Raw genomic sequence first — 48,585 nt, forward strand, 5'->3', positions numbered from 1 at the left:
TTCGGGTACGCCCCGGCGATAACTTGATGATCCTCAAGGCCATGCAGATGGCGCGCCCCGGTGACGTACTGGTTATCGACGGCAGCGGCGACCTCACCCGCGCGGTATTCGGCGGCATCATGCGCGCGATGGCACTTAAGGCCGGCATCGTCGGCGTGGTGATCAACGGTGCGCTACGCGACCTCGATGAATGGCTTACCGGCGAACTGCCAGCCTATGCCCTGGGCGGCGTGCACCGTGGCCCCAGCACCGACGGTGCAGGCGAAATCAACGTGGCGATTTCTTGCGCGGGCATGCTGGTGCAGCCGGGCGACCTGATGATAGGTGACGGCGATGGCGTGGTGGCCGCGGCCCGCACCGAGCTGCCCGAATTGCTCAAGCGTTGCCACGACCTGTTGGCGCGTGAAAGGGCGACCCTCGAAGGTATCGCCAGCGGCACCCTGGACCCGCATCGTTTCGACGCCATCCTGCGCGCCAAGGGCTGCCCGGTCTAACCCTGCGCCCGCTCCCTCTTGCCCCGCCCTCCGGCGGGGGCAGGGGCTTGCCCACGCTAAACGCGAAAACCGAACCCTTTTTACGGTAAGCCAGTCGAAGGCAGCGTAAGCTTATATCGCCACCTCGACACAAGGCCGCGCCGTAGTCATGTCTGATCGCCCTGTTCTGGACCCTGCCATCGCTCGCTGGCTGCCCTGGGTCATCGCCATCGCTTTTTTCATGCAGTCGCTGGATGCCACCATTCTCAACACCGCCCTGCCCGCCATGGCCGGCGATTTGGCCGAGAACCCACTGCGCATGCAGTCGGTGGTGATTTCCTACATGCTCACCGTTGCCTTGCTGATGCCGGCCTCGGGTTGGATCGCCGACCGCTTCGGCACCAAGCAGGTGTTCGTCGCGGCGATTGGTTTGTTCACCTTCGGCTCGTTGCTCTGCGCCGTGTCCCCCAACCTCACGGTGCTGGTGTGTTCGCGCGTATTGCAAGGCTTCGGCGGCGCGCTGCTGGTGCCGGTGGGGCGGCTGGTGGTGCTGCGCGCCTACCCGCGCTCGGAGCTGGTGCGAATCTTAAGCTTCATCACCGTGCCCGGCCTATTGGGCCCATTGATCGGCCCAACCCTGGGCGGCTGGATGGTCGAATACCTGAGCTGGCACTGGATTTTTTTGATCAACCTGCCGGTCGGTGCGCTTGGCTGCTGGGCGGTGAAGCGCGTGCTACCAGACCTTCGCGGCGAGCGTACGCCCTTCGATGGCCAGGGCTTCGCACTGTTCGGCGCGGCGATGGTGCTGATCACCATTGCGCTGGAAGGCTTAGGCGAGCTGCACCTGTCGCATTTGCGGGTAATCCTGCTGCTGTTTGCCGGCTTCGCCTGCCTGGCCGCTTACTGGCTGCGGGCCGTGCACGACCCCGACCCGCTGTTCAAGGCGTCGCTGTTCCGGACCCGAAGCTTTGCGGTGGGCATTCTCGGCAACCTCTTCGCCCGGCTGGGCAGCGGCGCGCTGCCCTTTTTGGTACCGCTGCTGCTGCAAGTTGCCCTAGGCCACAGCCCCGCCGAGGCCGGCATGAGCATGATACCCCTGGCTGCCTCGGCCATGGTGGCCAAGTCGCTGGCACGGCCGTTGATCGAGCGCTTGGGTTACCGCATGGTGCTCACCGGCAATACGCTGCTATTGGGCGTGTTGCTGGCCAGCATGGGCTTGGTCAGCGCCGATACCCCCTATTGGTTGCTATTGGTCCAACTCGGTATCCTCGGCGGGGTGAATTCCATTCAGTTCACCGCCATGAACACCGTGACCCTGATCGACCTCGACGACGTAGAGGCCAGCAGCGGCAACAGTTTGCTCTCAGTGGTGGCGCAGTTGTCGATGAGCCTGGGGGTAGCCTGCGCCGGTGCCTTGCTCGGCGGCTTCACCTCGACCATGAGCGCCGACGGCGTGACCACCGTGCTCGGCGCGTTCCAGTTAACGTTCCTGAGCATCGGCTTGATGGCGATGCTGGCCGCCACCATTTTCGTGCAACTGGACCGCGACGTGGGCCGCAAGAAAGCCTGACCTGCGCAGCGCTGCGGCGATGGAAGGTTAGGGCGCGGCGGCCGGCGCTGCTAAACTGCGCGGCACTTTACCGCCCAGGGCCTTCCCGTGACGTCTACCGCTTTCAATTCCCTGCCGCTGCCCGCAGCGATGTTGGCCAACCTGGAAAGCCTCGGCTACCACGAGATGACGCCGATCCAGGCGCAAAGCCTGCCGGTGATTCTGCAGGGCCGCGACCTGATCGCCCAGGCCAAAACCGGCAGCGGCAAAACTGCCGCGTTCGGCATCGGCCTGCTCAAGGGCATCAACCCGCGCTATTTCGGCTGCCAGGCGTTGGTGCTATGCCCCACCCGGGAACTGGCCGACCAGGTGGCCAAGGAAATCCGCCGGCTGGCGCGCGGCGAAGACAACATCAAGGTACTCACCCTGTGTGGCGGCGTGGCCCTGGGCCCGCAAATCGCTTCGCTGGAGCACGGGGCGCACATCATCGTGGGCACCCCTGGGCGGCTGCAGCAGCACCTCGACAAACAAACCCTGAGCTTAAGCGGCCTGAACACCCTGGTGCTGGATGAAGCCGACCGCATGCTCGACATGGGCTTTTTCGATGCCATTGCCGCCGTGATCTCCCACACCCCGGCACGCCGGCAAACGTTGTTGTTCTCGGCCACCTACCCCAAGGGCATCGAGCAACTGGCCGGGCAATTCTTGCGCACACCGCAACAGGTGAAGGTCGAGGCGTTACACACCGACAGCCGCATCGAGCAGCGCTTCTACGAAATCGATGCCGAACAGCGGCTGCCCAGCGTGCTCAAGGTGTTGGGGCACTTTCGCCCGGTGGCGTGCGTGGCGTTTTGCTTTACCCGCCAGCAATGCCAGGAACTGGTCGAATTACTGACCGCCAAGGGTATCAGCGCCGCCGCGCTGCACGGCGACCTGGAGCAGCGCGACCGCGACCAGGTACTGGCGGTGTTCGCCAACCGTTCGCTGTCGGTGCTGGTGGCCACCGATGTCGCCGCGCGCGGCCTGGATATCGACGGCCTGGACCTGGTGATCAACGTAGAGCTGGCGCGCGACCCAGAGATACACATCCACCGTATCGGCCGCACCGGCCGGGCCGGCGAGAGCGGCCAGGCGGTCAGCCTGGTGGCCCCCGCCGAAGCGCATCGCGCCCAGGCCATCGAGACCTTGCAAAAGGCCCCGCTCACCTGGTGCCCGCTCGATGCGCTCACGCACCGAGGCGATGGCCCGCTGGTGCCGCCGATGGCGACCTTGTGCATTGCCGCCGGGCGCAAAGACAAACTGCGCCCCGGTGACATCCTTGGCGCGCTGACCGGCGATGCCGGCATCCCCGCCGCGCAGGTGGGCAAAATTGCCCTTTTCGACTTCCAGGCTTTCGTTGCCGTTGAGCGCAGCCTTGCCAAGCAAGCCCTGGCGCGCCTGAACAGCGGCAAAATCAAAGGCCGCGCGCTGAAGGTACGGCTGCTGTGAAAACCGCTGACGTGGTGGTGATTGGTGCCGGCGCGGCCGGCCTGATGTGCGCCGCACAAGCCGGCTACCGTGGCCGCCAGGTGCTGTTGCTGGACCACGCCAACAAGCCGGGCAAGAAAATCCTGATGTCTGGCGGCGGGCGCTGCAACTTCACCAACCTGCACACAGAGCCGGCAAATTTCCTGTCGCAGAACCCGCATTTTTGCAAGTCGGCACTGGCGCGTTACACGCAATGGGACTTCATCGAGTTGGTGCAACGCCACGGCGTGGCCTATCACGAGAAGAAGCTCGGCCAGTTGTTTTGTGACCACAAGGCCAGCGACATCCTCGACCTGCTGCTGGCCGAATGTGAATGGGCCGGCGTGCAGTTGTGCCTGGGCACGGCGGTGCAGCATATCGAACGGGAGCCCAGCGGCGGTTACCGGTTGGCCAGCGACCTGGGTGAGCTGCACTGCGAGGCGCTGGTGATCGCCACCGGCGGGCTGTCGATTCCAACCCTGGGCGCCACCGGCTTTGGCTATGAGGTGGCTCGCCAATTCGGCCATAGCGTGCTACCGACCCGCGCCGGGCTGGTGCCGTTTACCATCACCGACCAATTCAAGGCCCTGTGCACGGAGTTGTCTGGCACCTCGGTGGACTGCAGCGTGCGCTGTAACGGCCAGGTGTTTCGCGAGAACCTGCTGTTCACTCACCGTGGCCTCAGCGGCCCGGCGATGTTGCAAATCTCGTCGTTCTGGCAACCGGGCGACACCCTCTATATCGACCTGCTGCCCGACCGCGACGCCTTGGCATGGCTGCGCGAACAGCAAAGTGCCCGGCCTAACAGCGAGCTGCGCACCCTGCTGGGTGAAGTGTTCACCCGCAAGATGGCCAACTTGCTGGCCGACAACGGGTTCGCCTCCCGGCCGATGAAGCAGTACACCCCCACCGAGCTTGAAACCCTTGCCGAACGCCTGAGCAGTTGGGCGCTGGTACCGGCCGGTACTGAAGGCTACCGCACCGCCGAAGTGACCTTGGGCGGCATCGATACGCGGGAGGTGTCGTCGAAAACCCTGGAATCGCTGAAAAGCCCGGGGCTGTATTTCGTCGGCGAGGTGCTCGACGTGGCCGGCCACTTGGGCGGGTTTAATTTCCAATGGGCCTGGGCCAGCGGGCATGCGGCGGGGCAAGTGGTATAGGCCGCTACCCGCGGCGCCATACGCAGGCGCTGCGGGTGCACCAAAGCCGGGCTGCAACGCCCGGCGTTGGCGAGCTTGAGCTTAAACCGCCGCCACTACTTTGGCCGGGGGCTGGGTACGGCGGCCCAATACGCCGCCACCTGCTGCCACCAAGCCGGAAATCACCAAGGTAATCAGCAAAATCCACGCGCCTTGGGACACCCGCTTAGCCGTGGCGTCTGCCACTTCACGGGCTTTTTGCTCGGCCTGTGCCTTGAGTTGCTGATATTTGGCATACGCTTGGCGGTAGCTGGCCTGGGCTTGGTCAACGATTTGGTTGGCCTCAGCGTCGGTTTTATTACCACGCGCTTTGATCAGGTTGACCAGCGCCTGGCGGTCGGCAGCATCCCAGGCTTGGTCACCCTTGGCCTTGATGCGGTCCATCAAGCCACCGAGTTGCTCGTCGGCCTGCTGAGGGTTATTGGCGCTGTTTTTTGCAGTATTTTGTGCGTCTTGCTGGGCTGCTTGCGCTTCTTGCTTGACGTTGTCGGGGTTCAATTCCGGCTTACCGGTTTGGCGCATGGCGGTCTCGATTTCCCCTTGGATATCGTTAACGTTGAAATCGATACCTTGTTGCTTAAGTTGGTCTTGCAACTGGTTACCCACCGTGGGCGCCACCTGGGCAAGCCCACTGCCCACCGCCGACAATCCGCTGCCGGCAAGGTTAAGGCCACCACGCACCACACCGGTGACCGCACTGGTGACCAGATACACCGTGATCAACGACACGCTTGCCCACACCAACAGGCCATGGAACGCGCCTTCGCGCTGCGCCAGGCGCCCAGCGGCCCAGCCGCCGACGAACAACGAAATAACCCCGCTGACCACCACCCAGATGCCGGCACCGGTACCGAGCCCGCTCACCGGGTTGTCCTGTTGCAGCGGGTCGATGCTGGCGCTACCAATCGCCGTGCCCAACACGTTGAGCAACAGCGATACCACTAACGCCAGCACCACCCCCGCCAGAATGGCACTCCACGAAATGCGTTTAAGCACAGGCGCCCCCACGGCGGTGTCAGAGTAGGCAACGCCGGGGTAGCCGGCCGGGTCGATGCGATCATCGCGAGTCATGATGGTGTTCCTCTATGTTTATTGGCAGTGCGCAAAAATAATGGCGCGCTTAAGAAGGACATGACGCGATGCGGGAAAGTTTTAAATATCTTTGGGTATTGGGGGTATTGGGGACGATTTTTAGCGCGGGCACGGGTGAAAGGTTTTGTTCGGCCGGTGGATGAGACGCTTTGCCGGCACGGTGTTGTTAGAAGAGGTCGGTGACTGTTATGAAGTATAGGGGGCAAGAGGCCTAACAGTTGGCGAAAGTTCGGGCGGGCAATCTGGCTTATGGGATTAACGCATTGTTTTTATTAATAAATGCGGTGGGCGCTAACGTAGAAGCTGGTGTAGGTTTTACGTTTCAGCTATCTGGGTGGCCGGGCTCGATTACCTTTGGCGACACTCATTGAGCTGGTCTAATGACCCCGGAAACCTCGATAGGTGAAATTACACCCATCGAGGAGTACCTATGAGCAAGAAATACAGAAAATTCGACGCCAGCTTCAAGCTGGAAGTCGTGAATATGATCAAAGATCAGGACATGAGTGTCGGCCAGGTTTGCCGAGATCTTGATCTAGGCGAGACGGCGGTTCGTCGCTGGGTTCAGCAGTACGAGGCCGAGCAACTGGGCGGTGCCGGGATCGGGAGGCCGCTGACGTCGGAGCAACAGCGTATCCGCCAGCTCGAGCAGCAGATTCGCGAACTGAAGATGGATAACGATATCCTAAAAAAAGCTACGGCCTTCTTTGCCCGCGAATTGAAGTGATCCATAAACTGGTCCGTAATTACAACGCAAGGCCTTCCCGGTTGCACGTGTGTGCCGGGTATTGCGGATCAGTCGTTCCGGGTTTTATGAGGCAAGTCAGCGCGCCCGAAAAACGCCCCTGGCTTGCCCTGTGGCGGTCAAGCTCAAAGCCTTGTTCTCGGCCAACGATCGCTGCTACGGCAGCCGTAGGCTACGCAGCGCATTGCGCAACGAAGGCGTTGTGATTGGCCGTTTCAAAGTCCGCCGACTAATGAGGGAGCATGGTTTGAAGCCAGCCTGGAAGCCCAAGTTCGTGCATACAACTGACAGTAAACACAACTTGCCGGTAGCCAACAATTTGCTCAACTGACATTTCAATCCGAAGACCATCAACCATTCCTGGGTAGCGGACATCACCTACATACGAACCCGAAGCGGCTGGCTTTATCTGGCGGCCGTTATGGACTTGTGTTCCCGCAAGATCGTGGGCTGGGCCATGGCGCCGCATATGCTGCGCTCAGAGTTGGTTTGTAGCGCGATGCAGCTGGCTATTGCACAGCGTCAGCCAGGGCCCGGACTCATTGCACATTCCGACCGGTTGAATCCGCCCAGTACGCTGGCGCTGCATATCAAAGCCTTCTGGCTCGCCATGGCATGCGATGCAGCATGAGCGGGAAAGGTAACTGCTGGGATAACGCAGTGATGGAGCGGTTTTTTCTGAACCTGAAAATGGAACGGGTTTGGCGCCGAGACTACGCCAACCACAGCGAGGCGATGAAAGATGTCGCTGACTACATCGTGAGGTTTACAACGATGGTCGGCTGCACTCGACCCTAGGCTATCTACCGCCGAATCAGTACGAACGGCAGGAAGCGCAAAAACTACTTATCAAGGTGTCCGGGATTGCTTGACCACTGCACTGAGCCGCAATATTGCTCAGGTTTTCTTGTATCAGTTGATCCTTCAGCTTTGGATACAAGGCCGCATTTTCAGCGCCGGAGCTAGCAGCTCCACCTTTTGCACCAACTAATCAGCAATAACCGCTCTTACCTCTCCGCCCCGAATTATGACCCGCCCCCAATCGCCAGACAGAGTATAAGCACCATCAACTCTAGCAAAACAGTCTATATTTCCATAGTCCAAATCACCCGCACTATCTACAAACGCTATGAGTCTCCTATCAAGCCATTCGATAGAGTCTGCGTTAAAAAACCGCAACAAAACCTTGCGATAGCAATACGACTCTCCGTTTTTCGGCTCGGCGGCAACAGAAATTCATGTACAGCAGATAAAGCGCTACGAGGCTGGTAGCTCCTTGCCTACAGCCGACGCACTGAAAAAGCTGGCTATCGCGCTGCACGTGACCTCGGACTTTTTGCTATTTGAAACCGACGAACGCGGGCCAGATGATCGATTGCGCTACCAGTTCGAAGCGATTTCACGCATGCCGATGGAAGAGCAAGAACTGGTACGAGGCCTGCTCGATGCAGTGATTGTGAAACATCAGGTAGCCGGGGCCATTGCCCGTGCAGCAGGACCTGCGACTAAAGGGAAGGAGTAATCGAAAGGCGGTAGATCTGTGTATTACAAAGGCAATACACCGCACACCAGTGTTTATTGGGCGAACCCTGTGTTTTGTATTACAAATGTATAGCAGCGCCTAGAAGGCAGAAATCGGATAACTAATTGATGCATATAGAAAATACTCACCTCGCAAGAGGTGCGTGTTGTGTATTGAGATTTTGCTCCTGTTAAGGAGCGAAAATTCATGCTCAAAAAGGGCGTATTGAGCAGATAGACCGTAGGTCGTCAGGGTGGGTGCAAAAGGGATGCAACTTGACTGCAGAAAGGGTGCAGAAAGGGTGCAAAAACACCGGCGCAAGGCCGGTGTCGAAAGTGTCAGATCAAGTTGAAACCTCTACACATAAATTATGTGTCATCTAAGGGCTTGTAGTCTTCAAACTCCCATGCACCCATGCGAGACAGCTTTTGGGCTACACCCCAAAAATCCTCCCCGGAGCAAGCCTCAACATAGTTTGAAATTTCTTTAACTATGAGACCTGTATCATATTCAAAAACTATCAGCATATGCCGTCCCCACACAGCTCCAAGGGGATAATATTCGCTTTTGATCCAGTCCGGGGTACAGACAAGTATCTGAAAAAGATGTCCACCTTCTTGATCATCAGGACCAATTTGAACCGTTAGCCATATTCCAAAGCACTTTTCGTCATTGGGCCAGTATTGATCAAAGCCAACGGCATCATTCAGATCGATTGATTTTATAACTGCTTTCATCAGTTCGTAACACTCAAGTGGCCATTACCGATAACTTTTCCGTCTTGCAACGTTTGGAAATTAGCTTGTACCCCTGTCGGATTATATTGAGCTGGGGTATTGGGTTTTATCGTTGGTGGTCTATACACACGTGTCCCATCAGCACTAATAAAGCCCCCAGGAACACCCGAGATAGGCCTAGCACCATCACCAACCCAAGTCTTACCCAACTGATTAGCTTCGGAAGATGTGCCTTGACCTATAGAGAAGTTCGGATTTTTCGTTCCACTGCCATTCACAGCAGCCGCCAATCTTGAGTCCTGGGCCGCAATATTGCTCAGGTTTTCTTGTATCAGTTGATCCTTCAGCTTTGGATACAAGGCCGCATTTTCAGCCTCGGAGCTAGCAGCTCCACCTTTTGCACCTATAGACCCTTCTAATACCGCACCCTCAGCGATGCCTCCGACCAACCCTCCGCCTACGACGCCGGATTCATTCAGGAAGTTCCGCAGCCACACATTATGCGCTGCCGCCATCTCATTAGAATTGGTATCGAAGAAATGTTCAATAATCTCCTGTTCATTGGCCGACCATCCGCCCGCGCTATCCAGCGCGCCCAGCGCAGTTTCGCCGGCCAAAAGCGCGGAAAGCTGAACGTTGCACCCTGCTTCCCCCGACGCCTGACAATCGTATAGCTTGGCCCCGCCTTTGCGGTCGCTGATCACTTGATATTCGGTTTTCAGCTGTTGCCGGCATCCTTCCGGATCTGAACTCGTACGGCAGTCGAGCAACGCTTTCTCAAGCGCATCAACTTCCTCATGGTTGAGATAGTTATATGCCGTCGCACTGCCCGCTACCGCTGCGCCCACCTGCAAGTCCTGCCCATCCCCCCCCTCCAACGCAGCCGTCAGCACACCGACCAACTGCGAGTTCATGACCAACAGCCGCCCCTTCTCATCGGCCGTCATACCCACATACTGCTTGGCCAGGGTATCAACCAGTGCTTCGTTCACACCCGCGGCCAGCGCGCCTGTCTTGAAATCGCCGCCCAATGCCTCGGCGGCCAGGCCACCCACAATCGCATGTAGGCCGATCTTGGCGAGGCTGCCGTTTTCCAGGCCCGTATCGCCTACCCAGTTGAACCCCGCAGCCATAAAGGTATTGGCCAACGTTTGCTGTAAGGCATCCCCCAGGCTGCCACATTGCCCCAGTGCTTGGTTGAGCACGGCCGAGGTGGTGTTTTGCAGCGCCTGGTTGGCCGCGAACTGGCCAATGCCGCTCCACGTGCCCAACCCACCTCCAACGACCTTGCCGCTGTTCGCCAACAGGTTGGAGCCGGCATTGCCTGCCTCTCCCGGCAAGGTACTGGCGCCGGTCTGTGTGCTGGTCCACTTGTCGTACAGCCCCGCCGTGAGCCCGGCGGTCAGGCCCGCGACGGCATAACCTTTCAATGCATCGCTGGAGGTGATTTCTCTGAGCACCGCGCCCACATCACCCCGGTTATTGAGAGTACTTACCGCCGCCCCACTCGCCGCGGAAGTAATGGCTGCCGTCGCCGCCGCGTTGGCCCAGCCTGCCGCCGTGGTAGCCGAAGCCGTGGCCCACACTGAAGTAGCAGCGGTCGTGCCGGTGGCGCCTGCCGTGCCCGCCAGGAAGGTGCTGGCCGCACCGGCGGTGAAATACGCCACCACAATGGCTATCGCCAACTGCGCCCCCACCCCCAGCCCCGACTGGCTGTACTTGAACGAATCGTGAATCTCCTTCACCTGCCGCCAGTCCACGTCACCTCGCGTTTCGGCGTCCTTAAGCCATGCGAGGTTCGGGTCGGCCTGTACCATCGCATCGATGATCTGGCTGACGCTTTGTTGGTTTACCTCCTTGATGTCGATGGCGACCCCTTGCGCGGCTTCGATCATTACCTGGCCTTGGGCGATCATCTCGCTCTGCCGCAACGTCTCGTCAGTACTGCCTTTCCCACTCGCACTGGCCCACGCCAGGCTGCTGCTGCTCTTCTCGTGGCTTTCCTGGTGGAGGTCTTTCACACCTTCGAAAGTCACGGCGCCGCCGCTGCTGATGGCCAGGTCGCCGCCGCTTTGCAGCTTGGCCGCTTGGTAGGTTTGGTCGCTGCCGCTGACCAGCAGCAGGTCGCCGCCGGTGGTGATTTCGCTGCCGATATTCACGACGTCGGTGACTTCGTCGCGTTTGGTTTCCCTGCTGCCGAAGCTGCCCTTTTTGTTTTTGTCGTAAAGCGAGTAGTCCGTGTCTTGCGCGGCCAGCAGGTCCAGCTTGCCGCCGGCGACCAGGTAGGCTTCGTCGCCGGCGGTGATGCGGCTGGAGATCACCGCCAGGTCTTGCCCGGCGCTGAGGGTTACGCTGCCGCCCGCGGTTAGGTCGGTGGCCACTTGGCTTACGTGGTCTTGCTCGGTGGTGAGCTTTTTGCTTTTAGACAGGTAATGGTCTTCGTTCGCGGCGGCGCTGAGGGTCAGGTCTTCGGTCGCGGCCATGCTGATGTCGCGCGTGGCGTCGAGCTGGCTGGCGATGGCGCTGATGTCACGGCCCGCGTCGATGGACAGGTCACGGCCGGCGCTGACGCTGGCGCTGAGTTGGGTAACGTGAGAGGGATACCCGCCAAGGCTCGGCGGGGGTGTTGTTGACCTGTACCCGGCTACCGCCAACGTGTTCGCCGGGCACCAGGTCCATTTTCACTTGATTGGAGGGCAGCCGGTTGAGCTGGTCAACCATCTGCTCCACCGCCCGCAAGTTGAGCAGGTCACCCGGCGCGCCGGGGAACGCCATCGCCAACTCGCGCGCGGTCAAGCCGCTACCCTGCCCCGGCACCAAGCCCTCCAGCCGCCCCTCGACGATGCGCACCACCAACCGCCCGCTGGCCAACCCCTGCTGCGGCAAGTAGGCGCGGCTGGTCACCAGGCCACGGCTGATATACAGGTCGGTAATCGTCGTGAGCAAGCCGTTCAGCTCGGCTACCCCAAGGCACTGCCCTACATAGGGTTCGACCAGGCGGCGCTGGTCGGCGGGGGACAAGCGCGTGGCCCCTTCAAGGGCCACTTCATGGATCACAAAACAACGGGGCGACGCGGGCAACTGCGGCGTTTGTGGGGCCTGCTCTTGGCCGGGCAGGTGCTGCAAGTCTTCGAGGCGGCGCTGCTGTTCGTCGAGCAACCGCTGTTGGCGCTCGCGCAGTAGGTCTTGCTCACCGGGCAAAGGCGCCGCGTGGGCGGCCGCGCTCAACAAGCAGGCAACCAGCCAGGCGAAGTGAAAAAACAATCGATCCATGTGCGTCCGTGCGATGGCAAAATGGTGGCACTCGGAAGACGCCATGGTAGAAAGGCCCACCTATTGACGTCAACATTTTGTTACACCGCTTGTCGGTCTGGATACAATTCATGGAACTATTTTCGGCCATACCTATCGCTGCATGAGCAGCCGCGCGAACGCCTCCACCATGGCCGGCGGCTCACCCTTACGCTGCACCAGCCAAATCGCCGTTTGCGCACCGTCGTCGAGCAAAGGCCGGTACACCACCCCGCCGATGCGCATCCAGTGATACGACGCCGGCAGTACCGACACCCCTAGCCCTGCAGACACCAGGCCGATGATGGTCATCGGTTCGCTGGCTTCCTGGGAGAAGCGCGGGCTGAACCCGGCGTTGCGCGCCAGTTGCAGCAGTTGGGCGTACACGCTGCTGCCATAATTGCGCGGGAAGAACACGAACGGCTCATTGGCCAGGGCGGCCAGGGCGATGCCGGCTTCGCTGCCTTCGGCTAAAGGGTGGCCGGCGCTGAGCACGGCCACCAAGGGTTCGCGAAACAGCTCGGCCATCTCCACCGAGGCCGGCAACGGCACGGGCCGGGTCAGGCCCACATCCACATCCCCGGCTGCCAGCCGGTCCACCACATCGTGGCTGCTCATTTCCAGCAGGGTCAGTTGCACGGCGGGAAATGCCTGGCGAAAGTGATGGATCGCCTGGGGGATGGTGGAACTGAAGGGCGCTGACGATGTGAAGCCAACTTTCAGCTCGCCCAGTTCGCCGGCTTGGGCGCGCCGGGCCACGTCGCCGGCCTTGGTGACTTGGGCCAGCACCTGGCGTGCCTCCTCCAAGAACAACCGCCCGGCCTCAGAAAGCTCCACGCGGCGGTTGTTGCGGTTGAACAGGCGCACGCCCAATTGGGCTTCAAGTGCTTGAATTTGCTGGCTCAGCGGCGGCTGGGAAATCCCCAGTTGGTGAGCGGCGCGGCCGAAGTGCAATTGCTCGGCCACGGCCACGAAATAGCGAAAATGCCGCAGCTCCATAGCCCCTCCATTAAGTCGTACAGCCTATTAATTAGGTCGAATAATATATTGGAAGGATAATTCGCCGAGGGCTATGCTTTTTTCCCGCTGAAACGTAACACTTTGAGGCCATTCCCCGTGAAAGCTGCCATCGCGATGCGCGAGCCCCCCCCCACTGCCGCAGAAGCCGCCCCGCCCGAGGCTTTCATTGAAAAAGGCACGCCGGCCTTCATCCGCACCGTGTTGGCGCTGTTCGCCGGCGGTTTTGCCACCTTCATCTTGCTGTATTGCGTGCAGCCGTTGATGCCGATCCTGTCCCGGGAATTTTCTATCAATGCGGCGCAGAGCAGCCTGGTGTTATCAGTGGCCACGGGCTTAATGGCGGTCGGCCTGTTGGTGACCGGGCCGGTGTCGGACGCGATCGGGCGCAAGCCGGTGATGGTTGCGGCGCTGTTTTGCGCGGCCTTGTGCACCCTGGTGGGCGCGGTAGTGCCCAGTTGGCACGGCATTTTGCTGATGCGCGCGCTGGTGGGGTTATCGCTGAGCGGCCTGGCCGCCGTGGGCATGACCTACCTGAGCGAAGAAATCCACCCGCAGCACATCGGCTTGGCCATGGGCCTGTACATCGGTGGCAACGCCATTGGCGGCATGAGCGGGCGCTTGATCACCGGGGTGCTGGTGGACTTTGCCAGTTGGCGGGTGGCGATGGTGGTGATCGGCACCTTGGCATTGGCCGCCGCCATCGTGTTCGCCAAATGGTTGCCGGCCTCGCGCAACTTTCGCCCGCACCGCTTGAACCCGCGCAGCCTGGTAGACGGCTTTACCGTACACTTCAAGGACGCCGGGTTGCCTTGGTTGTTTCTCGAAGGCTTCCTATTGATGGGCAGCTTCGTCACCCTGTTCAACTACATCGGTTATCGCCTGCTCGCCGAGCCATACCACATGAGCCAGGCCGTGGTGGGGTTGCTGTCGGTGGTGTACCTGGTGGGCATTTACAGCTCGGCGCATGTGGGCGCGCTGGCCGACAAATACGGCCGGCGCACGGCGTTCTGGGTGTCGATCCTGGTGATGGCCGCAGGCCTGGTGCTGACCCTGGCGCAGCCATTAGCGGTGGTGCTGCCCGGTATGCTGCTGTTCACCTTTGGTTTTTTTGGTGCGCATTCGGTGGCCAGTAGCTGGATCGGCCGGCGCGCCGTGCGTGCCAAGGGCCAGGCCTCTTCGCTGTACCTGTTCTGCTATTACGTAGGGTCCAGCGTGGCCGGCACCTTCGGTGGGCTGGCGTACCATGAGGGCGGTTGGAACGGCGTGGGCGCGTTCATCGGCGCGCTGCTGCTAGCCGCCTTCGTGGTAGCGCTGAAGCTGGCGAAGCTGCCCACCACGGCCACAGACGCTTAGTTCACAAGCTCTACGCGCTCCACGTCGATCTCGCGGCTGGTGAGGTCTTTATCCACTTCACCGTGCAAGCGAACCCGGGTGGTTTCGCTGACCGCCGCGCCAGCGGGCCATTGGTCGTGCTCAATCTCGGCGTGGATGCTACCGGTCGCATCGCGGAACTCGTAGGTGTCGCCTTTAACCTTTTGCACCAGGTTGCCGATCAACACCACCGGGGCGTCATCCGACGCCTGCAGGGCGCCGGCCACGGTGGTGATGTTACCGGCGTTCGGCCCGGTGTAACCGGTACTGGCGGCCACGGCGGTGCCCGTGAGCAACGACGCGAAGGCGATGGCAAAAAACTGCTTTTTCATGCTTGGAACCCCATTGTGCTGGAAACGATGGGGGCAGGTTACAGCGCGAGGCTGAAGCCAGGCTTAATGGTGGTATTGCCCGGACAACTCATGCACCGCCTCGATAAAGGCCCCAGCATGGGCGGGGTCTACCTCAGGGGTGATGCCATGGCCCAGGTTGAATACATGGCCGCTGCCGTGGCCGTAGCTGGCCAGTATGCGCGCCACTTCGGCGCGAATCGCCGCAGGCTTGGCATAAAGCACGCTCGGGTCCATGTTGCCCTGCAGCGCGACCTTCGCACCCACCCGCTGGCGCGCTTCGCCGAGGTCGCAGGTCCAGTCCAGGCCCAGGGCATCGGCACCGGCGTCGGCGATTTTCTCAAGCCACAGCCCGCCGTTCTTGGTGAACAGAATAACCGGCACCGGCCGGCCTTCATGCTCACGCACCAAGCCGGCGACGATCTTGCGCATGTACGCCAGGGAAAACACCTCATAGGCCGCTGAAGAGAGGCTGCCGCCCCAGGTGTCGAAAATCTGCACCGCCTGGGCACCAGCGCGGATTTGCCCGTTGAGGTAGGCCGTTACCGCTTGGGCGAGTTTGTCGAGCAGCAGGTGCAGCGCCTCGGGCGTGTCGTAGAGCATCGCTTTGGTTTTGCGAAAGTCCTTGGACGAACCACCTTCGACCATGTAAGTGGCCAAGGTCCATGGGCTGCCTGAAAAACCAATCAGTGGCACACGGCCGCCCAGCTCATGGCGGATGGTGCGGACCGCGTCCATCACATAGCCGAGGTCTTTGTTCGCGTCTGGCACCTGCAGCGCCTCGATGTCGGCCGGGGTGTCGATGACCTTGCGAAAACGTGGGCCCTCACCGGTTTCGAAGTACAGGCCCTGGCCCATGGCATCGGGGATGGTGAGGATGTCGGAAAACAAGATGGCCGCATCGAGCGGGTAACGCTCCAGCGGTTGCAGGGTCACCTCGCAGGCGAACGCCGGGTTCTTGCACAAGCTCATGAAGTCGCCGGCCTTGGCACGGCTGGCGCGATACTCCGGCAGGTAGCGGCCGGCTTGGCGCATCATCCATACGGGGGTAACGTCCACCGGCTGCTTGAGCAGGGCACGAAGGAAACGGTCGTTCTTCAGGGCAGTCATAACGGCATCCGGCAGGGTTGTGCCGGGCATTTTCGCAGACCCTCGCGCAAAAGGCACGGCGCCGGGCCGTGCCTTTGCTCAATGGCCGCCATTGAGAGCGGTCATAGTCCCAGGTAGTCGAGGATGCCTTCGGCCGCCGTGCGGCCTTCGTAGATCGCGGTCACCACCAAGTCCGAGCCACGCACCATGTCGCCACCGGCGAAAATTTTCGGGTTGCTGGTTTGGTGCTTGAACGCGCCGCCTTCGCCCGGGGCCACCACGCGGCCTTGGCTGTCGGTGCCAATGCCGTGCTGCTCGAACCACGGCGCCGGGCTGGGGCGAAAGCCGAAGGCGATCACGACCGCGTCAGCCGGCAGAATCTCTTCAGAGCCCGGGATCGGCTCCGGGCTGCGGCGCCCGCGGGCATCCGGCTCGCCCAGGCGGGTTTCGACCACCTTCACGCCCTCGACCTTGTCTTCGCCCACGATGGCGATCGGCTGGCGATTGTAGAGGAACTTCACGCCCTCTTCCTTGGCGTTCCTCACCTCTTTGCGCGAACCGGGCATGTTGGCTTCGTCACGGCGGTAGGCACAGGTCACGCTCTTGGCGCCCTGGCGGATCGAGGTGCGGTTGCAGTCCATTGCGGTGTCACCGCCGCCGAGCACCACCACCCGCTTGCCTTTCATGTCTACGAAATGCTCAGGGGCCTTTTCAAAGCCCAGGTTGCGGTTAACGTTGGCGATCAGAAAATCCAGTGCGTCGTGCACACCGGGCAGGTCTTCGCCCGGGAACCCGCCCTTCATGTAGGTGTAGGTGCCCATGCCCATGAACACGGCGTCGTATTCAGCGAGCAGTTGCTCCACGGTCACGTCCTTGCCCACCTCGGTGTTCAGGCGGAACTCGATGCCCATGCCAGTGAACACCTCGCGCCGGTTGCTTAGCACGGTTTTTTCCAGCTTGAACTCGGGGATGCCGAACGTCAGCAGGCCGCCGATTTCCGGGTTCTTGTCGAACACCACCGGGGCCACGCCAGCGCGCACCAGCACGTCGGCGCAACCCAGGCCCGCCGGGCCTGCGCCAATCACCGCGACACGCTTGCCGGTGGGCACCACCCGCGACATGTCGGGGCGCCAGCCCATGGCGAAGGCGGTGTCGGTGATGTATTTCTCGACCGAACCGATGGTCACCGCGCCGAAGCCGTCGTTAAGGGTACATGCGCCCTCGCACAGGCGGTCTTGCGGGCATACGCGGCCGCACACTTCCGGCAGGGTATTGGTTTGGTGCGACAGCTCCGCCGCCGCCAGGATGTTGCCTTCGGAAACCAGCTTCAACCAATTGGGTATGAAGTTATGGACCGGGCATTTCCACTCGCAATAGGGGTTGCCGCAACCCAGGCAACGGTGCGATTGGTCGGCCGACTGCTGGGGCTTGAAGGGTTCGTAGATTTCGACGAACTCCTTCTTGCGCTGGCGCAGTAGTTTTTTCTTCGGGTCTTTGCGCCCCACCTCGATGAACTGGAAGTCGTTACTCAAGCGTTCGGACATGATTCGCCTCTCGGCGCAACTTCAAGCGTGAAGCTTCAAGCTGCAAACAAAAATTCGGTGTTCTGGGCGGCGCGCCCCAAGCGTGCGCCGTTCAACGCGCCGCTTGGGGCTTGCCGTAGGTTTATTGCGGGTTGGCCCGGGTGCTGGACAACAGGTTTTTGAGGCTGGCGGCTTTCGGCTTCACCAGCCAGAAGCGGCGCAGGTAGTCGTCGAGGTTTTCCCAGACGTTACGGCCCCATTCGCTGTCGGTTTCACTCACGTATTCAGCCAGCACGCTGTCCAAATGGCTGCGGTAAGCTTCCATGGCCTCGCCGCTGATGCGCTGGATTTCCACCAGTTCATGGTTCACGCGGTCCACGAAGGTGTTGTCCAGGTCTAGCACGTAGGCGAAACCGCCGGTCATGCCGGAACCGAAGTTGTACCCGGTTTTGCCCAGAACGCAGACGAAGCCACCGGTCATGTACTCGCAGCAGTGGTCGCCGGTGCCTTCTACCACGGTGTGCACACCCGAGTTGCGCACCGCGAAACGCTCACCGGCGGTGCCGGCGGCAAACAACTTGCCGCCGGTGGCGCCGTACAAGCACGTATTGCCGATGATCGCGCTGTCCTGAGTGTTGAACGGGCTGCCCTTGGGCGGCACGATCACCAACTTGCCCGCCGCCATGCCCTTGCCGACGTAATCGTTGGCATCGCCTTCCAGGTACAGGTTAAGGCCACCGGCGTTCCACACACCGAAGCTCTGCCCCGCGGTGCCCTTGAAGCGGAAGGTGATAGGTGCCTCGGCCATGCCCTGGTTGCCGTAGCGCCGGGCGATTTCGCCAGACACACGGGCACCGATGGAGCGGTCGCAGTTGCACAAGGGCAGCTCATACTCGCCACCGCTTTTGCGTTCGATGGCGACCAAGGCCATGTCGACCATTTTCTCGGCGGTTTCGCCTTGGTCGAACGGCGGGTTGCGGTCGACTTGGCAGAACTGCGGCTTGTCGGCCGGGATCGCATCGCTGCCCAGCAGCGGGGTGAGGTCCAGGTGTTGTTGCTTGGCGGTCTGGCCGGGCAGCACCTCGAGCAGGTCGGTGCGGCCGATCAACTCGCCGAGGCTGCGTACGCCCAGCCTGGCCAGCCATTCCCGAGTCTCTTCGGCCACATAGGTGAAGAAATTCACCACCATGTCGACGGTGCCGATGTAATGGTCTTTGCGCAATTTGTCGTTCTGGGTGGCCACACCGGTGGCGCAGTTGTTCAGGTGGCAAATCCGCAGGTATTTGCAGCCCAGGGCGATCATCGGCGCGGTGCCAAAGCCGAAGCTTTCGGCGCCAAGGATGGCCGCCTTGATCACATCCAGGCCGGTTTTCAGGCCGCCGTCGGTTTGCACCCGCACCTTGCCCCGCAGGTCGTTGCCACGCAGGGTTTGGTGGGTTTCCGCCAGGCCCAGCTCCCAAGGGGAGCCGGCGTACTTGATCGACGTTAGCGGCGAGGCGCCGGTACCGCCGTCGTAACCGGAGATGGTGATCAAGTCAGCATAGGCTTTGGCCACGCCGGCGGCGATCGTGCCCACGCCGGCCTCGGATACCAGTTTCACCGATACCAGCGCGCGCGGGTTGACCTGCTTGAGGTCGAAAATCAACTGGGCGAGGTCTTCGATCGAGTAGATGTCGTGGTGCGGCGGCGGCGAGATCAGCGTCACACCCGGCACCGCATAGCGCAGCTTGGCGATCAGGCCGTTGACCTTGCCGCCTGGCAACTGGCCGCCCTCGCCCGGTTTAGCGCCTTGGGCCACCTTGATCTGCAACACCTCGGCGTTCACCAGGTACTCCGGCGTGACCCCGAAGCGGCCGGTGGCCACCTGCTTGATTTTCGAGCTTTTGATGGTGCCATAGCGGGCCGGGTCTTCGCCGCCCTCGCCGGAGTTCGAGCGCGCACCCAGGCGGTTCATGGCCTCGGCCAGGGCTTCGTGGGCTTCGGGCGACAGCGCACCGAGCGAGATACCGGCCGAATCGAAGCGCGTCAGGATCGCTTCGAGCGGCTCGATGGCGTCCAGCGGCAACGGCTGCTCGGCCTCTTTGACCTTGAGCAGGTCGCGAAGCATCGACACCGGGCGCTGGTCGACCAGCGCCGAGTATTCCTTGAATTTCTGGTAATTGCCGCGCTGCACCGCAGCTTGCAGGGTGCTGACCACGTCGGGGTTGTACGCATGGTATTCGCCGCCGTGCACGAACTTGAGCAGGCCGCCTTGCTGGATGGGCTTACGCGCGCTCCAAGCCTCCAGGGCCAAGGCTTTTTGTTCGGCCTCGATGTCGACGAAGCGGGCGCCCTTGATACGGCTGGCGACCCCACGGAAGCACAGCTCGGTCACATCGTCGGCCAAGCCGATGGCTTCGAACAGTTGCGCGCCGCGGTACGAGGCAATGGTCGAGATACCCATTTTGGAGAGGATCTTGAGCAGGCCCTTGGTGATGCCCTTGCGGTAGTTCTTGAATACTTCGTACAGGTCGCCCAGCACCTCACCGGTGCGGATCAGGTCGCCCAGCACTTCGTAGGCCAGGAACGGGTATACCGCCGAGGCGCCGAAGCCGATCAGCACGGCAAAATGGTGCGGGTCGCGCGCCGTGGCGGTTTCGACCAGGATGTTACCGTCGCAGCGCAGGCCCTTTTCGACCAGGCGGTGGTGCACCGCGCCGGTGGCCAATGCGGCGTGCACTGGCAGCTTGCCCGGCGCGATATGGCGGTCGCTCAGCACCAGTTGGGTGCGGCCGGCGCGCACGGCTTCCTCGGCTTGGTCGGCGATATTGCGCACCGCCGCCTCCAGGCCCAGGCTTTCGTCGTAGTTCAAATCGATGTTGTAGCGTTCGAACCCTTCGCGGTCCAGGTTCATCAACGAACGCCACTTGGCCGGGGATATCACCGGTGAGCTGAGGATCACCCGCGAAGCGTGCTCAGGCGATTCCTGGAAAATATTGCGCTCGGCGCCCAGGCAGATTTCCAGCGACATCACGATCGCTTCGCGCAGCGGGTCGATCGGCGGGTTGGTCACCTGCGCGAACTGCTGGCGGAAGTAATCGTAAGGCGTGCGCACCCGCTGCGACAGCACCGCCATCGGGGTGTCGTCGCCCATCGAGCCAACCGCTTCGTAGCCTTGCTCGCCCAAGGGGCGCAGCACCTGATCACGCTCTTCGAAGGTGACCTGGTACATCTTCATGTACTGTTTAAGCTGCTCGGGCGAATAGAACGCCGAACCGTGGTCATGGTCATCCAGCGTGGCCTGGATGCGCTGGGCGTTTTTGCGTAGCCACTGCTTATAAGGGTGGCGCGACTTCAAACGGCTGTCGATGTCGTCGGTTTCCAGCACTTGCCCGGTTTCGGTGTCTACCGCCAGTATCTGCCCTGGCCCCACGCGGCCCTTGGCGATCACGTCTTCGGGTTTGTAACCCCATACGCCGATTTCCGATGCCAGGGTGATGTAGCCGTTCTTGGTGGTGACCCAGCGCGCCGGGCGCAGGCCATTGCGGTCAAGCAAGCACACCGCATGGCGGCCTTCGGTCATCACCACACCGGCCGGGCCATCCCACGGCTCCATGTGCATGGAGTTGAATTCGTAAAAGGCGCGCAGGTCCGAATCCATCGTTTCGACGTTCTGCCAGGCCGGCGGGATGATCATGCGCACGGCACGGAACAGGTCGATGCCGCCGGTCACCATCAGCTCGAGCATGTTGTCCATGCTGGAGGAGTCCGAGCCCACCCGGTTGACCAATGGGCCCAGTTCGTCCAAATCGGGGATAAGGTCGTTGGCGAACTTGGTGCGCCGTGCCTGGGCCCAGTTACGGTTGCCGGTGATGGTATTGATCTCGCCGTTGTGGGCAAGAAAGCGGAACGGCTGCGCCAGCGGCCATTTCGGCATGGTGTTGGTCGAAAAGCGCTGGTGGAATACGCAGATCGCGGTTTGCAGGCGCTCGTCACCCAGGTCTGGGAAAAACGCGGCGAGGTCCGCCGGCATCATCAAGCCTTTATAGATGATGGTTTTGTGCGAGAACGAGCAAATGTAGTGGTCGGTGTCTTCGGCGTTAGCCACCGACGAGCGGCGGCGGGCGCTGAAAAGCTTGATTGCGAATTGCTGGTCATCATTGAGGCCATCACCGCCAATGAACACCTGCTCGATTTTCGGCAGCCGCTCCAGGGCCAATGGCCCGAGCACGCTGACGTCGATGGGCACCTCGCGCCAACCGATCAGCTCCAGGCCGGCGGCGAGGATTTCGCGGTTCATGTTTTCCCGCGCAACCTCGGCCTTGGCCTCGTCACGGTTGAGGAACACCATGCCTACCGCGTACTGGCGGGGCAATTCACGGGCGAAGTGCTCCTTGGCCACGGCGCGCAGGAACAGGTCGGGCTTTTGGATCAACAAGCCACAGCCGTCACCGGTCTTACCGTCGGCGTTGATCCCACCGCGGTGGGTCATGCAGGTCAACGCCTCAATGGCCGTGTTCAGCAGGTCATGGCTCGGAACGCCCTGCATATGGGCGATCAGGCCAAACCCACAGTTATCCTTGAATTCATCGGGACGGTACAGACCTGTTTTCATAGACACTTTCTCACCAGGCTTGCCTGAATTACAGGCCAATTCTTTTCATTTCAACCACTTACCATCCGCGCTGAACGTAAGCCGGCTTTGCGGGGCAAAAGGGCAGTCATTGTACACACAGGCTGCGGTGCTCACAAATTCTACGACGAATTGCCGCAAAACAGTGTCGCTATATTGAATGTTTTTGCTGAGCCGTCGTGGTAGCGATACGGCGCAGCCTGCGATTTATCAGCTTACTGCACAGTGTTTGTATACGGGCAGGGCACTTTTTGGGGGCAGAAAAGCCCCCCGCGCTAGGCGCGGAGGGCTTCCAGTGGAGACGCGAAGTAGCGGCGGGGTGGTGCCACGGCCTTCAGCGGGCTGTAGCGAGCTCTTGTTGGACGCTGGCGACAGTTCTGGGCCAAGGTTTACCAGCCTGAACCTTCGCTGGCAAGTTTTTGATGGCAGCCACCGCCGCGTCACGGTTGGGGAAATTGCCGTAGGTGATCACGTAAAGCGGTTTGCCCTGCAGGTTTTTCTTGAAGTAACGGTACTGGCCGCCTTGTTCGCGTACATAGGCCTGGGCCGTACTTTCATTGCTGGTGCCGAGAATTTGCACCACGTAGCTACTAGGCGCCTGGCCGCTATACCAACTGCTACCCGACCCGCCTGGGGCAGGCTTGGCGGCTGCTTTTTCGGCGGGTTTCTCTACCGCCTTCGGTGCGGGCTTGGCGCTGGCAACCGGCGGCACTGCCTTGGCCGGCGGTGCCGCCACCGGCGCTGGGGTAGGTACCGGAGCAGGCGTGGGTGCCGGCATGGCGTTCGGTGCCGAAGCCACACTGCCGGCTGGCGGTGCGCTAGTGGTCACCGTGGGTGGGGCCACCGAGCCGTTGGGCACAGGCCCGGTACCGTCGTCGCTATCGCCACCGGCAGCCGATGCCAAGGGCTCACGCATCACTGGCTGCTGCCCGTTCATCGGCTGCGGCTTGTTGCTGCCGGCAAAATCGATGGCCGGGCTGCCGTCTTGGTTGGCTTGGGCGTCGGTCGGCTGGCCCTGGCCCAACGGCAGTTGCGCCTGCACCGGCGCGTTGCTCGGTGCCTTGCTGCGGCCAGACATCACTCCAGCGGCCGCTACGACCACCACCACGACCGCGGCGGCGGCTATCACTAACTTTTTCGGCATCTTGAACCCCATGGTTGGACGCTTCACCGCGGAGCGGCTAGCGATCATCGCCTCGATCATCGAATCCCGGGCAACCTGGTTGATCGGGCCAGGCCAGCCACCGGAGGCTTCGTAGATGTCGGCAATCTGGTCATTGCTGAGCAGTTGCCCACCCTGCCCCGCGCCTTCCAGGCGCAAGGCCAGGTATTCCCGTGTTTCTTCCTCGGTGTACGGTTGCAGCTCGATGATGTGGTAGCGCTCCTCGCCCACATCGGTTTGCTCCAACGCGCCGATCAGCGATGGCTCACCGAACAGGAACACGTGCGGGCGCCCTTCCGGGGTGCCCTGGGCCAGGGCCAGCAGCGCTTCGAGTGCCGAATCGTCGAGTTGTTCCGCATCGTCAACCAGCAGGTACACTTCCTGGCCGGTCAAGCCGAGTTGCACCACCTGGGCCACGATGGCGCCCACTTGTGCATCGGCAGCGCCCAAGGTTTGCGCAACCTGGCCGAGCATGCTAGCGGCGTTTCCACCGCCACGCGCCGAAACCACCACGCTTTGCACCGACTGCTTGTTGGTGCTGGCCACCAGTGCCTGGCGTAGCAGCGTCTTGCCGCTGCCCTGCGGGCCAGTGACCACCAGTAACATTTGGCTATAGCGCGCCAAGTGGTGCAGTTGCCCCAACACCGGCTTGCGTTGGGCTGGGAAAAACTTGAAACCCGGTACGCGCGCCGCGAATGGGTCGTGGTCGAGCTGGTAATGACCGAGGAAAGCCTCGTCGGCATGTAGACTGGACATGGAACCCTCATTTACCTCGCAGCTGGGCGGCGATGGCCGCGTAATCGGCGGTCAGCGTGGCCCGCAATGTTTCTTGTGGATAATCGTCGGTGACTACCGCCTCGCCGAGGCGCCGCAGCAATACCAGGCGCATGCGCCCATCGAGCACTTTTTTGTCGACCGCCATGTGCCGCAGGAAGTCATCGGCGCCCATGGCTGCCGGCGGCACCACTGGCAGCCCGGCGCGCAGCAGCAGGCGCAGGCCGCGGTCACGCGCGGCTTGGTCGATCCAGCCCAGCCGCATGGACATTTCCAGCGCCATGGCGGTACCGGCGCCTACCGCTTCGCCGTGCAGCCATACCCCATACCCCATATGGGTTTCGATGGCGTGGCCGAAAGTGTGGCCCAGGTTCAGCGTGGCGCGCACGCCGGTTTCCCGCTCATCGGCATTGACCACATCGGCCTTGGCCTGGCAAGAACGGGCGATCGCCTCGGTCAGCGCTTGCGGGTCGAGGCCCATCAGCGGCTCGATGGATGCTTCGAGCCAGCCCAAGAAGGGCTCGTCGCAAATCAGCCCATACTTGATCACTTCGGCCATGCCGGCAGACAACTCGCGCGCGGGCAAGGTGCGCAACGACGCGGTATCGATCACCACGGCCTTGGGCTGGTAGAAGGCCCCGACCATGTTTTTGCCCAAGGGGTGGTTAATACCTGTTTTGCCGCCCACCGAGGAGTCGACCTGTGACAGCAAGGTAGTCGGCACCTGGATGAAATCCACGCCGCGTTGGTAGCAGGCCGCGGCAAAACCGGCCATATCCCCGACCACCCCGCCACCCAGGGCGACGATGGTGGTGCGGCGGTCATGGCGGGCCTTCAGCAGGCCGTCGAAAATAAGCTGCAGGGTTTCCCAGTTCTTATGCGCTTCACCGTCAGGCAGCACCACACTGATCACGGCACGGCCGGCCAATGCCTGCTCCAACTGCGCCAAGTAAAGCGGCGCCACGGTTTCATTGGTAACGATCGCCACCTGCTTGCCGGCCACGTGGGGCAAGAAGCATTGCGGGTTGGCCAGCAAGCCTTCGCCGATGTAGATCGGGTAGCTGCGTTCGGCCAGTTCAACCTTCAGTGTTTGCATGTTTTCCGCCAATCGAGGGCTTTACTGCCCCTTTGCTTATTAGGCTGCCTGCGCTGCCTCACCGGGGTGGCAATTCCCGTAGCCGTTCAAGGATATCGAACACGACCATGCGCGGTGGGCGCTCATCGGTTTCCACCACGATGTCGGCGATTTCCCGGTAAAGCGGGTCGCGAACCGCCAGCAGCGCCCGTAGCGTAGCGGCCGGGTCGGCCGTACGCAGCAGTGGCCTATTGCGGTCACGGGCGGTACGGCCTACTTGCTGCTCCACCGACGCATGCAGGTAAACCACCCGCCCGCCGGCATACAGCGCCTTGCGGTTTTCGTCACGCATTACCGCGCCACCACCGGTGGCCAGCACCAGCCCATCATACGCACAAAGCTCCGCGAGCATGGCCGCTTCGCGATCGCGAAAGCCGGCCTCTCCCTCTCTGTCGAAGATCCATGGAATGTTCGCGCCGGTACGCGTTTCGATTTCCTTATCGGAATCCCTGAACGGCAGGCGCAACTCTTTGGCAAGCAAACGGCCTATGGTGGTTTTACCCGCCCCCATCGGCCCTACGAGTATCAAATTTTGCACAGCATCAACGACTCACAGCAATCGCCTGGTTGTTCATGATACGTGGTGTCAGGAATACCAACAGCTCGGATTTACTTTCCGAGATCACATCCCGACGGAAAAGGCGACCAACATACGGCACATCGCCGAGAAATGGCACCTTGTCGACGGTTTTATTCTGCGTATTGGAAAACACCCCGCCGATTACGATGGTTTCGCCATCGTTGATCAACACCTTGGAGTTGACCTCGTTCTTGTTGATCGGCGGCACACCGAGCACCTCATTGAGGTAATCCGGTTCGTCCTTGGTCACTTTCACCTCCATAATGATGCGGTTGTCCGGGGTGATCTGCGGGGTGACCTCAAGCGACAGTGACGCCTCCTTGAACGACACCGTGGTGGCCCCGCTGGAGCTGGCCTCCTGGTAAGGCACCTCGGTACCTTTGAGGATTTTCGCGGTTTCCTTGTCGGACGTAATCACCTTCGGTTGCGAAACCACCTCCCCATTGCCGGTTTTTTCCATCGCCGACAGTTCGAGATCGATCAACGTGTTGTTGGTCACAAAACCGATGCCGATACCGCTGGTGGCGTCGGCGGCGCCCAGGTCCACGAACGGCACGTTACTGCCGGCGGAGGTACCGGTATTGCCATCGGTGTCGCCCAGGGCATTCAGCCCGCCGATGGAGGTATTGCCGTGGCCGCTGGACGTGCCGCCCCAGCGCACCCCCAATTGTTTGTCGTAGTCGACGGTGGCTTCGACGATTCGCGCCTCGATCATCACCTGGCGCACCGGGATGTCCAACTGGGCGACGATGCGGCGCAGTTCGTCAAGGCTTTCTTGGGTTTGGTAGGCGATGATGCTGTTGGTGCGGTCATCCACGGTGATCGAGCCACGGGTATCGCTGCCGTTTTCGCCGCCACCGCCGCCGGCGCCCTTGCCACCGGTACCGGTTACCGACTGGAACAGCTTGGCGATGTCGGCCGCCTTGGCATAGTTGACTTGAATCAGGTCACGGCGCAGCGGCGCCAGCTCCTGGATCTGCCGCTGCGATTCGAGCTCCTGGCGCTCGCGGGCGGCGATTTCATCGGCCGGGGCCACCAACAGCACATTGCCAACCTTGCGTTTATCCAGGCCCTTGGTCTTGAGCACGAGGTCCAGCGCCTGGTCCCACGGCACGTTTTGCAGGCGCAAGGTGATGTTGCCCTGCACCGTATCGCTGGCCACCAGGTTCAGGTTGGTGAAGTCGGCGATCAGTTGCAGCACCGAGCGCACGTCGATGTCCTGGAAGTTCAGCGAGAGCTTGTCGCCGGTATAGATGTTCTTGTCGGCGTTGCGCCGCTGCAGGTCTTCGTTGGTGAGCGGGCGCACGCTGATGGTCAGGCGGTTGTCGGCCTGGTAGGCCGAGTAGTCATAGGTGCCGGAGGGCTCGATGGTGATGGTGGCGGTATCAGCGACCATCGACGCGTTCACGTATTGCACGGGGGTGGCGAAGTCTTTCACATCCAGGCGCACGCGCAGCGGGTCGGGCAGTTGGGTCTTGGCGAACGACAGCACGATCTTGCCGCCCTGCTCTTTGATATCCGGCGCAATGCCAGCCTCGGTGAGGTCGACCACCACGTTGCCCTCGCCCAACTCACCGCGTTGGAAGTCGACGTTACGCACCGCCCTGCCCACCGGGGCAAAACCGCTGGCAGGCGCGGCGCTGGCCGCTGCCCGGGGGGTGGCCACCGGCGGCGGCACCGGGGTACGGGCCGGCTTGCTCGATTGCAGCGCGCTGGCGCCTTCACCGATCAGCACAAATACGTTATTGCCTTCGGAACGGGTGCTGTAGGGCACCAGCGTGTTCATGTTAACGATCAACCGGGTGCGGTTCTGCGCCTCGACCACCACCAAGCTGCGGGCGTTACCCGCCCCCAGGTCGCGGCTGCTGGTGGCCAGGCGGTTACTTACCCCCGGCAGGTCCAGGGCAATGCGTGCCGGCTGGTCGGTGGTATAACCGCGCGGCGCTGGCACCGGGCTATCGAACGTGAGCTTGAGCTCCATCCGGTTGCCGGGCAGGCTCGCCACGTCGACCGCCGTGAGGTTGGCGGCCAGCACCATTGGCGACAGCAGCGCCATCCATAGCGAAATGCCAAGGGCCGATACAATCCTTTTCATCATCGAATTCCACTATGCATGCTTGATCACACCCTTACGAATGCTCTTTGAGGGGAATACTGCGGGGGCGCTCGATCCAGCCACCTTCCCCATCCGGAACCAGCTCGACCACATCGACTTCAGTATCGGTAATGGCTGTGACCTTGCCATCGTTCTGCCCCAGATAATCACCCACCCTGATACGGTGCACACCGCCGGCGCCTTTGATCAGGGCGAAGCGGCCACTTTGGTTGGCCAAGGTGCCCACCATCTCGAACTCCTCGATATTGAAGCCTTCGAGAAACTGCTTTACCCGGTTCGGGTCGGGCTTGATCAACCGCGACCCTTTAGGCTTGCTCGCTACGTCTACCCGAATCGGCGGCTGGAACGGGCTGCGCAGGTTCGAGGCCTGGTAAGTGAACGGCTCGTATGCCTGGAAACGTGGAATCGGCTCGATATGCCCCTTGGGCTTGGCGTTGACCTCGGCCATGTAGGCCTTGATATCGGCGAAGTCATCGCCACCGCAGCCGCTAAGCAGCAGGGCCGCCAGGCTTACCCATAGCGCGTTGCACGGCCGGCTCATGGTTGCCCTCTCTGTGCCAGCGTGGCAGGTTTGGGCGGCGTAGCATTAGCGGTGGCGTCTGCCTGATCGTTGTAACGGTAGGTCTTGGCCAGCACGCTCATGCGCAACTGGCTGGTCGAGCCCTCCGTGGCCGGCTTGATGTCGAAATCATGCAAGGTCACGATACGCGGCAAGCTCGACACCCCGCTCACGAACGTTGCCAGGTCGTGATAACTGCCCGTGACCGTCATCTGGATGGGCAGCTCTACGTAAAACTGCTGGGCGACTTCCGGCAGCAGTTTGATCTCTTCGAATTCCAGCCCCGCACCCAGGCCGGTGCGGGTAATGTCTTCGAGCAACCCTGGCACTTCGGTGTCGCTGGGCAATTGCCGGAGCATAGCACCGAAGGTGGTTTCCATTTCTTTCATCTGCGCCGTGTAGGCCTCCAGGTTGGCGGCCTGGAACGCCTTGCTCTGGTACTGCTGGCGCAGCGTATCTTCCTGGGCCACCCGCGTTTGCAGGTCTGCTTCGAGGTCCTGGATATGGAAGTAGTACCCCAACCCCAGCAACACCAACATCAGCAACACGGCCACCACACCCTTGATCGCACTGGGCCACGAACCGATGTTGTTGATGTCCAGTTCGCTCAGTTCGACCTGGCGCAGGCTCTCGACCCACCCCTTGAAGTTGATGTTCATTGACCATCGGCCTCCGCATCGGCCTGCGGCAAGGTTTGCCGCACGGTCAACTGGAAGGCATTGTTTTGCTCGCTCTCACCGGAGCCTGCCTTGACCTCGGCCAAGCTGGGGGCGGCAAACCAGGGCGATGCTTCAAGGTTGCGCATCAACTCAGACACCCGGTTATTGGTTTGGGCAGCGCCCCAAACGGAGATGTCTTGCCCGACCATTTTTACCTCGGTGAAATAGACACCGTCTGGCAGGGTGCGCACCAGTTGGTCGAACACCCGCCCAATGATCGGCCGGTTGCCTTGCAGGTCTTGGATGATCTTCATCCGCGCGATCAGTTGCTTACGCCGCGCCTTCAGGTCGCTGATGGCCTTGATGCGGACGTCGAGCTGGGCGTTTTGCTGGGCAATGAAATCGTTGCGAGCCGTTTGGCTGGCGATTTCGCTGCTGATCACCTGGTCTGCGATGGAAATGACCACGGCGCAGAACGCTACCATGCATCCCAACAACACCAAGAACTGCTTCTTGCGCTCTTCACGGCGTTGTTCGCGCCATGGCAACAGGTTGATGGTCGCCATTAATCGAAGCTCCTCAGCGCCAGCCCACAGGCGATCATCAATGCCGGTGCGTCACTGGCCAACGCGCCGGCGTTGACCTTGCTGTTCAAGGCCATGTCGGCAAAGGGGTTGGCGACCACGGTCGGGGTACCCAAATGCTGCTGCACGCGCCGGTCGAGCCCTGGAATCGAGGATGTGCCCCCCGCCAGCATGATGTAGTCCACGGCGTTGTATTGCCCGGCGGCAAAAAAGAACTGCAGCGAGCGCGACACTTGCTGCACCACGGCATCCTTGAATGGCTGCAACACCTCGGCCACGTAGTCGTCGGGCAGGCCGCCTTGTTTCTTCGCCAGCCCGGCTTCTTCCACGCTCAAGCCATAACGGCGCTGGATTTCTTCGGTCAGTTGGCGGCCACCGAACAGTTGCTCGCGGGTGTAGATGATCCGGCCGTTATGCAACACGCTCAAGGTGGTCATGGTGGCGCCAATGTCCATCACCGCCACGGTCAGCCCTTGAGCAGACGCCCCCAACTGCGTGGCGACCATGCCATAGGCCCGCTCCAGCGCATAGGCTTCTACATCTACCACCCGCGCCGTGAGCCCTGCCACGGCCAGGGCGGCCTCGCGCACCTCGACGTTTTCCTTGCGGCAGGCAGCCAGCAACACCTCGACCCGCTCCGGGTTGCGCGCCGAAACACCCTGCACCTCGAAGTCGATGGCCACCTCCTCCAGCGGATAAGGGATATATTGGTCGGCTTCGACCTTGAGCTGGCTCTCCATGTCGTCGTCGGAAAGCCCGGCGTCCATCTCGATGGTTTTGGTGATCACCGCGGAGCCGGCGACCGCGACGGCCACCGACCGGGTGGACGTCTTGGCCTTGGCCAGTACACGTGCCAGGGCATTGCCGACCCCTTCGAGTTCGGCGATGTTTTTCTCGACCACGGCATTGGCGGGTAACGGCTCTACGGCGTAGGACTCGACCTTGTAGCGGCCGCCGGAACGGCTCAACTCCAGCAGCTTCACCGACGTGGAGCTGATGTCGATTCCCAGAAGCGAGTACGCCTTTTTGCTGAAGAGTCCTAGCACTACCGATTCCCTAGCATTATCCGCAGCTTACGGACCATTTATGTTGCAAGGCATTTAATAGCAGTCTTGACAAAAGCGCAAATGACGCTCCGTACCAAATTGCTTATAATGCCCAGCGCTTTTTTTCACCCGTGAAGCCTGCGTGCCTAACCCATTATTCAGACTGGAAATTCAAAAGCCTTGATTCGCCTGCTCAAGTTCGTTTGCTGGTCCATCCTCGCGGTTGTATGCGGGTTACTGCTCGGGCTGAGCGGCGCGTACCTGTATCTTAGCCCTAGCTTGCCGTCCGTCGAGGCACTAAAAAGTGTCCAACTGCAAATCCCGCTCAGGGTATACAGCAGCGATGGAAAATTAATAGCTGAATTCGGCGAAATGCGCCGATCACCCATTAAATTTGCAGAAATTCCGCCGCAATTCATCGCCGCCCTGTTGTCCGCCGAGGATGACAATTTCAACAGCCATTTTGGCGTGGACCCCAGCAGTTTGGTGCGCGCCGCGGGCCAGTTGGTCACCACCGGGCATATTCAGACCGGCGGCAGCACCATCACCATGCAGGTGGCCAAGAACTACTTCCTCACCAGCGAGCGCAGCTTTTCCCGCAAGAGCAACGAAATATTGCTGGCGCTGCAGATCGAACGGCAGTTAACCAAAGATGAAATCCTCGAGCTGTACGTCAATAAGATCTACCTCGGCAACCGCGCCTACGGCATCGAAGCGGCGGCGCAGGTGTACTACGGCAAATCGATCAAGGAGCTGTCACTGGCGCAAATGGCCATGATCGCCGGCCTGCCGAAAGCGCCTTCACGTTTCAACCCGTTGGCCAACCCGGCCCGCGCCAAGGAACGGCGCGACTGGATCCTGGGGCGTATGTACCGCCTGGGCAAGATCGACCAGGCCGCGTACCAGGCCGCGGTAAGCGAGCCGATCAATGCCAGTTACCACGTGCCAACGCCGGAGGTGAACGCCCCGTGGATCGCCGAGATGGCCCGCGCCGAAATGGTCGGGCGCTATGGCAGCGAGGCGTATACCGAAGGGTTCCGGGTCACCACCACGGTGCCCAGCGACCTGCAGGAAGCCGCCAACCAGGCGGTAATGGTCGGCCTCGCCAGCTACGACCAGCGCCATGGCTATCGCGGGCCAGAGTCTCGCCTGCCGGGCAAAACCCATGAGGCTTGGGTCGCCGAGCTACAACGCCAGCGCACCCTCAACGGCCTGGACCCGGCCATCGTTACCCAGGTAGGTAAAGAAGGCGTCACCGTGGTCACCCGCGAAGGCCAGGATGAACAGGTGGCGTGGGACACGATGAAGTGGGCGCGCCCGTATATCAACGCCAACAGCATGGGCAAGCTGCCAGCGCAGCCGGCAGACGTCGCCCAGGTCGGCGATCTCGTCCGCGTGCAGCGCCAGGCGAACGGCACCTTGGCGTTCAGCCAAGTGCCCACCGCCCAGGGCGCGCTGGTATCCCTCGATCCCCATGACGGCGCTATCAAGGCACTGGTGGGCGGGTTCGCCTTCGAACAAAGCAACTATAACCGCGCCACCCAGGCCAAGCGCCAACCCGGCTCGAGCTTCAAGCCCTTTATCTATTGCGCGGCCCTGGACAGCGGCTATACCCCGGCCAGCCTGGTCAATGACGCGCCCATCGTGTTCGTCGACGATTTCCTCGACAAGATTTGGCGCCCGAAGAACGACACCAACACCTTCCTTGGCCCGATCCGCCTGCGTGAGGCGCTGTACAAATCGCGCAACCTGGTGTCGATCCGCGTGCTGCAAAGCCTTGGTGTAGACCACACCATCGACTACATCAGCCGCTTTGGCTTCAATAAGCAAGACCTTCCGCGCAACCTGTCGCTGGCCCTGGGCACGGCCACGCTCACCCCGATGGAAATCGCCACCGGCTGGAGCACCTTCGCCAACGGCGGGTTCAAGGTGCAGCCGTACCTCATTGCCAAAGTCGAAAGCCGCAATGGCGAAACCCTGTTCACCGCCAACCCGCCTCGGGTTCCGACCAGCGAGCAAGAGCAAGCGCGCATGCAGGCCCAGCAGGCCGTCCCCCCCACGCTCGACGCCGCCAGCAGCGGCAGTGGCCTGGCCGGGGCCCTGCAACCGGCGCCAAGCGTTCCGGCCTTGGCCGAGCGGGTGGTCGATGGCCGGACCACGTTCATCCTCAATAGCATGCTCGAAGATGTGATCAAAAAAGGTACCGGGCGCCGCGCGCTGGCGTTGAACCGCGCAGACCTGGCCGGCAAGACCGGGACCACCAACGACTCCAAAGACGCTTGGTTCTCCGGTTACAACGGCGACTACGTGACCACGGTATGGACCGGTTTCGACCAGCCCGACACCCTCGGCCGCCGTGAATTCGGTGGCACCGTGGCGCTGCCGATCTGGATGGACTACATGGGCGCGGCGCTGAAGGGTAAACCGCTCAACACCCAGCCGGAGCCTGAGGGGATCGTGAGCCTGCGGGTAGACCCGGTCAGCGGCCGCGCCGCTACGGCCAGCACGCCGGACGCCTACTTCGAATTGTTCAAGAGTGAAGACACCCCGCCCTCGGTCGACGAACTGGGCAATGGCCAAGCACCAGGCAGCCCATTGCCGGCAGACGAAGCCGCGCCGATAGACCTGTTCTGATCGCACAACGAAAACCCGGCCAAGGCCGGGTTTTCGTTTCGTTCAAAGTGCTTGCGGCGCTGCCGAGCCTTTCGCCCGCGGCGCATTTAGCCGTTGAACACGTCATCCACGCTTTTCAGTGGGTAGTGCTTGGGGTAGCCCAGGGTGGCTACGCCCGAGTCGATGGCGGCCTTGGCCACGGCGTCGGACACCAGGGTGATCAGGCGCGCGTCCAGCGGCTTGGGGATAATGTAATCGCGGCCGAATGCCAGGGTGTCCACATTGTAGGCCTCGCACACCTCTTTGGGCACCGGCAGCTTAGCCAGTTCGCGCAGGGCCTGTGCCGCGGCAATTTTCATTTCTTCATTGATGCGCTTGGCGCGAACGTCCAGGGCACCGCGGAAGATGAAGGGGAAGCCCAGCACGTTGTTGACTTGGTTCGGGTAGTCCGAGCGGCCGGTTGCCATGATCACGTCAGGGCGCGTTGCATGGGCCAGTTCCGGAGCGATTTCCGGATCGGGGTTGGAACAGGCGAACACGATCGGGTTGGCCGCCATGCGCTTGAGGCCTTCGGCGCTGAGCAGGTTAGGGCCCGACAAGCCAACGAACACATCGGCGCCTTCGAGGGCGTCATCCAGGGTACGCCTGTCGGTTTCGTGAGCGAATACCGATTTGTACTGGCTCAGGTCATTACGGCCAGTGTGGATGACACCCACGCGGTCGACCATGAAGATGTTTTCGACCTTGGCCCCCATGCTGATGAGCAGTTTCATACAGGAAATGGCCGCAGCCCCGGCACCCAGGCATACGATTTTCGCCGCTTCCAAGGTTTTGCCGGCGATTTCCAGGGCATTGAGCATACCGGCAGCAGTTACGATCGCGGTGCCGTGCTGGTCATCGTGGAACACCGGGATGTCGCACTGTTCGATCAGCGCTCGCTCGATCTCGAAGCACTCTGGGGCCTTGATGTCTTCAAGGTTGATGCCACCGAAGGTGATAGAGATGCGCTTGATCGTGTCGATGAACGCCTGCGGGCTTTCGGCATCGACTTCAATGTCGAACACGTCCACGCCGGCGAAGCGCTTGAACAGAACGCCTTTACCTTCCATCACGGGCTTGGAAGCCAGCGGGCCAAGGTTGCCCAGGCCGAGGATGGCGGAGCCATCGCTGATCACCGCGACCAGGTTGCCTTTGCCGGTATATCTGTAGGCCAGTTCCGAGTCACGAGCGATTTCACGAACCGGCGCGGCCACACCAGGGCTGTAAGCCAGGGACAGGTCACGGGCGGTGGCGGTAGGTTTGCTGAGCTCTACGCTCAGCTTTCCCGGGCGCGGTTTGGCATGGTAATCGAGAGCGTCGGTTTTCAGGTCTGACATGGTGGCGTTCCGTTTTTGCTGTTGAACTTTTCGGATCGCCGAGGATACGCACAAAGGAAAACCCCGACAAGACTGGCCGGTCACAGTTGTCAAGTGGCCAAGTCCTAGACTTTCCACTAACTTGCTCTCACCCCACAGCCGCCAAAAACACTGTACGTATGGCCCCGTTGCTGCCCGCCGCTACTGCCAACGCGGCCGGTGTAACCTGCACAGGGTCGCCCGCGCGCGCCCAACGCCGACAGCTGCCAATCGGCCGCCTGGCTTGAGGAATACGCTTGCACGTCGCCCGAAGCAGGCAGCGTCACAACAGAACAGCGGCTAAGTCCGGTTGCCCGGTTTTGGCGGTGAAGCCGCCATCCACCGGTAGCACGACGCCACTGATCTGGCGGGCCTCGTCTGAGATCAAGAACGCCACAGCTGCGGCCACATCGGCGGGTTCAGCGATGCGCCCCAGTGGTGTTCCTGCTTGCCATGCGTTGAGCAGGCTGCCGTCACGCGCCAGCAGCTTCTCCAAAGCGGGCGTGCGCACCGGCCCCGGCGCAACGACATTGGCGCGCACGCCGGCCGGGCCGTAATCGACGGCGAGGCTGCGGGTCAGGTTGATAACGCCGCCCTTGGCCGCGTTGTAGGCAGCCATACGGTGGTCGGCGAATAGTCCGGAGATGGACGCCACGTTGACGATGCTGCCACGGCTCCTTTGCAACAGGGGCAGTGCCGCCTTGCTCACGATGAACACCGAATTGAGGTCGACAGCCAGGCAGTGCGACCAGGCCTCGAAGGTGATTTCTGCAACACCGCCCATCAAACTACCACCGGCATTGTTCACCACGGCATCGAGGCTCGGTTGTGTCTCGGCGATCTGGCCCATGACCTCGCTGACGGCACGCTCGTCGCTGACATCCATGGCGTAGGTATGCAAGCGCGCCCGCAGAGGCTCGGGGACTTCGGCCAGCATCTGGCCGAAGTTCTCCAGGCGCAGATCGGCCGCAACCACCGTCGCGCCCGACTCAAGCAAGTAATGGGCAATGGCCGCGCCGATACCAGCCGCGGCACCGGTTAGCAGTACAACTTTATTCTCGAATCGTTGGGTCATCCCGCTTCCCCTTTTTCGGCTGCGAAATCCGTGGTGGGCGGCCCGGCGTAGGGTATGAGCGCCCGCCGGAGGGGAGTTACCTCAGCCTTGGCTGCGAGGTCCCCAGACACCGGCCTGGAACGCCCTGGCATACCACAAGGAGACACATCGCGGCATCATGAACACGGTGGCATGGTTAATTCTCGGAGTGTACTCCCCAATGCTCGTGAAATAAAAAAGGCGCCCCACAGGGCGCCTTCCTTCGAACCAGGCCGGCCATCGTGGCCGGGCTGATGCCTTACTTGCTCTTGGCACCGAAAACGCCGAAACGGTCGGTGAAACGCTGAACGCGGCCGCCGGTGTCGAGGGTTTTCTGCTTACCGGTGTAGAACGGGTGGCACTCGTTGCACACGTCAAGGCTGAGCGGGCCAGCCAGGGTGGAACGGGTTTCGATCACGTTACCGCAGCTGCAAGTAGCGGTGAGGGCTTCGTACTTCGGGTGGATTTCAGGCTTCATGGGGTAACCTCTGCGCTGCGTGCCGCCAACCGGCACCATTGCCGGACACCGCACGTATTTGGGCTGCGAATACTACCAGAGCTGCGCGGGGAATCAAGCTGCGGCCACACCAGCGGTCTGTTAGGCTTGGCCCTTTACCCCCCGTGAGCGCTCATTTGCCTGCCATCATCCTGCGCGTAGCCCTGCCTTCCCCGCTGCGACGCTTGTTCGACTACTTGGCGCCCCCTGGCATGGCGGCCGGCGACTTCACCCCTGGCATGCGCCTGCGGGTGCCGTTCGGCCGCCGGGAAATGATCGGCGTGCTGGTGGAAGTCGGCGATAGCAGCGACGTGCCCGAAGGTAAACTGCGCCCAGCCAGCAGCCGCCTGGACAACGAAAGCCCACTGCCGCCCAGCCTGCTCGCGCTGTGCCTATGGACTGCGCAGTACTACCAGCACAGCCTTGGCGACACCCTTAGTTGGGCACTGCCCGTGCTGCTGCGCCAGGGCGAGCCGGCACAGGCCCGCCAGGAGCGCTACTGGATCGCGGCGCCCAACGCCCGCCCGGAAGACCCACGGCTGAAAAACGCGCCACGCCAACGTGAAGCCCTTGCTACCTTGGCGCAACATCCGCATGGTGTTGCCCATTCACAACTCACGCCGCTGCAATTGGCCAAGAACACGCTGGAAAGCCTGCTGGCCAAGGGCATGGCCGCCGTCGAAACCCGCACCCAACGGCCACCGCAGCGCCACGAGCATTGGCTTGCGCAGCCACAATTGCCGTTGAACCCTGAACAACAGGCCGCGTACCAGGCAGTACATGCGGGCCTGGGGCGGTACCACTGTTTCTTGTTGGCCGGCGTGACCGGCAGCGGCAAGACCGAAGTGTACCTGCAGTTGATACATGACACCCTGCGCGCCGGCAAACAGGCCCTGGTGTTGATCCCTGAAATCAACCTCGGCCCGCAGACCTTCGCCCGCTTCGCCCAGCGCTTCAATGCCCGCATTGCGTTGCTGCACTCGGCGGTGAACGACCGCGAGCGCCTCGAGGCGTGGCTCAGCGCCCGCGACGGCGACGCCGACATCATCATCGGCACGCGTTCGGCATTGTTCACGCCGATGAAGCGGCCCGGGCTGATCATCATCGACGAAGAGCACGACAGCTCTTATAAGCAGCAAGAAGGGCTGCGCTACCATGCCCGGGACCTGGCCATTGTGCGCGCACGCCAAGAGAACGTGCCGATCCTGCTCGGCTCGGCCACGCCGTCCCTGGAAAGCTGGCACAACGCTTACAACGGCCGCTACGGGCTGCTGCACCTGCAGCAGCGCGCAGGCCTTGCCCAACCGCCCCGCTACTTGCGCTTGGACGTAAAAAGCCGGCCACTGGACAGCGGCATCAGCCCGCCGCTACAACAGGCCATCGGGCAAACGCTGGAGCAAGGCCACCAAGTGCTGGTGTTTCTCAACCGCCGCGGGTTTGCCCCGACCCTGCTGTGCCACGAATGTGGCTGGCTCAGCGAATGCCCCCGTTGCGACGCCCGCACCACCGTGCACCAGCGCTCTGGCGAACTGCGCTGCCACCACTGTGGCCACGTCGAAATCAAGCCCCGGGCCTGCCCCAAATGCCGATCGGTGGACCTACGCCCGGTGGGTGCCGGTACCGAGCGCGCCGAAGAGCGCCTGCAGGTGCTGTTCCCGCAATACCCAGTGCTGCGCGTAGACCGTGACAGTACGGCGCGCAAGCAGGCGATGGAAGCACTCCTGGCCACGGTGAACCGCGGCGAGCCGTGCATCCTGGTGGGCACGCAAATGCTGGCCAAAGGGCACCACTTTCCCAGGGTCACGCTGGTGGCGATCCTCGATGCCGACGGCGGGTTATTCTCGGCCGATTTTCGCGCGCCGGAGCGCATGGCGCAGTTAATCGTGCAAGTGGCCGGGCGTGCCGGGCGTGCGGAAAACCCTGGCCGGGTGATCATCCAAAGCCACCTGGCGGACCACCCCTTGCTGGTGCAGCTTACCGAGCAGGGCTACTTCGCCTTTGCCGACCAGGCCCTGAGCGACCGCCGCAGTGCCAGCCTGCCGCCCTTTACCCACCTGGCACTGCTGCGCGCCGAAGCGCACAAGCCTGGCCAGGCCGAGGGTTTTCTCGACCAGGCCTGTGCCCTGGCTGAACAATGGCTGCAGCAGCACGGCGGCGAAGGCGTCGAAATGCTTGGCCCGGTACCGGCACCCATGGAGCGCCGCGCCGGGCGCTACCGCGCGCAGCTGCTGGTGCAGGCCCCGGCACGCGCCAGCCTGCACCGGCTGCTGGCAGCCTGGATGCTGCAATTGGAGCAACTGCCGAGCGGGCGTGCGGTGCGCTGGTCGCTGGATGTCGACCCGGTGGACCTGTTCTGAGGCACCAGGGTTGGCAAGGCCGGCGTGGAACAGGATAATGCCCGGTTTGTTAACCCTGCCCGAAAGCGCCGCCGCCCCAAGCGGTCGAACGAGACCACCATGAAAGACACCATTCGCCTGCTGATCCAACAAGCCCTTGCCCGCCTGGTGGCCGAAGGTGTGCTGCCCGAGGGCTTGGCGCCGGTGATCCAGGTCGAAAACACCCGCGATAAGGCCCACGGCGACTTCGCCAGCAACATTGCGATGATGCTCGCCAAACCCGCGGGCCTGAAGCCGCGGGACCTCGCCGAAAAAGTCATCGCCGCACTGCCGGCCGATGCACTGGTGAGCAAGGTCGACATCGCCGGCCCCGGTTTTCTGAATTTTTTCCAGAACACCGGCGCGCTGGCTCAGCGCCTGGACGCCGCCCTGGGCGATGCCAGGCTCGGCGTGGCCAAGGCCGGCCCCAGCCAGCGGGTGGTGGTGGATATGTCCGCGCCCAACCTGGCCAAAGAGATGCACGTAGGCCACTTGCGCTCGACCATCATCGGCGATGCCGTGGCTAACGTGCTGGAGTACTTGGGCGACACGGTAATCCGCCAGAACCACGTGGGTGATTGGGGCACCCAGTTCGGCATGCTGCTGGCGTACATGGAAGAAAACCAAACAGACAGCGACGAGCTTGCCGACCTCGAGAATTTCTACCGCGCCGCCAAAAAACGCTTCGATGAATCCGAAGCCTTCGCCGAGCGCGCGCGCGGGCTGGTGGTCAAGCTGCAAGCGGGCGACCCGGACTGCCTCGCGCTGTGGAAGCGCTTCAACACCATTTCGCTGTCGCATTGCCAAAAAACCTACGAACGCTTGAACGTGAAGCTCACGCCCAACGACGTGATGGGTGAAAGCGCCTATAACGACGACCTGCCCAGCGTGGTCGCCGACCTGCGCGCCCAGGGCTTGCTGGTAGAAAGCGAAGGCGCCCAATGTGTGTTCCTCGATGAGTTCAAGAACGCCGAGGGCAACCCATTACCGGTGATCGTGCAAAAAGCCGGCGGTGGTTACCTCTACGCCACCACCGACCTTGCCGCGGTGCGTTACCGCAGCAACGTGCTCAAGGCCGACCGCGTGCTGTACTTCGTCGACCAGCGCCAGGCCCTGCACTTTCAGCAGGTATTCGAAGTGGCCCGCCGCGCCGGCTTCATCAGCAACGGCATGCGCACCGAGCACATGGGCTTCGGCACCATGAACGGCGCCGACGGGCGCCCCTTCAAAACCCGCGACGGCGGCACGGTGAAGTTGATCGATCTGATCGAGGAAGCCGAACAACGCGCCTACGCGCTGGTGAAGGAAAAAAACCCGACGTTCGACGAGGCCAGCCTGCGTGAAATCGGCAGGGTGGTGGGCATCGATGCGATCAAGTACGCCGACTTGTCCAAGCACCGCACCAGCGATTATTCGTTCAACTTCGAGCAAATGCTCAATTTCGAAGGCAATACCGCCCCCTACCTGCTCTATGCCTACACCCGCGTGGCCGGAGTGTTCCGCAAGGTCGGCAAGGGCTTCGAAGAAATCAGCGGGCGCATCGTGCTCGAAGCCGAGCCAGAGCAGGCCCTGGCTGCGCGCTTGGCGCAGTTTGGCGAAACCCTCAATACGGTGGCCGACAAAGGTACGCCCCATGTGCTGTGCGCCTACCTCTACGACATCGCCGGGTTGTTTTCCGGCTTTTATGAAAACTGCCCGATCCTCACCGCGGCCACCGCCGAGCAACAAGCCAGCCGCCTGCGCTTGGCAGCGCTGACCGGCCGTACCCTTAAACAGGGCCTGGAGCTGTTGGGCCTGGAAACCCTGGAGCGCATGTAAGTTGGCTGCGAAAAAACCTGCACCCAAGCGAGGCGCCAGCCGCAACCAACCCGCCGCGAAAAAGCCGATACCCGGGTGGGTATGGCTGGCGGTCGGTCTCACGGTTGGGGCGTTCATCGTGTTCTTGATGAAACTTGACCCGAGCCGCGACGAGCTCAAGCGCACCAAGCCCGAGCAACAAAAGGCCGAGCGAATCGCCGAGGCCAACAAGACGCCGCCGAGCCCCACCCAGCCGAAACCCAAATACGACTTCTACACATTGCTGCCGGAGTCCGAAGTGATCGTGCCGCCCGAGGCCGTTCCAGAAAAAACACCACCGGTGCCGGCCCAGCCCGTTACCCCAGAGGTGGCGGCGAAGATCGACACCGCCCGCGCGCAGGCCGCACTCAATGGCCAAACGCCACCGCCGGCACCAGCAGTCGTCAAACCGGCAGCGACCACCCAGTATTTTTTACAGGCCGGCTCGTTCCGCCGCCAGGCGGATGCTGACCGGGTACGCGCACAGATCATCCTGCTCGGCCAGGCGGTGCAGGTCGAGTCTGGCACGGTAAAAGACGACACCTGGTACCGCGTGCTGGTGGGCCCGTTCAGCAACCGCGAACAGCTCACGGCGGCGCAAAAAATGCTGGCAGGCAGCGGCTTCAATAACCTCTTATTACAACAGCGCCAAACGCGCTGACGGGAGCCTTACCGGGAGCCTTATCGGAAACGTAACGGGACCGGAGCGCGGCCGCGCCCCGGCAATGGTGTATTGCCCTGTTGAATTTCCCCCTGCCATCCCCATATCGGTCTTCATTGGGCATTTTCGCCCCGCTGCGTGGAGACCTTCCCCTTGACCACCATCGTATCCATCCGCCGCCACGGCAAAGTCGTCATGGGCGGTGACGGCCAGGTATCCCTGGGCAACACCGTGATGAAAGGCAACGCGAAGAAAGTCCGCCGCCTGTACCATGGGCAGGTTATCGCCGGCTTTGCCGGGGCTACCGCCGACGCTTTCACGCTGTTCGAACGGTTCGAAGCCCAGTTGGAAAAACACCAGGGCCATTTGGTCCGTGCCGCCGTGGAGCTGGCCAAGGACTGGCGTACCGACCGCTCGTTGAGCCGCTTGGAAGCCATGCTGGCGGTGGCTAACAAGGATGCATCGCTGATCATCACTGGCAACGGTGACGTGGTCGAGCCCGAAGATGGCCTGATCGCCATGGGCTCCGGCGGTGGCTACGCCCAAGCAGCAGCCCGGGCGCTGCTGAATAAAACAGACTTGTCCGCCCGGGAAATCGCAGAGGCTGCGCTGAACATCGCTGCGGATATCTGTGTATTCACCAACCACCACTTGACCATTGAGGAGCAGGACCTGGCGGAGTAATCCGTATTAGGCCCGTTACCCCCCCATGTCCATGACCCCCCGCGAAATCGTCCACGAACTCGACCGCCATATCATTGGCCAGGACGACGCCAAGCGCGCCGTGGCCATCGCCCTGCGCAACCGCTGGCGGCGCATGCAACTGCCGGCCGAGCTTCGCACCGAAGTCACGCCCAAGAACATCCTGATGATCGGCCCCACCGGTGTGGGCAAGACCGAAATCGCCCGGCGCTTAGCCAAGCTTGCCAACGCACCGTTCTTGAAGGTCGAAGCGACCAAGTTCACCGAGGTGGGCTATGTAGGCCGCGACGTCGAATCGATCATCCGCGACCTGGCCGACGCGGCGCTGAAGCTGCTGCGCGAGCAGGAAGTGGTCAAAGTGCGCCACCGCGCCGAAGACGCCGCCGAAGACCGTATTCTCGATGCCCTGTTGCCGCAGGCTCGCAGCTTTGGCGATGACGCCCCCAGCAGCGCCGATTCCAACACCCGCCAGCTGTTTCGCAAGCGCCTGCGCGAAGGCCAACTAGACGATAAGGAAATCGAGATAGAAGTGGCCGAAGCCGCCGGCGTCGACATCTCCGCGCCACCAGGCATGGAAGAGATGACCAACCAGTTGCAGAACCTCTTCGCCAACATGGGCAAGGGCCGGCGTAAGTCACGCAAGCTCAAGGTCAAGGAAGCGCTGAAGATGGTCCGCGACGAAGAAGCCGCGCGGCTGGTCAACGAAGAAGAGCTCAAGGCCAAGGCACTCGAAGCGGTCGAGCAACATGGCATCGTGTTCATCGATGAGATCGACAAAGTGGCCAAGCGCGGCAATGTCGGCGGTGCCGACGTTTCACGCGAAGGCGTGCAGCGTGACCTGCTGCCGCTGATCGAAGGCTGCACCGTGAACACCAAGCTGGGCATGGTCAAGACCGACCATATTCTGTTCATCGCCTCGGGCGCCTTTCATCTGAGCAAGCCCAGCGACCTGGTGCCTGAGCTGCAAGGGCGCCTGCCCATCCGCGTGGAGCTCAAGCCGCTGACACCCAGCGACTTCGAGCGCATCCTTAGCGAACCCCATGCCTCGCTCACCGAACAGTACCGCGAGTTGCTGGCCACCGAGGGCCTGGGCATCGAGTTCGTCCCTGACGGCATCAAGCGCCTGGCCGAGATTGCCTGGCAGGTGAACGAAAAAACCGAAAACATCGGGGCGCGGCGCCTGCACACTCTGCTGGAGCGCTTGCTCGAAGAAGTGTCGTTCAGTGCGGGCGACCTGGCCGGCACGCAAAACGGCCAGGCTATCCGCATCGATGCCGAATACGTTAACTCGCACCTGGGCGAACTGGCGCAAAACGAGGACCTTTCGCGCTATATCCTTTAAGAGCCTCCTTTAAAAGCCGCACTTGGCGGCTGGCAAGCAAAGCCCTGACAAAGGGCTTTCGCTTGCGCCGAAGCTTGACGCCGAGAGACCATTGCCATGCCCAAACTGCCCACCGCGATCAACCTTCACACCGCCAGCAAAACCCTCACCCTTACCTACGGCGACCAACGCTATACGCTGCCGGCGGAGTTCCTGCGGGTGCACTCGCCGTCTGCTGAGGTGCAGGGCCACGGCAAGCCGGTTTTGCAGTACGGCAAGCTCAACGTGGGTTTGCTCAAGGTCGAGCCGGCTGGCCAGTATGCGCTCAAGCTGACCTTCGACGACGGCCATGACAGCGGGCTGTTCACCTGGGAATACCTCTACGAGCTGTGCACCCGCCAAGAAACGCTGTGGGCCGAGTACCTGGCCGACCTGAGCAAGGCCGGGAAGGCGCGCGATCCCGCCGAATCGGTGGTGCGCTTGATGCTTTGACCTACCAGCACCAGCCGCCGGGCGAGCCGCAAGCCGATGGCGGGCATCCCGGCGGCTGTTCCCTTGCAACGAGGCGCTAGGCCAATGGGCACTACGCCAGGTATTTATCCAGCGCCTTGCCGATCTCGGTTTCGATTACGCCGCCCATCATCGACAGCATCGTACCCAGCGTCAGGTCGACCTGCACGGTATCCGCTGCCACCTGTACCTGGCCGGTCATGCCGCTGCGCTTAAGCTGTACCGTGTCGCCGTCCCACGCGGCTTGCATGTCATATTTGCTGACGAGTTTCTCCACCAGCTTTTCGGCGCGCTCACGCGCGGTCTCGTAGCCCAACTGGTGTTCGCGTACAACGGTGATCTGGCTCATCAACAATCTCGGTCAAGTGATAGGGCATTTATTCTAGCTGGCTCCGGTGCGTCGAAGACAAAGCTTGTGTGCAGGGATTAGAATGGCCAGTAATTTTCCCCGGTGACAGCGAAATGACTGAACAGCGCAAAGGCAGCGATGCCGAACCCACCACCCATTTTGGCTACAAGAACGTACCTGAAAGCCAGAAAGCGGAGAAGGTCGCCGAGGTGTTCCACTCCGTTGCCGCCAAATACGATGTGATGAACGACCTGCTCTCCGGTGGCATGCATCGGTTGTGGAAGCGCTTCACCATCGAGCTGTCGGGGGTGCGCCCAGGCAACCGGGTACTGGACATCGCCGGTGGCACCGGCGACCTTGCGCGCAAGTTCTCCCAGTTGGTAGGCCCTACTGGCGAGGTGGTGTTGGCCGACATCAACGCATCGATGCTCAAGGTGGGCCGCGACCGCCTGCTCGACCGGGGCGTGGCCGGCAACGTGCAATTCGTGCAGGCCGACGCGGAAAAACTGCCGTTCCCAGACAACCATTTCGATTGCGTGACCATTGCCTTCGGCCTGCGCAACGTCACCCACAAAGAAGCCGCGCTGCGCTCGATGTTGCGGGTGCTCAAGCCCGGCGGGCGGTTGCTGGTGCTGGAGTTCTCCAAACCGACCAGCAAGCTGATGGCCAAGGCGTACGACGCCTATTCGTTCGCCTTCATGCCGCTGATGGGCAAGCTGGTGGCCAACGACTCGGCCAGCTACCGCTACCTGGCCGAGTCGATCCGCATGCACCCGGACCAAGAAACCCTCAAGGCGATGATGGCCGACGCGGGCTTCGACCGGGTGACCTACCACAACATGACCTCCGGCATCGTCGCCCTGCACCGGGGTATCAAGCCCTGATGCTCGAGAGTGCCCTGCTGGCCGCCGCCGAGGCGGGCCTAAACCGTGCGCTGCGCCTGGACGCCACCGCGTTGCCGCGTTTGCAGGCGTTGGCCGGCAGCGTGATCGAGATCGACTGTGTGCGCCCGGCGCGCCGGCTGTACCTGTTACCCAGTGGCGACGGCCTGATGCTGGCCCGCCACTGGGAAGCACCGCCTGTGTGCACGCTGCGCGCGCCAGCCGGCCGCTTGCTGGAGTTGGCCATGCGCCGCGACAAAACCGCGGTGTTGCACGCCCCGGATGTGGAACTGCACGGTGACAGCGGCGTACTCATGGCCCTGGCGGCGGTGCTGCAAAGCTTGGAACTGGACTGGGAGCACGAATTGGCACGTTGGTTCGGGCCGCTCGGCGCCGGGCTGCTCGCCGGCCACCTGCGCGTGCGCGCACGCTGGGCCGTGCAAGGGGCCGGGCGGCTGCGCGAAAGCCTGGCGGATTACCTGAACGAAGAAACCCGCACCCTGGTCGGAAAGCGTGAAGCCGAAGCGCGCTGGCGTGAAATCGACGACCTGAAGCTTGCCACCGACCGAATAGAGGCCCGCCTGGCGCGCCTGTCCCGACCCCTTGATCCCAGCGAAACCGCATGAAGCTGCTCGCCGCCCGCCGCTTGTTCCGTATTCTACGGGTAGGTATCCGCTACCGCCTCGACGACTTGATCCTGGCCCTGCCGCTGCCGTGGTGGCTGCGCATATTCCGCCTGGCCATGCCCTGGCGCTGGTTACCACGGCGCAATCGCCAGCTCAGCCGCGGCGCCTGCTTGCGCTTGGCCCTGCAAGACCTTGGGCCGATCTTCATCAAGTTTGGCCAGTTGCTGTCCACCCGCCGCGACCTGTTGCCCGGCGACATCGCCGATGAGCTGATGCTGCTGCAAGACCGCGTACCGCCGTTCGACCCCCAGCAATCGATGCAACTGATCGAAGTGCAGTTGGGGGCGAAGATTACCCAGGTGTTCAGCCGTTTCGACGTCGAGCCACTGGCCTCGGCATCGGTGGCGCAGGTACACGCCGCGCGCCTTAAAACGGGCGAAGAAGTGGTGGTCAAGGTGGTGCGCCCGGGCCTCAAGCCGGTGATCAGCCAAGACCTCGCCTGGCTGTTCCAGCTTGCGCGCGCCGCAGAGTGGTTATCGGCCGATGCGCGGCTATTGCGCCCGATCGATGTGGTCGCCGACTACGAAAAAACCATCTATGACGAGCTCGACCTGCTGCGCGAGGCAGCCAATGCCAGCCAGCTGCGGCGCAACTTCGAAGGCTCGGCCCTGTTGTATGTACCGCAAATCTATTGGGACTGGTGCCGCCCCAAGGTGCTGGTGATGGAACGCATCTACGGCATCCCGGTGACGGACCTCGCCACCTTGGCCGACCAGCGCACCGACATGAAGCTGCTCGCCGAACGCGGCGTCGAAATCTTCTTCACCCAGGTGTTTCGCGACAGCTTCTTCCATGCCGACATGCACCCAGGCAACATTTTCGTCAGCACCGTTACGCCCTGGGCCCCGAAGTACATCGCCATCGATTGCGGCATCGTCGGCAGCCTGACCCCGCAAGACCAGGAATACCTGGCGCGTAACCTGTTCGCCTTCTTCAAGCGGGACTACCGCCGGGTGGCGCAGTTACACATCGATTCAGGCTGGGTGCCGGCGCAAACCAAGCTTAATGAATTCGAAGCGGCGATTCGCACCGTGTGCGAGCCGATATTCGAAAAACCCCTGAAGGATATCTCCTTCGGCCAAGTGTTGATGCGCCTGTTCCAGACCGCCCGGCGCTTCAATATGGAGGTGCAACCACAGTTGGTGCTGCTGCAAAAAACCCTGCTGAACATCGAAGGCCTGGGCCGCCAACTGTACCCGGACCTTGACCTGTGGAGCACCGCGCAACCTTACCTGGAGCGTTGGATGCGCGAGCGCATGAGCCCCAAGGGCTTACTTCGAAACGCACAGTCACAATTTGAACAGTTACCCTACCTGGCCGGCATGGCCAGGGACCTGCTAGAGCGGATGTCTGAACCCCACCGCAAAGACGCCCCCCCGCCCTGGCGGCGCAGCAGCAAGGAGTTCGCATTGCGCTTGGTGGGCGGCATTCTGCTGGCGGTTGGCGGCGTGATGGCCGGTAGTGGCACGCCAATAGACAGCCTGCAGGCGTGGCCCGCCTGGGCCATGCTGGCGGCCGGCTTGTATCTGGTCGTGCGTGGATAGCCACTGGCCCTTGGCGCTGGCACACTAGGGCCTGTAGTTTCGGAGTGAACGATGAAAGACTGGCTGGACGAGATCAACTGGAACAGCGACGGCTTGGTACCGGCCATTGCCCAGGATCATAAAACCGGGCGCATTCTGATGATGGCCTGGATGAACCGCGAAGCACTGGCGCTGACCGTAGCCGAACAACGGGCCATTTATTGGTCGCGGTCGCGCGGCAAGTTGTGGCGCAAGGGCGAAGAATCTGGCCACGTGCAACAGTTGCGCGAACTGCGCCTGGACTGCGATGCCGACGTGATCGTGCTCGCCGTCGAGCAGGTGGGCGGTGTCGCCTGCCATACCGGCCGCGCAAGCTGCTTCTATCGGGTACTCGAAGGCGCCGCTTGGCATACGGTAGAGCCCGTGCTCAAAGACCCGGCCGCCATCTACCACGCGGGGCCCACCCATGAGTGATACCCTAAGCCGCTTGGCCGATGTGCTGGAAGCGCGCAAAACCGCCGCCGCCGACAGTTCGTATGTCGCCAGCCTTTATCACAAGGGTTTGAACAAAATTCTGGAAAAGGTCGGTGAAGAATCGATCGAAACCATTATCGCTGCCAAGGACGCCGAAAAAAGCGGAGACTGCAGCGATGTCATCTACGAGACGGCTGATCTGTGGTTCCATAGCCTGGTCATGCTCGCAGCATTGGGCCAGCACCCCCAAGCGGTGCTCGACGAGCTGGACCGGCGTTTCGGCCTGTCTGGCCATGATGAAAAAGCCGCGCGCGGGCCGGCAGCCTGACCGATTACATTCGAGGAGCTACACATGGGTATCTTTGACTGGAAACACTGGATCGTCATCCTGATCGTCGTGGTCCTGGTTTTCGGCACCAAAAAACTGAAAAACCTGGGTACGGACGTGGGCGAGAGCATCAAGGGCTTTCGCAAGGCCATGAGCGACGAAGAAAAAAACGAAGAGAAGCGCCAGGAGGGGGTGAGCCCACAAGCCAGCTCGCCGCACACCATCGATGGCCAGCACCACAAGGTCGAAGAGCCAGTACGCAAGGATTGACCCATGTTCGGGATCAGCTTTAGCGAATTGCTGCTGGTCGGCCTGGTTGCCCTGGTGGTATTAGGCCCTGAGCGCCTACCGGGCGCCGCCCGCACCGCCGGGCTGTGGATCGGCCGGCTCAAGCGCAGCTTCAATTCGATCAAGACCGAAATCGAGCGCGAAATCGGTGCGGACGAAATCCGCCGGCAACTGCACAACGAACACATCCTTTCGTTGGAGCAGGAAGCGCGCAAAATCCTCAACCCGGAGCTGGAGCACAAGCCCGTGCCGCCGGTTGCCCAGGAGCCACCACCCGCGCCGCCAGCGGCCGAAGGCACCGCAGCGCCCGAGCAGGCGGAACTGCCGCTGGCACCCGCGCCCACTCCGGCCCCGGCCCCCG

The 48,585-nt window shown here is 61.9% G+C and carries 39 protein-coding genes and 3 pseudogenes (1 of these 42 cut by a window edge); 21 read left to right on the top strand and 21 right to left on the bottom strand.

What is annotated here, in order from left to right; all coding sequences use genetic code 11:
• From HAQ05_RS19095 to HAQ05_RS19110, 4 genes are all read left to right on the top strand, one after another.
• A protein-coding gene (locus HAQ05_RS19095) for an RraA family protein (protein WP_190423423.1) crosses the window boundary here: on the top strand, window positions 1-494 show its 3' portion. It extends 202 nt beyond the left edge of the window; only the last 494 of its 696 coding nucleotides appear in the window; its start codon lies beyond the left edge, outside the window; it ends in the stop codon at window positions 492-494.
• A 148-nt stretch (window positions 495-642) separates the two neighbouring features.
• Window positions 643-2,043 carry a multidrug transporter subunit MdtD gene (mdtD, locus tag HAQ05_RS19100; RefSeq protein WP_190423425.1) on the top strand — a complete coding sequence of 467 codons (1,401 nt, stop codon included), beginning with the start codon at window positions 643-645 and terminating at the stop codon, window positions 2,041-2,043.
• An 87-nt stretch (window positions 2,044-2,130) separates the two neighbouring features.
• Complete coding sequence (gene dbpA / locus HAQ05_RS19105; protein WP_190423427.1) at window positions 2,131-3,510, top strand: ATP-dependent RNA helicase DbpA; 1,380 nt, start codon at window positions 2,131-2,133, stop codon at window positions 3,508-3,510.
• Window positions 3,507-4,688, top strand: a complete 1,182-nt coding sequence (locus HAQ05_RS19110) for an aminoacetone oxidase family FAD-binding enzyme (protein ID WP_190423429.1) — start codon at window positions 3,507-3,509, stop codon at window positions 4,686-4,688. Before dbpA ends, HAQ05_RS19110 begins: the two co-directional genes overlap by 4 nt.
• Window positions 4,689-4,769: 81 nt before the next feature.
• Here HAQ05_RS19110 and HAQ05_RS19115 read toward each other — a convergent pair whose 3' ends face one another.
• Window positions 4,770-5,798: a hypothetical protein gene (locus HAQ05_RS19115; RefSeq protein WP_190423430.1), complete on the bottom strand. Its 1,029-nt coding sequence runs from the start codon at window positions 5,796-5,798 to the stop codon at window positions 4,770-4,772.
• Between the two features lie 451 nt (window positions 5,799-6,249).
• Here HAQ05_RS19115 and HAQ05_RS19120 point away from each other — a divergent pair.
• Both HAQ05_RS19120 and HAQ05_RS19125 read left to right on the top strand, forming a co-directional pair.
• Window positions 6,250-7,436, top strand: a pseudogene (locus HAQ05_RS19120) (IS3 family transposase).
• A 362-nt stretch (window positions 7,437-7,798) separates the two neighbouring features.
• Window positions 7,799-8,086, top strand: a complete 288-nt coding sequence (locus tag HAQ05_RS19125; RefSeq protein ID WP_190423506.1) for an RstR family transcriptional repressor — start codon at window positions 7,799-7,801, stop codon at window positions 8,084-8,086.
• Between the two features lie 368 nt (window positions 8,087-8,454).
• Here the strand turns inward: HAQ05_RS19125 and HAQ05_RS19130 are convergent, their stop codons facing one another.
• The 4 genes and pseudogenes from HAQ05_RS19130 to HAQ05_RS19145 form a co-directional block, all read right to left on the bottom strand.
• Entirely contained in the window at window positions 8,455-8,823 is a 369-nt protein-coding gene (locus tag HAQ05_RS19130; RefSeq protein ID WP_190423432.1) for an immunity 8 family protein, read from the bottom strand.
• Window positions 8,823-11,426, bottom strand: a pseudogene (locus HAQ05_RS19135) (DUF637 domain-containing protein); the annotation flags it as partial. The gene HAQ05_RS19130 and the pseudogene HAQ05_RS19135, both read right to left, overlap by 1 nt.
• Window positions 11,413-12,096, bottom strand: a pseudogene (locus HAQ05_RS19140) (POTRA domain-containing protein); the annotation flags it as partial. The pseudogenes HAQ05_RS19135 and HAQ05_RS19140, both read right to left, overlap by 14 nt.
• A gap of 132 nt (window positions 12,097-12,228) precedes the next feature.
• Window positions 12,229-13,113 (bottom strand): LysR family transcriptional regulator, encoded by an 885-nt coding sequence (locus tag HAQ05_RS19145; protein WP_190423438.1) that lies wholly within the window; start codon window positions 13,111-13,113, stop codon window positions 12,229-12,231.
• A gap of 117 nt (window positions 13,114-13,230) precedes the next feature.
• Between HAQ05_RS19145 and HAQ05_RS19150 the strand changes: the two genes are divergently transcribed.
• Complete coding sequence (locus HAQ05_RS19150) at window positions 13,231-14,487, top strand: MFS transporter (RefSeq protein ID WP_420825783.1); 1,257 nt, start codon at window positions 13,231-13,233, stop codon at window positions 14,485-14,487.
• Here the strand turns inward: HAQ05_RS19150 and HAQ05_RS19155 are convergent.
• From HAQ05_RS19155 to HAQ05_RS19210, 12 genes are all read right to left on the bottom strand, one after another.
• Window positions 14,484-14,837 carry a YgiW/YdeI family stress tolerance OB fold protein gene (locus HAQ05_RS19155; RefSeq protein ID WP_190423440.1) on the bottom strand — a complete coding sequence of 118 codons (354 nt, stop codon included), beginning with the start codon at window positions 14,835-14,837 and terminating at the stop codon, window positions 14,484-14,486. The two genes, HAQ05_RS19150 and HAQ05_RS19155, sit on opposite strands and share 4 nt — an antisense overlap.
• 63 nt (window positions 14,838-14,900) lie before the next feature.
• Window positions 14,901-15,965, bottom strand: coding sequence for a uroporphyrinogen decarboxylase (gene hemE / locus HAQ05_RS19160; RefSeq protein WP_190423442.1), 1,065 nt, complete (start codon window positions 15,963-15,965; stop codon window positions 14,901-14,903).
• Between the two features lie 101 nt (window positions 15,966-16,066).
• On the bottom strand, window positions 16,067-17,488 hold the full coding sequence (locus tag HAQ05_RS19165) for an FAD-dependent oxidoreductase (RefSeq protein ID WP_190423444.1): 1,422 nt from the start codon (window positions 17,486-17,488) through the stop codon (window positions 16,067-16,069).
• Window positions 17,489-17,609: 121 nt separating this feature from the next.
• The gene (gene gltB / locus HAQ05_RS19170) at window positions 17,610-22,061 is read right to left on the bottom strand and encodes a glutamate synthase large subunit (RefSeq protein ID WP_190423446.1); all 4,452 of its coding nucleotides are present in this window, start codon (window positions 22,059-22,061) and stop codon (window positions 17,610-17,612) included.
• Window positions 22,062-22,413: 352 nt separating this feature from the next.
• Complete coding sequence (locus tag HAQ05_RS19175; protein WP_190423448.1) at window positions 22,414-23,997, bottom strand: AAA family ATPase; 1,584 nt, start codon at window positions 23,995-23,997, stop codon at window positions 22,414-22,416.
• Window positions 23,998-24,004: 7 nt separating this feature from the next.
• Window positions 24,005-25,111 (bottom strand): 3-dehydroquinate synthase, encoded by a 1,107-nt coding sequence (gene aroB, locus HAQ05_RS19180; protein ID WP_190423450.1) that lies wholly within the window; start codon window positions 25,109-25,111, stop codon window positions 24,005-24,007.
• Window positions 25,112-25,169: 58 nt separating this feature from the next.
• A complete protein-coding gene (gene aroK, locus HAQ05_RS19185; RefSeq protein ID WP_190423452.1) occupies window positions 25,170-25,688 on the bottom strand; it encodes a shikimate kinase AroK in 519 nt (172 codons plus the stop codon).
• Window positions 25,689-25,692: 4 nt separating this feature from the next.
• Window positions 25,693-27,825, bottom strand: coding sequence for a type IV pilus secretin PilQ (locus tag HAQ05_RS19190; protein ID WP_190423454.1), 2,133 nt, complete (start codon window positions 27,823-27,825; stop codon window positions 25,693-25,695).
• 34 nt (window positions 27,826-27,859) lie between these two features.
• Complete coding sequence (locus HAQ05_RS19195) at window positions 27,860-28,387, bottom strand: pilus assembly protein PilP (RefSeq protein WP_190423456.1); 528 nt, start codon at window positions 28,385-28,387, stop codon at window positions 27,860-27,862.
• A complete protein-coding gene (gene pilO / locus HAQ05_RS19200) occupies window positions 28,384-29,058 on the bottom strand; it encodes a type 4a pilus biogenesis protein PilO (RefSeq protein ID WP_420825784.1) in 675 nt (224 codons plus the stop codon). Before pilO ends, HAQ05_RS19195 begins: the two co-directional genes overlap by 4 nt.
• Before the next feature lie 2 nt (window positions 29,059-29,060).
• Entirely contained in the window at window positions 29,061-29,630 is a 570-nt protein-coding gene (locus HAQ05_RS19205) for a PilN domain-containing protein (RefSeq protein WP_190423459.1), read from the bottom strand.
• Window positions 29,630-30,694: a type IV pilus assembly protein PilM gene (locus HAQ05_RS19210; RefSeq protein WP_190423461.1), complete on the bottom strand. Its 1,065-nt coding sequence runs from the start codon at window positions 30,692-30,694 to the stop codon at window positions 29,630-29,632. Before HAQ05_RS19210 ends, HAQ05_RS19205 begins: the two co-directional genes overlap by 1 nt.
• Before the next feature lie 183 nt (window positions 30,695-30,877).
• On the opposite strand from HAQ05_RS19210, the gene HAQ05_RS19215 reads away from it, so the two are divergent.
• A complete protein-coding gene (locus HAQ05_RS19215; protein ID WP_420825785.1) occupies window positions 30,878-33,328 on the top strand; it encodes a penicillin-binding protein 1A in 2,451 nt (816 codons plus the stop codon).
• 86 nt (window positions 33,329-33,414) lie between these two features.
• On the opposite strand, the gene HAQ05_RS19220 is transcribed toward HAQ05_RS19215, so the two are convergent.
• The 3 genes from HAQ05_RS19220 to rpmE all read right to left on the bottom strand — a co-directional run bounded on the left by HAQ05_RS19220 (window position 33,415) and on the right by rpmE (window position 36,272).
• On the bottom strand, window positions 33,415-34,683 hold the full coding sequence (locus HAQ05_RS19220; protein WP_190423465.1) for a malic enzyme-like NAD(P)-binding protein: 1,269 nt from the start codon (window positions 34,681-34,683) through the stop codon (window positions 33,415-33,417).
• 301 nt (window positions 34,684-34,984) lie between these two features.
• Entirely contained in the window at window positions 34,985-35,776 is a 792-nt protein-coding gene (gene budC / locus HAQ05_RS19225; RefSeq protein ID WP_190423468.1) for a meso-2,3-butanediol dehydrogenase, read from the bottom strand.
• 277 nt (window positions 35,777-36,053) lie between these two features.
• Complete coding sequence (gene rpmE / locus HAQ05_RS19230; RefSeq protein ID WP_190423469.1) at window positions 36,054-36,272, bottom strand: 50S ribosomal protein L31; 219 nt, start codon at window positions 36,270-36,272, stop codon at window positions 36,054-36,056.
• 155 nt (window positions 36,273-36,427) lie between these two features.
• Here rpmE and HAQ05_RS19235 point away from each other — a divergent pair, with 155 nt between their 5' ends.
• The 6 genes from HAQ05_RS19235 (at window position 36,428) to HAQ05_RS19260 (ending at window position 43,677) form a co-directional block, all read left to right on the top strand.
• The gene (locus tag HAQ05_RS19235; protein WP_190423472.1) at window positions 36,428-38,647 is read left to right on the top strand and encodes a primosomal protein N'; all 2,220 of its coding nucleotides are present in this window, start codon (window positions 36,428-36,430) and stop codon (window positions 38,645-38,647) included.
• Window positions 38,648-38,746: 99 nt separating this feature from the next.
• Window positions 38,747-40,483: an arginine--tRNA ligase gene (gene argS, locus HAQ05_RS19240; protein ID WP_190423474.1), complete on the top strand. Its 1,737-nt coding sequence runs from the start codon at window positions 38,747-38,749 to the stop codon at window positions 40,481-40,483.
• A 1-nt stretch (window position 40,484) separates the two neighbouring features.
• Window positions 40,485-41,162: an SPOR domain-containing protein gene (locus tag HAQ05_RS19245; protein ID WP_190423476.1), complete on the top strand. Its 678-nt coding sequence runs from the start codon at window positions 40,485-40,487 to the stop codon at window positions 41,160-41,162.
• A gap of 153 nt (window positions 41,163-41,315) precedes the next feature.
• Window positions 41,316-41,846 carry an ATP-dependent protease subunit HslV gene (gene hslV, locus HAQ05_RS19250; protein WP_190423478.1) on the top strand — a complete coding sequence of 177 codons (531 nt, stop codon included), beginning with the start codon at window positions 41,316-41,318 and terminating at the stop codon, window positions 41,844-41,846.
• A gap of 25 nt (window positions 41,847-41,871) precedes the next feature.
• Window positions 41,872-43,206: an ATP-dependent protease ATPase subunit HslU gene (gene hslU, locus HAQ05_RS19255; RefSeq protein WP_190423480.1), complete on the top strand. Its 1,335-nt coding sequence runs from the start codon at window positions 41,872-41,874 to the stop codon at window positions 43,204-43,206.
• A gap of 96 nt (window positions 43,207-43,302) precedes the next feature.
• The gene (locus tag HAQ05_RS19260) at window positions 43,303-43,677 is read left to right on the top strand and encodes a gamma-butyrobetaine hydroxylase family protein (protein WP_190423482.1); all 375 of its coding nucleotides are present in this window, start codon (window positions 43,303-43,305) and stop codon (window positions 43,675-43,677) included.
• 91 nt (window positions 43,678-43,768) lie between these two features.
• Here HAQ05_RS19260 and HAQ05_RS19265 read toward each other — a convergent pair whose 3' ends face one another.
• Entirely contained in the window at window positions 43,769-44,044 is a 276-nt protein-coding gene (locus HAQ05_RS19265) for a polyhydroxyalkanoic acid system family protein (protein ID WP_190423484.1), read from the bottom strand.
• Window positions 44,045-44,157: 113 nt separating this feature from the next.
• Here HAQ05_RS19265 and ubiE point away from each other — a divergent pair, with 113 nt between their 5' ends.
• The 7 genes from ubiE to tatB all read left to right on the top strand — a co-directional run.
• Complete coding sequence (gene ubiE, locus HAQ05_RS19270; protein ID WP_190423486.1) at window positions 44,158-44,928, top strand: bifunctional demethylmenaquinone methyltransferase/2-methoxy-6-polyprenyl-1,4-benzoquinol methylase UbiE; 771 nt, start codon at window positions 44,158-44,160, stop codon at window positions 44,926-44,928.
• Window positions 44,928-45,551 carry a ubiquinone biosynthesis accessory factor UbiJ gene (locus HAQ05_RS19275; RefSeq protein ID WP_190423488.1) on the top strand — a complete coding sequence of 208 codons (624 nt, stop codon included), beginning with the start codon at window positions 44,928-44,930 and terminating at the stop codon, window positions 45,549-45,551. The genes ubiE and HAQ05_RS19275 overlap by 1 nt, the downstream gene beginning before the upstream one ends.
• Window positions 45,548-47,155 carry a ubiquinone biosynthesis regulatory protein kinase UbiB gene (ubiB, locus tag HAQ05_RS19280; protein ID WP_190423490.1) on the top strand — a complete coding sequence of 536 codons (1,608 nt, stop codon included), beginning with the start codon at window positions 45,548-45,550 and terminating at the stop codon, window positions 47,153-47,155. The genes HAQ05_RS19275 and ubiB overlap by 4 nt, the downstream gene beginning before the upstream one ends.
• Window positions 47,156-47,206: 51 nt before the next feature.
• The gene (gene hisI, locus HAQ05_RS19285; protein ID WP_190423492.1) at window positions 47,207-47,608 is read left to right on the top strand and encodes a phosphoribosyl-AMP cyclohydrolase; all 402 of its coding nucleotides are present in this window, start codon (window positions 47,207-47,209) and stop codon (window positions 47,606-47,608) included.
• Window positions 47,601-47,936: a phosphoribosyl-ATP diphosphatase gene (locus tag HAQ05_RS19290; protein WP_190423494.1), complete on the top strand. Its 336-nt coding sequence runs from the start codon at window positions 47,601-47,603 to the stop codon at window positions 47,934-47,936. The genes hisI and HAQ05_RS19290 overlap by 8 nt, the downstream gene beginning before the upstream one ends.
• Window positions 47,937-47,960: 24 nt before the next feature.
• Complete coding sequence (locus tag HAQ05_RS19295; RefSeq protein ID WP_190423496.1) at window positions 47,961-48,206, top strand: twin-arginine translocase TatA/TatE family subunit; 246 nt, start codon at window positions 47,961-47,963, stop codon at window positions 48,204-48,206.
• 3 nt (window positions 48,207-48,209) lie between these two features.
• A partial coding sequence (tatB, locus tag HAQ05_RS19300) for a Sec-independent protein translocase protein TatB (protein WP_190423498.1) occupies window positions 48,210-48,585 on the top strand: 376 nt, incomplete at its 3' end.

Origin of the sequence: Pseudomonas typographi, from assembly GCF_014694385.1 — a bacterium.
Classification (GTDB): domain Bacteria; phylum Pseudomonadota; class Gammaproteobacteria; order Pseudomonadales; family Pseudomonadaceae; genus Aquipseudomonas; species Aquipseudomonas typographi.

Coding starts and splice junctions, on each gene's coding strand:
- HAQ05_RS19275 (WP_190423488.1), top strand. CDS start 44,928: ATGCTCGAGAGTGCCCTGCTGGCCGCCGCCGAGGCGGGCCTAAACCGT.
- rpmE (WP_190423469.1), bottom strand. CDS start 36,272: ATGAAGCCTGAAATCCACCCGAAGTACGAAGCCCTCACCGCTACTTGC.
- budC (WP_190423468.1), bottom strand. CDS start 35,776: ATGACCCAACGATTCGAGAATAAAGTTGTACTGCTAACCGGTGCCGCG.
- HAQ05_RS19295 (WP_190423496.1), top strand. CDS start 47,961: ATGGGTATCTTTGACTGGAAACACTGGATCGTCATCCTGATCGTCGTG.
- aroB (WP_190423450.1), bottom strand. CDS start 25,111: ATGCAAACACTGAAGGTTGAACTGGCCGAACGCAGCTACCCGATCTAC.
- HAQ05_RS19190 (WP_190423454.1), bottom strand. CDS start 27,825: ATGAAAAGGATTGTATCGGCCCTTGGCATTTCGCTATGGATGGCGCTG.
- HAQ05_RS19195 (WP_190423456.1), bottom strand. CDS start 28,387: ATGAGCCGGCCGTGCAACGCGCTATGGGTAAGCCTGGCGGCCCTGCTG.
- HAQ05_RS19265 (WP_190423484.1), bottom strand. CDS start 44,044: ATGAGCCAGATCACCGTTGTACGCGAACACCAGTTGGGCTACGAGACC.
- HAQ05_RS19130 (WP_190423432.1), bottom strand. CDS start 8,823: ATGAAAGCAGTTATAAAATCAATCGATCTGAATGATGCCGTTGGCTTT.
- gltB (WP_190423446.1), bottom strand. CDS start 22,061: ATGAAAACAGGTCTGTACCGTCCCGATGAATTCAAGGATAACTGTGGG.
- mdtD (WP_190423425.1), top strand. CDS start 643: ATGTCTGATCGCCCTGTTCTGGACCCTGCCATCGCTCGCTGGCTGCCC.
- argS (WP_190423474.1), top strand. CDS start 38,747: ATGAAAGACACCATTCGCCTGCTGATCCAACAAGCCCTTGCCCGCCTG.
- HAQ05_RS19290 (WP_190423494.1), top strand. CDS start 47,601: ATGAGTGATACCCTAAGCCGCTTGGCCGATGTGCTGGAAGCGCGCAAA.
- HAQ05_RS19205 (WP_190423459.1), bottom strand. CDS start 29,630: ATGGCGACCATCAACCTGTTGCCATGGCGCGAACAACGCCGTGAAGAG.
- ubiE (WP_190423486.1), top strand. CDS start 44,158: ATGACTGAACAGCGCAAAGGCAGCGATGCCGAACCCACCACCCATTTT.
- HAQ05_RS19165 (WP_190423444.1), bottom strand. CDS start 17,488: ATGTCCGAACGCTTGAGTAACGACTTCCAGTTCATCGAGGTGGGGCGC.
- HAQ05_RS19155 (WP_190423440.1), bottom strand. CDS start 14,837: ATGAAAAAGCAGTTTTTTGCCATCGCCTTCGCGTCGTTGCTCACGGGC.
- HAQ05_RS19145 (WP_190423438.1), bottom strand. CDS start 13,113: ATGGAGCTGCGGCATTTTCGCTATTTCGTGGCCGTGGCCGAGCAATTG.
- hemE (WP_190423442.1), bottom strand. CDS start 15,965: ATGACTGCCCTGAAGAACGACCGTTTCCTTCGTGCCCTGCTCAAGCAG.
- HAQ05_RS19220 (WP_190423465.1), bottom strand. CDS start 34,683: ATGTCAGACCTGAAAACCGACGCTCTCGATTACCATGCCAAACCGCGC.
- hslU (WP_190423480.1), top strand. CDS start 41,872: ATGTCCATGACCCCCCGCGAAATCGTCCACGAACTCGACCGCCATATC.
- HAQ05_RS19115 (WP_190423430.1), bottom strand. CDS start 5,798: ATGACTCGCGATGATCGCATCGACCCGGCCGGCTACCCCGGCGTTGCC.
- HAQ05_RS19260 (WP_190423482.1), top strand. CDS start 43,303: ATGCCCAAACTGCCCACCGCGATCAACCTTCACACCGCCAGCAAAACC.
- hisI (WP_190423492.1), top strand. CDS start 47,207: ATGAAAGACTGGCTGGACGAGATCAACTGGAACAGCGACGGCTTGGTA.
- ubiB (WP_190423490.1), top strand. CDS start 45,548: ATGAAGCTGCTCGCCGCCCGCCGCTTGTTCCGTATTCTACGGGTAGGT.
- HAQ05_RS19175 (WP_190423448.1), bottom strand. CDS start 23,997: ATGTCCAGTCTACATGCCGACGAGGCTTTCCTCGGTCATTACCAGCTC.